Raw genomic sequence first — 57,671 nt, forward strand, 5'->3', positions numbered from 1 at the left:
GAGGTGCTTGCGTCAGCCCTAAGCACGGTAGTCAATATTGTTGACCCTGATGTTATCGTCTTAGGCGGCGGCTTATCGAATATTGCGGGATTGGCAGAGCGAGTAGAGCAGTTGCTTGGAAAATATATTTTTTCTAGTGATTCAAAAACAAAAGTTAGACAGGCTTCTTTAGGCGACTCGAGTGGTGTCTTTGGCGCAGCTTTTCTGTAAGGGATTTTGTTAATTCTGATGCGTTAATATCGATCCGTTAATACTTATCCTTTGAGTTGCCTTTTAATATTGCTCTTTGATATTGCCCTTTGATATGGCTAGATGCATGCAAAGCCGATCGAAATAACCAAGCTGCTATTATTATAGCAACCAGCCAAGAACCTCGAGGCTTTCTTGGCCAAAAGGCTAAAAATCAGCTTTGCTATAAAGCTTTGAGTTTTTCTATTTGTTGCGTAAGGTTTTGCTGTGCAAGGGTTTGTTCGTTCATCTTAGCCTGTTCTTTCGCAACTACCTCAGCTGGTGCATTCGCGATAAACTTTTGATTGCTTAGCTTTGCAGAAACGCGAGATATGTCCTTATCTAGCTTGGCTATTTCTTTTTCTAGGCGCTGAATCTCTGCATTGGTGTCTATAAATCCAGCTAAGGGCACTAACACTTGTAAATCACCGACTAACTGTGTCGATGCTAGTGGGGCTTCATCATTCTCTGACAGCCAGGTGATATTGACAAGCTTAGCTAGTTTAATGAGTAATGCTTGATGCTCAGATAATCTGCTTTTATCTTGCGCTGAGCCGTTTTTAAAATATAAGGGTAGGGCTGTAGCTGGTGAGATGCCAAGTTCGCCGCGTATATTGCGAACACTGACAATCACGCCCTTAATCCACTCAACCGCATCTTCTGCATCCGGTATGATTAATGCCTGATCGGTTTCCGGATATGGTTCAAGCATAATGGTTTCACCATCCTTGCCGGCAAGAGGTTTGAGCTGTTGCCAGATACTTTCTGTGATGAAAGGCATGATAGGGTGAGCAAGTCGCAGAATGCTCTCTAATACGCGAATCAGGGTGCGGCGAGTGCCTATAAGCTGTTGTTCGCTAGTGTTTTCGTCCCAAAATACAGGCTTAGATAATTCAATATACCAGTCACAATACTCATTCCAAACAAATTCATACAATGCCTGACTGGCTAAATCGAAGCGATAATTGTTAAAGGCATCGTTAACGGTTTCTTGGCAACGCTGCAAACAGCTTAAAATCCATTGATCAGCGATGCTAAGCTGATAATTACCATGATTGCTTTGATCGCAATCAAAATGCTCAGTATTGCTAAGTACATAGCGAGACGCATTCCATAGTTTATTACAGAAATTGCGATAGCCTTCCAGCCGCTTCATATCCCAATTGATATCGCGGCCTGTAGATGCGAGTGCGGCTAAAGTGAAACGCAGGGCGTCAGTGCCATGTTCTGTAATGCCGTCGGGAAACTCTTTTTGTGTACGTTTACCGATTTTTTCCGCAAGTTGAGGCTGCATCATATTGCCGGTGCGCTTAGCAAGCAGGCTATCAAGATCAATACCGTCAATCATATCCAGTGGATCTAAAACATTGCCTTTAGACTTCGACATTTTTTGTCCGGCTTCATCGCGAATTAAGCCAGTGACATACACGGTTTTAAACGGCACCTGAGGCTTGCCATCTTCATCTTTGATAAAGTGCATGGTCATCATGATCATGCGTGCAACCCAGAAGAAAATAATATCAAAGCCAGTGACTAAAACATCAGTTGGATGAAAGGTCTGCAGTCGCTTTGTGGCCTCTGGCCAGCCTAATGTCGCAAAGGTCCAAAGTGCTGAACTAAACCAGGTGTCGAGTACATCGTTATCTTGACTAAGACTGATATCTGCAGCTAAAGCATATTTCTCGCGAGCAGTCGCCTCATCTTTCGCTACATAGACGTTGCCGGCTTGATCGTAGAAGGCAGGAATGCGGTGCCCCCACCAAAGCTGTCGAGAAATACACCAATCTTGAATGTCCCGCATCCAAGCGAAGTACATGTTCTCATATTGTTGCGGGACAAACTGAATGTCGCCGTTTTCAACCGCTGCAATAGCAGGTTTAGCTAAAGTTTTGGCATCAACATACCACTGATCCGTTAGCATGGGCTCGATAACAACACCGCCGCGATCACCATAGGGCACAGTCATGTCATTTTCTTTAACCTCAAGAAGCAGTGCTTTCTCTTCAAGGCTAGCAACAATGGCTTTACGTGCAGCAAAGCGTTCCAAGCCTTGGAAGGCTTCAGGAATNACAACTTCTAGGTTTGTATTCTGGCTACCNTCACTGTTCATGACTTCCGCGCGGTGACGAATATCACCATTAAAGGTGAGAATATTAACCATGGGCAGTTGATGGCGTTGACCCACCTCATAGTCGTTGAAATCATGCGCTGGTGTGATTTTGACGCAGCCGGTGCCTTTTTCCATATCGGCATGCTCATCGGCGACAATAGGGATGGCCCGATTAGTAAATGGCAATAAGACGGATTGCCCAATCAGATCTCTATAGCGAGGATCTTCTGGGTTAACGGCAACACCAGTATCGCCGAGTAAAGTTTCAGGGCGTGTTGTTGCCACAACTAAAAAATCATTACCTTCTGCAGTTGAGGCGCCGTTAGCCAGTGGGTATTTGATATGCCACATCTTGCCTTTGACTTCGCGATTTTCCACCTCGAGGTCGGAAATCGCGGTGTGCAGTTTAGGGTCCCAATTGACGAGGCGTTTACCGCGATAAATAAGACCTTCATCATAAAGGCGAATAAACACCTCTTGCACAGCATCGTAGAAGCCAGGGTCCATGGTAAAGCGTTCGTGGTCCCAGTCTACCGAGTTACCGAGACGACGCATCTGTTGCGTGATAGTGCCGCCCGAGCTTTCTTTCCACTGCCAGACTTTCTCTATAAATGCTTCGCGTCCAAGGCTGACTCGGTCAGCTTGNCCTTCAGCGGCCAGTTTTCTCTCAACCACCATTTGTGTGGCAATGCCTGCATGATCAGTACCTACTTGCCACAAACTTTGTTTACCTTGCATGCGTGCTCTACGAGTCAGTGCATCTTGTAAGGTGTGTTGAAAAGCGTGACCCATATGTAATGAGCCAGTTACATTGGGCGGCGGAATCATAACGCAGAAGGCGTCGTTACTATCTTTGTTTGTTTTGTTCTGATTATCTGGCTGATAGTCAGGTGAAAAATAACCTTGTTGTTCCCAGTGCTGGTAAAGCGCTTGCTCGATATCTTTGGGTTTGTAGGTTTTATCCATGCTGACTCACTAATGGAATAACGGGACTGAAGGGGCGATAGGACGCTTTACGATCAGTATTGGTGACAATTTAAAGGATGGCGATTATACATGCTTTTTTACGGCTACTGTAGCAAGATGCTCGCATTAGAGCGCATTTTTACGTAAATCATGTTGATGCAGAGGGAAGTGTTTGCTTTGATAAAATTTATACCGTGATCTGCCGCTCTCAAGCTCATCTGGCGCTTGCACAACGATTTCACTTAAGCGATTGAAGCTCGCAAAATAGTCAGGCACTGTCTTGCATAAATTGATCAATAAATCATGGTGCTGCGTTTGAGGATTCTTTAAACAGCCTAATTGAATAGCGCTTTGATGCTCAGATTTTTGCGGGCTTTCAATCACTTCATGCGCTAAAAAGCTGTGGCTATCAAAGTGCCACAGCTGTTGACTCAGTTGTGCTGTTTGCTGTNTATCTTGACAGTGAATATAGATTCTATGCCCCAGTTTTANGGTCTTGCTGACNAGCTTGCAGNCGAATGCAAGCTTTGCTTCAGTGCTATCATCGGCCAGTAAATAAAAATCGACCCTGGTCATATCGGCTATGCTTGATTGATTAAATAGTCAAAAAGTAAGCCTACGGGGCGTCCAGTTGCGCCTTTGTTAGCGCCTTGAACCCAAGCGGGGCCGGCAATGTCAATGTGTGCCCACTTATAAGCCTTGGTAAATCTCGCTAAAAAACATGCCGCTGTGACAGAGCCAGCTTGAGGTCCACCAATATTTGCCATGTCAGCAAAGTTTGATTTTAGTTGCGCATCATATTCTGGCCATAGCGGCATCGGCCACACTCTGTCTAAACGTGCTTGGCCTGCGGCAACGAGTTTTTGCTCAAGTGTTGCATCGTTACAGAATAAGCCGGACGCGTGTTTACCAAGCGCGACTATGCAGGCACCAGTCAGAGTGGCTATGTCGATAACGGATTTCGGTTTATATTTTTCAACATAGGTAAGCAGATCGCAAAGTACTAAACGACCCTCGGCATCTGTATTTAATACTTCAATCGTTTGACCCGACATCGAAGTAACCACATCCCCAGGTTTAGTGGCTTTGCCGCTGGGCATATTTTCTACCGCACCAATAATACCCACAACATTGACTTTGCTTTCGGCATTCACCAGCGCTTTCATGGTGCCAAGCACGCTGGCGGCGCCACACATATCATATTTCATTTCATCCATGGCAGAACCGGGTTTTAATGAAATACCACCTGAGTCGAAAGTAACGCCTTTGCCCACAAGTACATGCGGCTTAGCGTTAGTGTTTAGCCCCTTATATTCAAGAATTATGCATTTAGCAGGCTCTTCTGTACCGGCGGTTACCGATAGCAAGGAGCCCATACCAAGCTTTTGCATTTGCGCCTCACTTAGCGATTTATAGCTTAGCTGCGCTGACTGTTTCGCCAATGCCTGCGCCTGCTTAGCTAAAAAGCTAGGAGTACATATGCTGGCAGGTAAATTACCAAGCTCACGCGCAAAATTAATGCCTTCACCTAATGCTTGCCCTTGTTGCAATGCAGCTTTAGCAGACTTTGCGTTAACTGTATGCAATACGCTGAGCTTTTTGATGTTTGCAGCCTTAGCCTTGGTCGAGAGGGTATGGTCATAGCGATAATTTAAGGTTTGCCAGTGGCAGGCAATTTCTTCTAAAAGCTTAGTGCCTTCCATGCTCTTGGAGGTTAACTCAGAAGCTAATATTGTCGCCTGCTTGCTCGGTGTGGCGTTGCTATCGGCATAGGCTTTGGCAACAAAACTGCGAAGGCCTTTTAAATCAAGATTATTGCTGACGCCAATAAACAGTAAACGCTTAGCAGGTAGTTTTGGTGATGCGAGTAAATAGCTTTTGCCCTCCTCAAGTGATAGGTCGCCTGAGGAGAATAATTGGCTTAATTGCTGCTGGTAGATGCTGTCTAACTCTTGCAAAAACGATGGCATGCGTTTGCTTGATAATATGGGAATGATGAAACAATCTGTTTTTTGTTTCGTCCACTGTTTGATAGACTTGCTAATAAATTCCATATTTACTCCAACACGGACTAAGTTTGATTATATGGATTATTACACGACTTAAGATTGTGCGCATTATGCAATCCAGCATATATTTTCAGGCAGAGAAGAGCAGGCCATCCTTTTGAAAGTTTTCCGCTATTTGTTTCGTCAAACAGCAAGCAATTTTTTCGGCATCTTTATTACGATCTTATTGATGTTTTTTAGTGGAAAATTTGTTGTGTTTTTGAGTTCAGCTGCGACCGGCAGGTATCCAGTGGATTCGGTATTATCAATTTTAGCCTACACTTTGCCTTCAGTGATTGAAGTCATCTTGCCACTGAGCCTTTGCCTCGCAATTATCTTGAGTATCGGTCAACTCTATGTTGACAGTGAGATGATTGTTTTTAAATCATGCGGCATCAGTGATACGGCACTGTTATTTTATGTGCAAGGCTTGGCGATTTTGGTGTTTATGATCATCGCCGTATTTAGTCTGCTATTAACTCCGCTTGCCGCAAAAAAAATGATTCAGCTTGAAAACGACCCGCATACTTTTTCTAGTTTAGGCACCTTGACCGCCGGCAGCTTTAATAAAATTGATAAAGGTGCTGTTATGTATGTTGGTGATCTCAGCCAGGATAAAAAATCTCTTGCCGATATATTTATTGCATCCATTAATAAGCAAGGTGATATTTCTTTGCTTCGGGCTGATAATGGGTCGGTAGATATTGTTGCCGATGGAGACCGAAAGCTTGAACTTGAGGGCGGCAGTTTGAGTAATCTGAGTGTCTTCAATGACAATGCACGCTTTTTAAACTTTGCTTCGGCAACACATTTTTATCGAGAAAGCTCACCAGCAGAGCAGCTGAGTTTTGAAGCGATAGATGCGATGACCACAGGGTCGCTGCTGTTAAAGCAACGGTATGATCACAATCAAGACTACTTGGCAGCATTAGTGTGGCGTTTTAGTTTACCCTGGTTAGCACCGATTGCGGCAATTATCGCTTTGGCGCTCAGTGAAACATCGCATCGTAGAGGGCGTTATGCGAAACTTTTCCCCAGTGTGTTGTTATTTATGCTGTATTTTGCCGCTATCATTCTGGTAAAGAACGGGGTGGCTAATGCAAATATCGGCATTGGCTTTGTGGTAATGGTGCATGTGTTTTTCTTGTTGCTGGGTTTATGCCTCTATTATCGTGGTGCATTACAGCAGCTTATTACCCGTTGGCGAGATACATAATGCAGCGCGTATCTAATTATGTAGGAAAGCAAGTCTACTTTGCGATTGCGATCATTCTTTTTGGTTTTGTGTCGCTAGAGCTCATGTTTCGATTGATTGGCGAAATGAAAAATGTCGAAGGTAATTATACCATTGCTAAAGCCATTTACTTCGAGCTGCTCAATACACCCGAATTTATCTATGATTTGATGCCGATGGTAGGCTTAATTGGTTGTCTGGCTGGCTTAGGAAGTTTGGCGGGTACATCTGAGTTGGTGGTCATGCGAGCTGCAGGTGTATCGATAGTTCGCTTGGTGATCATGACATTTAAGCCTGCACTGGTGTTTTTAATTATTGCGATGATTATTGGCGAATTTGTCGCCCCCTCTGCAACGCAATATGCTCGCTCAATGCGAGAGTTAGCATTGAACGATAACTACCAAGTCGATGTGAAGAATGGCCTCTGGCTCAGAGATGGCGACAGTTTTTTGTTTGTGAATACCGCCAGTACCTCAGGTTTTATGCAGGGCGTAAGAATCTTTGAGTATGTCGATCAGCGCTTAGAAAAGGTTATATTTGCGCAATCTGCACGCTATGCTAATCATCAATGGCGGCTAAGTAAGGTTAAAATTATTACTACGTCATACCAGCTCGATGCGCTTGATGATGCGGCAGCAGCGCTTTCGCAAGCGAATGTCGACTTTTCTCAGCTGCCTCTGCATTTGAATATTGAGCAAGCTGCTGAAATTGATTGGCAGTCGGAGTTAGCGCCAGATTTACTGGCGATTTCGGCAATTCGACCCTCAAGGCTGAAAATGCAGGATCTGTGGCGCTATAGTGCATACCTCAAGCAGCAGAAGCTGAACAGTATTGAGCATGATCTAGCGTTTTGGAAAAAAGCGTACTACCCGCTTATTATGCTCAGTTTGGTTCTCGTTGGCGTATCTTTTGTGTTTGGCTCGCTAAGAGAGTCGACGATGGGGTACCGCTTATTTATAGGTATCATGACAGCGACCTTATTTAAAATTTTGCAGGACAGTCTGAACCCAATTACGATTATTTTTCAGCTGCAGCCGGTCATATCCATGCTTATACCAGCAATTTTGTCCGTATTAGCGGGCATATTTTTATTATCACGCGTGAGGTAGTTATTTTTTGGTTTTTTCCAATAAAACTAACTTGGTGTTGGATAGCTTATCATGCAGGCATCGCTTTTCAGGATCAAATAAGGCATAAAAATAACCAAAGCCCAGGGCAAAGAATGATAGGGCAGCAAGGCTAAGCCGAAGCCATGCTTGGCTGATAGTAACGGCCTGACCATTTTGTTGAACAAGCTTAAGTCGCCAGGCTTGCATAGCCAAGGTCTGGCCAGATTTAACCCAAAAATAAGTGTAAAAGCCGTAAAATGTTAAAAGCTGGAGAATAAAAGTCGGTGCACGCCATGCGCCACTGATAGCCCGTTCGCCCTCTGCAAGCGGAGCAGGATCGACCAGGCTTTTCAGCCCTACCATCAGCCCCGTCATGAGTATGCACAAGGCCAAAATAAGCCACGCATCGTAAAACATAGCGGCAAATCGTCTTATTAGGCTTGGATATTCAGTATTTTGCTGATTTGATTGTGCGGTTTCTGACATAATAGCTAAACGTATCGATGATTTAAAAAGACTTATTATAACGTCAAGCCTGTGGCTTAAGTAGTTGTATTTGTCAGAGCTTAATAGCAAATTTTCTCTTATAAGGATGTTACATGCATACTTTACTTAAAATTTTATTGATTGAGGATGATCTACAGGTAGCTGATTATGTGCAGCAAATTCTGACTGATCACAACTATCAAGTTGATTATGCAAGTGATGGTGATCAGGGCCTACAGCACGCAATCGATAAACACTATGACTTATTAATCGTTGATCGTATGCTGCCAAATAAAGACGGCTTAGAAATTGTTGAGACAGTGCGTGCAAACGGTAATGCTGTTCCGGTTTTGTTCTTGTCTGCTTTAGGCGATGTTGATGAGCGCGTTAAAGGGCTTAAAGTGGGTGCTGACGATTATTTGGTAAAGCCTTTTGCTGATCAAGAGCTATTAGCGCGAGTGGAGGTACTTTTGAGGCGTAAAGAAGCCTTGCCAGCAACCCGACTTAAAGTAGGTGAGCTTGAGCTAGATTTGTTGACTCAAAAAGTGACTCGTCAGGGGCAGAACCTCAATTTACAACCACGAGAATTTCGCTTACTAGAATACTTGATGAAGCATGCCGGTCAGGTGGTCACTCGCACCATGCTGTTAGAAAATGTGTGGGAGTATCACTTCGACCCTCAAACCAACGTGATTGATGTGCATGTTAGTCGACTTCGCCAAAAAATCGACAAAGACTTCGAGCGTCCGCTACTGTCGACGATTCGCGGTGCTGGGTATATGCTTAGCGAAATTTAGTAATAAGATGTGATTGACTAAAATGCAATTTTTTAGACCTTAGCTTTTGCTTTAATGCCGTCAGCCCTTATTACAACTTTAGCTCATATCATTATTAAGCTCGATGTTTTCAAAATAATTAGCGTTACAATAAATACTTTATCTTATGGCCGTTAATCGACAGAGACTGATTGGTAATTTATTTGGCACCTACACGTTCAGATTTATGATCTCGTACGTGACTAGCCTTGCTTTTGCTGTATTCATTTTACTTTCAATCACGTTTGCTTTTTTTTCCTACGACTTTTTTAATTCGGTTAATGCCTCCTTAGAGTCAGAACTCGATGAGTTAGAGCAGCAATACCTTAGTTCTGGCGCCGATTCTATTGATAGCTTTGTTGAGCAGAGAGCCAGTGAAAATAAATTTTCACGCTTTGCCTTTATTTTGGTTAATCAACAACAAGAAAAAATTGCCGGTGATTTATTATTTTGGCCAGATTACAAAGTATGGAGTGATGGCTGGCTGAGTTTTGAAATGAGCTTTCAGACTTACAACAATAATACACAAGTTTATAATTTTCTTGCGCGCGAGCGTCAGCTGGATGGAGGTTATAAATTATTAGTTGCCCGATTTTCTGATGATGTGAGACGAAATATTCAGTTAGTGGCGGGTGCGATTATCTGGGGCATGGTGATTATGATTTTGCTTGGCTTGCTTGGAGGCTTAATTACCAGTTTGATGACCCTGCATCGGGTTGAGGTTATCAATGATACGATTTACGACATCATGGAAGGGAATTTTACCCATCGAATCCCTGTGAAAGAACCGTTAGACGATTTTCAACGATTAGCGATGGGTATCAATAATATGCTTGATCGTATTGAGGGGGCGATGAACGATGTTCGTGATGTATCCAACAGTATTGCCCATGATCTTCGAACACCGTTAACGCGTTTGCGCAACAATTTGTCGTCTCTAGAGAAGCGCTCTGCACCTCAAAATACTGAGATGGTCAGAGAAATGTTAGAGGAGGCGGATAATTTACTGTCGACTTTCTCGGCACTTTTGCGAATCGCCCAAGTCGAATCAGGCGCAAAGCGCGCAAATTTTTCACCCCTGGATATGTCCAAAATTGTTGATGACGTGGTAGAGCTTTATGAGCCTTTAGCAGCGGATAAACATCAAACGCTGAAACTTGATTGTGAAAAAGGCTTGCATCTTGTTGGTGACAAAGATTTGCTGTTCCAAATGTTGGCAAATTTAATGGACAATGCGATTAAATATACCCCTGCGGGCCTTGGCATTCAGGTTAATTTAAAGCAAAGCCTATCACGCCATGGGCGCTGGGCTGAGCTTGAAGTGATTGATAGCGGACCGGGTATTCCAAAAGATAAACGCGAAAAGGTGTTCCAACGTTTTTATCGGGTTGACGAAAGCCGTGGGTTGTCACCCGGGAACGGCTTGGGCTTAGCCTTAGTTAAGGCGGTGGCGAAGTTGCATCACGGTGAAATATTTTTATCGGATAAGGCGCTTTATGCCAGTGCAGAGAAAGGCTTACGCGTCAGCGTCAAACTCAAGCTTAAGGATCTCAGTTGAGTCTGGCTCAGTGCTTAAAGCATCAATAATTATTTTAGTTTCAATGTTTGAGTTTCAATGCTTGAGTTTCAGTACTTGAGTAAAGCCGCTTACTTATCTTCAACGCTTAAATGACTAATATCTGGGTCGAGTTCGGTCTTGTCTTCGATTAAGTTATCGATCTGCGCGCCAACTTCAGCCAAACTTAAGTGACTGGTTTCTGGAGGGAAGTCGGGGATGTCGTCGATTTCTTGCCTTAATAAAGCGCCAACTTCTGCCAAGCTCAGATGATCAGTATTGACCACTACGGGACTTGGCTCTTTGTGCTCAGGCAATATGACTGCGCCAGGCTCAGCTGTTGATAAGTGATCAGTTGCAGGATTCAACAAGGTTTGAGGGTTCGGTAATTGATCGATTAACGCGCCTAACTCTGCCAAGCTATATTGGCTTAGATCTAGCTCAAGTTCATGAAATTCCTGTCGTTCGGACAGTTCCAGCATCGGGCTTCCAGGCGGCAGCAGCGACAGTGTAGTGGTCTGATTGTATGCCGTTTGAGTTGACGGCTCTTCCGTTGCTACTCTTGCTTGAATTTGTTTAGGCTGCTCAGACTCTTTTGACTGGTCGGGCTTTTCAGGCATCTTAGATTGAGGAACTTGAGCCTGCTTGGTTGCCGAATCTGGCGCTTGGTTGCTAGGATTTTGCTGCTCACTGGCTTTAATATAAATCTTCGCGCCAGCTTGTTTGAATAAGCGTTGAAATTTTAACGCATCCTGCTTGTCAAGTGCTTGCTTAAGCGTGACCACGCGGCCTGAAAACAATTTTTCAAGTAATGCAACGTCGGCATTGAATAACTTAGTGAAATTATTTTTCACATGTTCAAGTTCAACATCATCAAGTGCTTCGCCTTTGAATAAAATGCTGTATTGGCTAACTTCGGTCATGTTTTAAAGGCCATTATTTGGGTTTAAGCAGTGGCATCGATTATCAAGAAATAAGTGTATGGCAAAGCAATTAGCTTAGCAAAGTGAACCGCTAAGATTTTTGTTATACCACTAAAATAATGTTACACAGAATGACAGCTTATTATACTGAGATGCGGCGCAGAATTTGATAGTATAAAGCAATGAAGCCTTCTGAAACCTCATCTACCTATGTGCCCAGCCGTTTTGCAAATTCTTTATTGCGATTAGCGGAACAGCGTCAATTTGATATAAAGCAAATTCTGTTGAATGCCGGCTTAGATTTTAATCCCTTAGATGACAGTGCACCTGAGCATATTTCAGCGATTCATTATTCCCGTATATACCAGCAAGTATTAACCCTGCTGCAAGACGACAGCTTTGGTATGCCACCCGGTAAAGGGATTAGTGCAGGTGCTTTTCGAATGATGTGCTATGCCATTATTCATTGCGATACATTAAGCAAAAGCATTCATCGGCTGTGTGAATTTTTTGAGGTGTTTTATAGCAATGAGTTACGGCTAACAATGTTCAAGCAGGGTGATATGATTCGTATTTCATACCCTGAATATAAACTCCCTGAACAAGAAAAATGGCAGGCGGGTGAGGCCTATGCCCTAGCTTTATGGCATCGTTTCTTTAGCTGGTTGATAGCTATGCCCATTGAGCTGTCTGAAGTGCGCTTAATAACCCCATCGCCAAGCGATGGCGAAAAAGGTGTTAAACGTTATAAGCGTTTATTTGGCGTTAAGCCAAACTTCGCTTCAGCGCAAAACGGTTTTGTTTTTCACCGTCGCTTTTTAGAATTGCCTGTAGCGCAAAATGAACAGAGCTTGCGCGACTTTTTGCGAACCGCGCCTTACCAAATGATGGTTGAGCCGCAGCAGGCCGATAACAGTGAGTTAGTGAGTAAAGTGAAGCGCGTGATGGGTTATGATTTGTCGGCGGGTTTCCCGGCTTTCGAGACGGTCGCCGATAGTTTGAATATGTCGCCGCCAACCTTACGTAGGCATCTGCGCAAAGAGGGCGTCAGTTATCAGTCGCTAAAAGATCAGCTGCGCAGAGATGCAGCCATCGCTTATTTATCACGCCCTGAACTCAGTGTATCGGCAGTTTCGGCGTTGATGGGTTTTACCGACCCTTCAGCGTTTCATCGTTCGTTTAAAAAGTGGACTGGCGTTACGCCAGGACAATATCGCTTACGGGAATTTTCTATCGAGCGAGACGATTAGCAAGGTGCGCAGTAAATTTACAGAGGGCTCGGTAACGCGACACTTGCTGATTATGATGTTTGCGTCGTGGATAGCGTTAGCTTCTAATATGTTGTTGTCGCTTGCCGACATGTATTTTTTAAGCCGGCTGAACGATATCGATGTGCTCGCTGCGATTGGTTTTTCAAGCTCTGTTATCATGTTTCCCAATGCCATTGGCATTGGCTTCTCGATCGCTATTTCTGTCTTAGTAAGCCAAGCGTTAAGTCGCAGTGGAAAAGACGCTGCGTCCCAACTTTTCTCTGCGATAGCTTTTCAAGCGCTGTGCTTGTCTATTGTGCTGGTAGCGCTGTTGATTTTTTTAATGCCATCTATATTGGCGCAATTGGGTGCAGAGGGCAGGGTGTATAACTTAGCCTACAGTTATTTATGGTTGGTATTACTTTCATCGCCGTTATCGGTGTTGTTGATTGCCTTTGCCTCAGGGCTTCGTGCCTTTGCTTTGGCTAAGCTATCCATGTGGGTGCCATTAATTGCCTCTGTTGTTAACATCATATTAGACCCTATATTCATTGAGGTTTTAGGCTTTGGAATTGTAGGCGCTGCCTGGGCAACGATTATTGCAAGGGTGGTGGCAGCTGTGGTTGGTATTTGGCTATTACATGTTAGGCTAGATTTTCTCAGACTGGTGCCTATTTCTTTTTTAAAACAGTGTTTTAGCAAGGTCAGGTCAATTGCAGCGCCTGCGGTAATTTCTAATCTATTTACCCCGTTGGGCAGTTTGATTGTGGTGTCAGTGGTCTCAGATTTTGGCGATCAAGCCATGGCTGGGCTTGCGGTGGTGGGAAGTTTAACGCCGATATTATTTTCGGTATTTTTCTCATTGACCGGCGCGGCTGGCCCCATGGTTGGTCAAAATTGTGGTGCTGACTTACCGCATAGGGTAGCCGCGATTTATCGACAGGGTTTGATGATATTGTCGGCTTATACATCTATTGTATGGCTGTTTTTTATGCTTGCTTACCCGTTTATCATAAGCCTCTTCAATGTTTCCGGTTTAGCGTCAGAATTGATTTGGTTATATTGTTTTATACAGGTGCCGCTTTCGGTGGGTTTGGGCTTTTTAGCTTTGTCGAATGGGATATTTAATAATCTGTCCAAGCCAAGGTGGTCAATGTGGTTAAATGCGAGCCGTTCAACTTTGGCCACGTTTATTTTTTGTCATCTCGGGGCAATTTACTTTGACGTTTATGGCGCAGTAATGGCCAGCACCCTAACGTTTGTAATGTATGGTTTATTGGCCATTATTATGGCGCAAAAACTATTTAAGCAAACCTACCCTGACTATTCATTATTCTCTGCCTCAAAATTAACAAACAAGGCTGAGGATTAAATGCAATTGTGAGCCGTCGCGAAACTTATTATATATCTTCCATGCCGCATTCCTTGCTTTTCTACTTGCCGTTAAACTGATTTAACATGGCCTTTCTTGCTTAGATTATGGCCGCTTTATGCCTTGTGTTTTAGGCTGTTTTCTGTAAGCTTCATGCTCCTCAAATTTTGTGACGGATTTAGTGCTTTTTATGCCATTTAAACAGCGCATAGAGATTAAATTGCAATTAAATAGCCGCTATGTAGACCAAATTTTGAGCTCAAAAATTTAAGAATATTTAAACCAATGTAGGAATGCATATGTCTGAAGCATATATTTTTGATGCCATTCGTACCCCTCGCGGCAAAGGTAAGCCTGGTGGTGGTTTGTACGAAGTGAAGCCGATTGACCTAGTGGTTAATTTGCTAGATGCAATGAAAGAGCGTAATAACCTTGATACTGATCTTGTAGAAGACATGATCTTAGCCACAGGTGAACCTGTAAACGAGCAAGGTCAAAATATTGCCAAAACTGCCTTGGTTTATGCTGACTGGTCAGACAATACCACAGGTGCGCAATTACACCGTTACTGTGCCGGTGGTCTTGAAGCATGTAATATCGCGGCGGCTAAAGTGAAAGCAGGTTTTGAAGACCTTGTGCTAGCTGGCGGTGTTGAATCTATGTCTCGCCTTGGCATCGGCGCAGGTGGTGCAGCTGCTGGTGATCCATGGGTTGCGATGGAATCTTACGGTATTAACCAAGGTCTAGGTGCTGATTTAATCGCGACGTTAGACGGCTTCACCCGTGAAGATTGTGATAATTATGCGGCTATGTCTCAGCAACGTGCATCTGAAGCACATGCTAATGGCTACTTCAAAAATTCCATCATTCCAGTGAAAGATCAGAATGGTGTGGTGGTTTCAGATAAGGATGAGCTTGTTCGCCCAGGCACAACCGCTGAAAAACTCGGTGGCTTGAATCCATCTTTCCAAATGTTTAACGACTTTGGTCACGGCGAGTTCCTTAAGTTTAAATACCCACAAGTTGAAAATGTAAATTGTGTGCACACCCCTGGTAATTCATCAGGTGTTGTCGATGGTGCGTCACTTGTACTTATCGGTAATGAAGAAGGCGGCAAGAAAGCAGGCCTTAAGCCACGTGCAAAAATCGTGACCACGGCACTTGTGGGAACAGAACCTACGATTATGTTGACGGGTCCTGCGCCTGCTACGCAAAAAGCTTTAGATAAAGCAGGCTTGACCGTTGATGATATCGATCTGTTTGAATTAAACGAAGCATTCGCATCGGTGGTATTACGTTTCCAAAAAATCTTGGGCGTGCCTGATGAGAAAATCAACGTCAACGGCGGTGCCATTGCCATGGGTCACCCCATCGGAGCAACCGGTGCCATGATTTTAGGTACCTTGGTTGATGAGCTTGAGCGTCGTGGTCTTAAGCGCGGTCTTGCAACGTTATGTGCCGGCGGTGGTATCGGTATCGCGACCATTGTTGAATTAGTTTAAGCCGACAGAGAAGAGGATTTAAGAAAATGGGTTATATCCGTTTAGAAAAAGACGCTGACGGCATTATCGATCTGATCATGGATCAGCCAGGCGAAAAAGTTAACCTTATGGGTGACGAGTTCATCGAAGCGATGAGCAAAGCCGTTGATGACATCGAAGCAATGAAAGATGACATCAAGGGTGTTTACGTAAAATCAGGCAAAGAAACCTTCTTTGGTGGTGGTGACTTAACCAAGCTACTTGAAATGCCAGTTGATATGGATGAGGCAGAAGCGACTCGCGTATTCAACGGTATCATGGATGCTAAAGCACCTTTGCGTAAGCTTGAGACTTTAGGTATTCCAGTGGCTGTTGGTATCAACGGCGAGTGTTTAGGTGGTGGTTATGAGATTTCGCTAGCTTGTCACTACCGTGTTGCTTTAGAAAATGCAGCGATGGGTTTACCAGAAGCACAACTTGGCTTAATGCCTGGTGCTGACGGTGTGGTGCGTATGGTGCGTAAGCATGGTTTGACCAATGCTGTCACTTTTGTATCACAAGGTAAGTCGTTCAAAGGTCAGAAAGCGATTGATAATGCCTATGCTGATGAATTAGCCACGGATGTTGCAGACCTAGAGAAGAAAGCCAAAGCTTGGATCCTGGCGAACCCAGAATCCGCGCAGCCTTGGGATAAGCCTGGCTATACCATTCCTGGTGGTGCAGCGAGCGACAAGGATATGGATCAAGGCTTACAAGGCCTGCTATATTTTGGCCCGGTTAACGTGATGGTTAATACTTGGGGTAACTTCCCAGCGGCGAAAGCTATCTTTGCCTGTATCTCTGACGTGTCTCGCGTTGATTTTGCAACAGCGCAAAAAATTGAAGCGCGTTACTTCTTAAGCTTAATGCGCTCACCGGTTGCGAAGAATATGATTTCTACCTTCTTCTTCCAACTTCAAGCGCTAGAGAAAGGTGCCTCACGCCCTTCATTTGATGCAGTGCCTAAAACCGAGACCAAAAAGCTGGGTATCTTAGGCGCTGGCCAAATGGGTGCGGGTATCGCCTATGCGGCAGCTAAAGTAGGTATCGAGGTGGCACTTAAAGACATTAGTCTTGAAAATGCAGAGAAGGGTAAGGCTTATGGTGCGGGTGTATGTGACAAGCTTATTGGCAAGGGCCGCATGGATGAAGCTGACAAAGAGCGTATTCTTAGCTTAATCAACCCAACCGAGTCTTACGACGATTTAAGCGATTGCGATATTGTGATTGAAGCGGTATTTGAAGACCGTAAGATCAAAGCGGCCGTAACCAAAGATACCGAAGCGGTTTGCCAAGGTGTATTTGCGACCAATACTTCAAGCTTACCCATCACGGGACTTGCTGAGCCGTCAAGCCGCCCTGAGAACTTTATCGGCATGCACTTTTTCTCACCCGCTGAGAAAATGCCATTAGTTGAAATCATCAAAGGCGAGAAAACCTCGGATGAAGCTTTGGCAAAAGCTTTCGACCTTGCGATTGCGCTTGGCAAAAAGCCTATTGTGGTTAACGATGGTGAAGGTTTCTTCACCACGCGTGTTATCGCGAAGACGGTTGAAGAAGGCGCAGCAATGGTGCTTGAGGGCATTAACCCGGTTATCATTGAAAACGCGGCTAAGCAAAACGGCTCACCCGTGGGCCCTTTAACGGCGATTGATGAAATTTCTCAGGCTACGGCTTACAAAAATGGCCAACAGCTAAAAGCCGATAAAGAAGCGCGTGGCGAAACGGTTGACGATAGCAACCCTGCTGCAACTTTAGTGGCTAAAATGGTTGAAGACTTTGGCCGTGAAGGTAAGGCACACGGTGCTGGTTACTATGAGTATCCAGAAGGTGGTAAAAAGTACATTTGGCCTGGCCTGAAAGAGCACTTTGCCCCGAATGGCTATAAAGAGATTCCATTTGAAGATGTGCAAGACCGTCTAACCTTCTCGCAAGCCTTAGAAGCTGTGCGAGCGATGGAAGATGGTGTGGTATTCAACCCAGCTGATGGAAACATTGGCTCTATCATGGGTATTGGTTATCCTGCGCAAACGGGCGGGGTATTCCAACATATCAACTCCTACGGTGTGAAAGCATTCGCTGAGCGAGCGCAGTACCTAGCTGATACCTATGGTGATGTGTTTGCGGTACCTCAGCTGCTAAAAGACAAAGCTGCTAACGGCGAGACGTTTTAAGCACGTTTAAATGCTTTAGGCGCTGATGTTTACTTTTTAAGTTGCATGGCGCCTTGATAGAGCCCGCATATTGCGGGCTTTTTTTGTGCTTGTGGTATCCTATCCAGCCACACAGCATTTTTATAGTCAGTGCTAGTATCGATATTGTCAGCGCATACTGTAAATGACTGTAAACCCTGCTTTTGAGATGAATATTCGAGACTACGTATGCTGCATTACCAACTATTACCTAGCGCATCACAATCATCTACCAGCTTGATTTTGATGCATGGCCTGTTTGGTGAATCAGGCAATTTAATGAATATCGCCAAGGCTCTGCATCAGCAGCTAGACATCAATGTGATTCTGGCTGATATGATAAACCACGGTGCATCACCTCATAGCTATCACATGTCTTATATTGCCATGGCTGAATCGGTTGAGGCCTTGATCGACGATCTGCATTTAGAGCATGTCATTCTTTTGGGTCACAGTATGGGGGGTAAGGTGGCCATGCAAATGGCAGCAAGAGCTACCTTTGATTATCAGGGTTTGATTATTGCTGATATTGCCCCAGTTGATTACCCACCGCTGCATCTGCCGATTATAGAGGCGATGCAGCGAATCGAGCAGGCATTTTTAGTGGGTCAAATTCGTCAGCGTCGTGAGGCAGATGCCATGCTTGCTGAGGCGGTTGGCGAGCTAAGTTTGCGACAGTTTTTGCTCAAAAATTTAAAACGACAAGCAGATCATCGATGGTCCTGGCAGTTTGGGCTGGCTGAGATTGCTGAATCCTATCCTGAGCTTGCGAAAGCGCCACAATTTGATGAAAGTCTTCATCAATGCTTTGCGGCGCCTACACTGGTCATAAAGGGTGAGAACTCTGACTATGTGCAAAAGGCTTCAACAGCAGCTTTCGAACAGCGTTTTAGTGATCTTCAGCTAAAAGTAATCAGTGACGCAGGGCATTGGTTGCATGCGGAAAAACCGCAGCTGTTTATTAATACGGTGCAGCGTTATCTGCAGTCATTGCTGCTTTAATGCGATGCTCCAGTCTTAGCGAGAGGAGCAGGCATGGCAAGAACAAATCAGCCGGCTTTAGCCCCGCTCACGGCTGCTGAGTGCGTTAGAGACTTTAGCTGCAAATTCGCTTAAGCAGCTAACCGTAGTAGGCCAGTCAATACAGGCGTCTGTTACTGAAACCCCATAAATCAAATCATCTTTATTGTCGCTGATTTTTTGATTACCCGGGCCAATATTGCTCTCAATCATAAGTCCAACAATCGAAGTGTTGCCCTCGGCAATTTGCGAGGCAACATCATCCAAAACTAATGGCTGGCGGTTATGATCTTTTGATGAATTGGCATGGCTAAGATCGATCATAATATTGGTGCTCAGGCCAGCTTTTTGCAGTGCCTGTTCGCANAACTTAACGTTCACTGAGTCATAATTTGGGCCGTTAGAGCCACCACGTAAGACAATATGTGCATACTGGTTGCCAGTTGTCTTAATCACTGACACTTGGCCTTGATTGTTGATGCCAAGAAAACTATGCGGATTTGATACCGACAGCAAGGCATTAGTGGCTACCGTCAAGCCGCCGTCAGTGCCGTTTTTAAACCCAACTGGAGCAGATAGTCCAGAAGACATTTCTCGATGCGTTTGTGATTCTGTAGTGCGAGCGCCTATTGCGTTCCAAGAGATCAGGTCTTGCATGTATTGAGGCGAAATAGGATCTAAGGCTTCGGTCGATGTAGGCAGGCCAAGTTCTGCAATATCAAGCAGCAGCTGGCGGCCTATATGTAAGCCTTCTTCAATCTCAAATGAATTATTCAAGTGCGGGTCATTGATAAGGCCTTTCCAGCCAACCGTGGTGCGAGGTTTTTCGAAATATACCCGCATTACGATATAGATGTCGTCTTTTAGCGAATCAGCTAGGGTTTTCAGGCGTTTAGCGTAATCGATAGCAGCATCAACATCATGAATAGAGCAGGGGCCAACCACAGCAAATACGCGTTTATCTTTGCCGTCTAAAATATTTTGAATCACCTGGCGTGATTCGCTAATGACGGCTTCTGCTTTTTCTGACAGGGGGATTTTTGCCTTTAACTGTTCTGGTGTGATGAGAACTTGTTGCGAGGCAACGTTTAAGTTTTCTACGGTTTCACTGCTCATGATAACAACATGGTCCGGTTCATATTTAAAAGTCTTTTATCATACCTGAAAGCCTTTTCTGCCGTAAGTATTGCTGAATTGTTTTGCGCTATTATTGGTATAAATTTGCACAATCATGTCGCTGATAAATTAAAAATATTTCATAGCGAATATTTTGGCTGACTTTCTGCTGTGCTTTCTATATCTTCTTGAGCAAATAATAAAGTTGAATTTTTAAGTGATAAAACATGAGTGCTCAACAAACAGCCCCGACTTGGCATGAAACTGTCGACTTTTTATCCGTAGGTTCTGGTGGCGCAGGTATGACCGGTGCGCTGACGGCAAAGTTAGAAGGCCTGTCTGCGCTGGTGATTGAAAAGTCAGATAAATTTGGCGGAACTACTTCGCTTTCTGGTGGGGTTATCTGGATTCCCAATAATCACCTCATGGATTCAACGCCCATCGAAGATTCTGAGCAAGACGCAAAAGCGTATCTTGACGCTGTGGTCCCGAAAGATGCACCGCGTGATAAATTGGATGCTTATGTAAAACATGCGCCAGAAATGCTNAAGTATTTAAGCGAGCATAGCCATGTGCAATACGACCCAGCCAAAGAATATCCTGATTATTATCCTGACGTTGAAGGCGCTAAATTAGGTGCACGGTCACTGGATCCTAAACCATTCTCCGCCTACAAGCTTGGTACTAAGCTTACCCGACAATTACGCATTGCCGATTGGTTTGAGCGTGAATCTTTTGCCATGACCGCAGCTGAAGCGCATATTATTTTTAGTTTTGATAGCCGTGGCCCCCGCATAATTTTCAAAAACCTTTTCCGCTACTGGTTAGATTTACCAAGCCGTTTACGTAAATTGCCAGATTCTAAGTTAACCCTAGGTCGTGCCCTGGTTGGCCGACTGCGTAAGAGTTTGATCGATCATCAAGTGCCACTTTGGCATAACACAGAGCTTTCTGAGTTGGTTGTAGAGGATGGAAAAGTCATTGGGGTAAAATGTCAACGTGATGGTCAGGCTGTGAATATCCGCGTCAATAAGGCCGTGTTAATGGCCTCTGGCGGCTTTGCCCATAATAAAACCATGCGTGAAGAGTATCACCCGCATCCTGAGGTATACAAGTGGACAGCATCAAGCCCAACCGATACCGGTGAAGGTTTACATATTGCCAAGCAGGCAGGTGCACAATGGTCAATGATGAATAACGTCTGGTGGTCACCGACCATGCGTGATGTTGATGGCAATATCGAAGCATTTATCATGGGTAAATCTATGCCACATGGCATGATTGTCAATGCTGCAGGAAGGCGCTTCTGCAACGAGGCCGAGCCGTATGAAGATTTTGTCAAAGATCAGTTTAAGTCGCATGCTCACACAGACTCTGTACCCTCGTATTTTGTCTTTGACAGTACCTATCGTAAAGAATATCCGCTGGGTATGATGCTGCCACCCGGTAAATACATGCCAGATGCGGCAGTTAAGCATTTGCTCGACTCGGGTTGGTTGAAGAAAGCAGATTCGGTTGCTGAGCTGGCCGATCTATGCGGTATCGACCAGGCTGGACTGGTTGATGAGGTGAATAAGTTTCGCGGTTTTGCCAAAACCGGCGTTGATGCTGATTTTGCCAAAGGTGAAAACCCCAACGACACTTACTATTCTGATCACCGCGTTAGCCCTAACCCTTGTTTGGCTTTTGACGATCAAGGGCCTTTTTATGCGGTATTGATTTACCCAGGTGATCTTGGCACCAAGGGTGGTGTAACGACTAATGCTAACGCGCAAGCATTAGATGAGCAGGGCGAAGTAATAGCTAATTTATATGCCTCGGGTAATGTCTCTGCGGCTGTGATGGGAGACAGTTACCCTGCAGCGGGATCGACAATTGGTCCAGCGATGACGTTTGCCTATGTTGCCGCTAAACATGCCGCTGGCAGCTTAGCGTAATATTATGAGTGAGAATTCTCTGACTCATATTGATGCGCAGGGTCATGCCAGTATGGTTGACGTCAGTGACAAGTCGGCCTCTTTTCGAACTGCCTCAGCCCAGGCAACGGTGATTATGCAGCCCAGCACCCTGCAGATGATATTAGATAATAGCCATAAAAAAGGTGATGTATTGGCTGTGGCTCGTATCGCAGGGATCCAAGCGGCAAAAAAAACAGCTGATCTGATACCGCTTTGTCATCCACTTATGTTGAGCAAAGTGGCGATAGAATTTAAGCCTGATATGCAGCCAGAGCAGGGTGTCTTGGAAATTGTTTGCAGCTGTAAATTATCAGCTCAAACCGGCGTTGAAATGGAGGCCCTTACCGGTGCTTCTATTGCTGCTCTGACGGTATATGATATGTGCAAGGCGGTTGAAAAAGGCATGCAAATTCAAAACACCCGTTTATTAACAAAAACTGGCGGTAAGTCTGGAGATTTTTCGTTATGATGAAAGTGTTGTTTTTTGCCAAGTTGCGAGAGCAGCTAGGTATTGGGCATTTTCAGATTGACGCTAAAGCCAACCAGATCACCTCATTAGCTACGCTGTTAAGCTATATGCATGAAAGTGCAGACGCGCTAGGATTTGCGCCCAACGCATTGCAAGTATTGCCTCGCAATTTGCCGCTAAAAACACTTTTGGTCAGCGTTAATCAAAATATTGTTGAGGCCGGACAGCAGCAACAACAGCTATTGCGTGAGACTGACGAGATTGCTTTTTTTCCACCAGTTACTGGTGGTTAATTTCTTTTTATTCAATACGTTAAAAAGACCTCTTAATGCATATTGTAGATTCTCACTGCCATCTAGATAGACTTGATCTATCACCTTACAAACACCTCAGTGATCCCTTGCAAGCGGTGCTTGATGAAGCTTCAGACGCTGATGTGCAGCATATGCTCTGTGTTGGTATTGATTTGTCGAATGCTGAGACGGTCAAACAGATAGCCAGTCAATATTCGCAAGTCTTTGCCTCGGTCGGTATTCACCCCTGTGATGTGAGAGATGACGTGATTGCCGCAGACACTCTTAAGCAATTAGCCGATCACGATAAAGTGGTGGCGATAGGTGAGACTGGCTTAGATTACTACTATAGTGATGAGTCGAAACTTCAGCAGCAGCAAAGTTTTGCCTCACATCTTAGCGTTGCCAAATCAATGCAGTTACCGGTTATCGTGCATACGCGAGAAGCGAAAGCCGATACCTTGGCAATTATTGCTGAGCATGGCTGCCAGAACTCTAGCGGCGTTTTGCACTGCTTTACAGAAGACTTGGCGATGGCAAGATCAGCTCTCGACTTAGGTTACTATATTTCCTTCTCTGGCATTGTGACCTTTAAGAACGCGCAAGAACTTAAAGATGTTGCTAAATATGTACCCACGGATCGACTATTAGTAGAGACCGACTCGCCTTATCTTACCCCAGTCCCTTTTCGAGGTAAGGCAAATTACCCTAAACACACCCGTCAGGTACTGGATTATGTTGCCGGTTTGAAAAAACTGTCAGCAGAGGACTTGGCGCTAAAAACTACCGATAATTTTTTCCGGCTGTTTGCTAAAGCACAGCTTATTTCAGGTATTAAGGATTCTGCATGAGCAAACATACGGCGCTACATGACTGGCATGTAGCACAGCAGGCAAAAATGGTGACATTTGCAGGTTATCAAATGCCTGTCAGTTACCCCTTAGGGGTGATGCAAGAGCATTTACACACCCGTGCAAAAGCTGGCCTGTTTGATGTTTCGCACATGGGTCAAATTTCACTAACCCCGCAATCCGCGAGTTTTGAGCAAATGTTATCCACGCTTGAAACAATTTTTCCCTGTCAACTGTCAGATTTGGCTGTTGGTCGACAGGTTTACAGCCTGTTGTTAAATGATCATGGCGGTGTTGTTGATGATTTAATGATTGTGCGTCGTGATTATGACGTACTGCTCATTGTCAATGCGGCTTGTAAGGCCAAAGATATTGCTTTTTTAGCGGCGCATCTGCCAGATTCAGTGCTAATGACAGAATTAGATGACCATGCGCTGCTAGCGCTGCAGGGTCCTCAAGCGGCGTCAGTATTAGCTGATTTGGGCGCTGATATCAGCAGCATGGTATTTTTAGATGGCGCATGGGTGGAAATTCAGGGTATGCGTTGCTATGCCACCCGCTCAGGTTACACCGGTGAAGATGGATTCGAGTTATCCATGCCTAATAATATTGCGGTTAAACTCGCAGAGTGTCTTGCTGCCCATGATGCGGTGCAGCCAGTTGGCTTGGGCGCCCGAGATTCGCTGCGGCTAGAAGCAGGCCTATGTCTATATGGGCATGAATTGAGTGAATCGATCTCGCCAATCCAAGCCGGCTTAAACTGGGCGATTGCGAAACAGCGTCGCGAAGGGGCGGCCAATGCGGGTGGCTTTATTGGTGCCGAGACAGTTTTGGCGCAGCTGCAGAAAGGTGTTGATAAAGTTCGCGTGGCCTTGATCGCAGATGGACGTGCGCCGGTGCGAGAGGGTGCGCCGTTATATTTATCTGAACAGGCGGGGATAAATGATCAAGCGTCAATTGGTGAGGTTGTCAGCGGCGGTTTTTCTCCGAGCTTACAGCAGCCTATAGCGATGGCTTATGTGGATGCTGATTATGCCGCGCCGGGTGCCTGTGTGTTTGCCAAAGTACGAAAAAAACTCATACCAATGCGTGTCGCAACTGCGCCTTTTGTTGCACATAACTATCATCGATAGCTATGCAAGCCTGCATCTTAGAGGGCTTTTATGGCAAAGCTTGGTCTTTCAAACAGCGCCAATGGCTGCTGCAGCTACTGGGCTCCGACCTCAATGATTTTTTAGCCGTTCATGGCGGCAAGCTTAATAACCCTTATAAACGCTACTGTTATGCACCAAAGTCTGAAGCAAGCTTGCGAGCACAGTGGCAATCAGACTGGAGTCAGCAGCAATTTCGTCAATTAGATCAGCTGATTCAAGATGCAAAGCGGCATAACATTGAGTTTTATATTGGCTTTTCACCGTTAGGTATTTATGAGCTTTGGCATCAGCAGCGGCAGGCTGCTGAGGCTGCATTGATGAAACGATGTGAGCAGTTTAAGCGCCTAAATATCGATGGAATAGGCTTGTTCTTTGATGATATGCCGGCCAGTCAAGCTGACTCTGCCGCGGTACAGGTCGCTATTTGTGATTTTATAGCCAGCCAGCTCAATTTGCCGATCGTTCTTTGCCCCAGCTACTACAGTTTTGACCCTATTTTGGAGGAGCTATTTGGCGCAAGACCTGAGCATTACTGGTTAACGCTTGGGCATAATTTGCCAGACGAGGTTGATGTATTTTGGACTGGCGATAAGGTAATCAGTCAACAATATCCGGCTTTATCGATCAAGCCCATTGCTGATCAGCTGCAGCGTAAAGTCACGGTCTGGGATAATAGCGGTGTGCATGACGGTAAGAAGACGGCAGATTTTTTGCCGTGGCAAGATAGATTTCAGCTGTCACAATTGCCAACGGATTTTGTTTCCGGTGTTTGGCTGAATCCCGCTAATGCGTTTTCGATTGCTATGCTGCAGCTTGTCGTAAGTGTGGGTGTTGCATGCGGTGGCCAAGTCATTAGCTCAAAACGCGCCGTCTTAGCACTTATTGATCAGCGCTTGGCCGCATGGTTGGATAGCTTTATCGATGTGTTTACAGAGCAAGGATTGAGTCAGCTTAGCGCGGCGGAAAAACAACACTGTTCTGATAGCTTGAGCAAATTGCTGCCAATTGTGAAGCAGCAACACAGTGATAATCCGCTACTTACCACGTGGCTGGATTTTTTCCAACAAGATATTCTTAGCTGGCTAGATGGCCACTTTGTCTTTGATCCTGCCTGCTTGACTGGCTGAGATTCTGCACATTTCTTTCTTCCACGTTTAGCGCTTTTGTCAGTCCTTGCTATGCTTTGGATGGTAATGCGTTGAGCGCCTCGTTTATCTGTATTAATGAAGCTCAAGGCTTGATAGTTTTTGCAAGTGCGTTGTAGTTTTTGCAATAAATCCCTTAAAAATTAATAGCTTATGGTAAATATCTTTACTTTTTTCTGGGAATTATTGCGCAGCTATGTAACACTGAATGCGTTACTTTGATCGGTAACGTGATTAAAAAAATTAAAAATAGAGGCGAGTGATGCTTTTAAACGGCAATAGTATCCAACTTGAAAAAGACCCTGAAGGTATTGTTCATTTAACCTTCGACGGGCAAGAGTCGGTCAATAAATTTGACTTACAAACCACTGAAGAACTGCGTCAGGCAGTTAGCATTTTACAACAAACCGAGGGTGTGGCTGGTTTATTGGTCAAAAGTGCTAAGCCTGCATTCATCGTAGGCGCTGATATCAAAGAATTTTCGGCTTTATTTTCTCACAGCGAAGAAGATATTCATGCGGCTGTCGTCGATTTCAATGGCGTTTTTGCTGACTTTGAAGCACTGCCGTTCGCAACCGTTGCCCTAATCGATGGTATTTGTCTTGGCGGCGGTTTTGAAATGGCACTCGCCTGTGACTTTCGTGTCGCCAGCCCGGCAGCACGAATTGGTCTTCCAGAAGTTAAGTTGGGCATCAATCCAGGCTTTGGCGGCACTATTCGCTTGCCAAGATTGATTGGCATTGATAATGCCGTTGAGTGGATTGCCACCGGTAAAGAAAATAAGGCGGCCGCCGCACTCACTGCAGGTGCAGTTGATGCTGTCGTCGCTAGCGAGCAGTTAGAGGCATCTGCGCTAAAACTGATTGCGCAAGCAAACACAGATAAACTGGATTTCAAGGCCCGTAAAGCAGAAAAGCGTGAGCCTGTAATGCTTAACGATATGGAACGTATCATGGCATTTACAACCGCTAAAGGCTTGGTTGCATCGCAAGCTGGCCCACATATGCCAGCGCCACTAACGGCTGTGAAATCGATTGAGCAAAGTTGTGCGCTTGCCATTGACGCTGCAATTCAGATAGAAGCTAAATTCTTTGCCCGACTGGCCAAAACAGAGGTGTCACGTAACTTAGTTGCCTTATTCCTCAACGAACAGGCTTTGTCTAAGCGCGCCAACGACCTCACTGAGGGGGTTGCAGGTTTAGATAAAGTGGCCGTGGTGGGCGCCGGGATTATGGGTGGTGGTATTGCTTATCAATCCGCCTATAAAGGTAAGTCAGTGGTGATGAAAGATATTGCCCAAGCAGGACTTGACCAAGGCATGGAAGAGGCGAGTAAGCTGCTAGCTAAGCGCGTATCTCGTGGCCGTATGTCAGCAGAAGCCATGGCTGAAACGCTGAGTGCGATTACTCCGAGTCTGCATTATGCTGACTTCGATAGTGTTGATATTGCGGTTGAAGCCGTGGTTGAGAATCTCAAGGTCAAACATGCGGTGTTACAGGAGGTTCAAGCCAATACTCGTCCAGGAACCGTCATCGCATCCAATACTTCAACCATATCGATTGACAAAATGGCTGCAGCACTGGATGCGCCTGAAAACTTCCTCGGTATGCACTTTTTTAACCCGGTACATAGAATGCCTTTGGTAGAAGTGATTCGCGGCAGTCAGACCTCAGATGCTGCTGTGGCAAAAACGGTCAAACTGGCCAAAGACATGGGTAAAACACCAATTGTAGTGAATGATTGCCCTGGTTTTTACGTCAACCGTGTACTCTTTCCTTATCTCGCAGGCTTCAATATTCTGATTACCGAGGGTGCTGATTTTGTTGCGGTTGACAAGGTGATGGAGAAGTTTGGTTGGCCAATGGGTCCTGCTTACTTGGTTGATGTTGTCGGTATTGATACAGCCTGCCATGCAGCGGCTGTGATGGCAGAGGGCTTTCCTACGCGGATGCTGTTCGATGGCAATTCTCCAGTGGACCTATTGCATGCGCAAAATCGTCTGGGTCAGAAAAACGACCTCGGTTTTTACAAATATGTGCTAGATCGAAAAGGTAAGCAACAAAAGCAGCTTGATGAAAGTGTCGGCCAAATCATTGCCCCTGCTGTAAAAGGCAGTGCCAATTTTGATGATGAAACTATTATTGAGCGTTTAATGCTGCCGATGTGTTTTGAGGTTGTACGTTGCTTAGATGAAAATATTGTGGCCGAAGCGGTAGATGCTGATATCGGCTTGTTAATGGGTTTAGGCTTCCCTCTTTTCCGCGGTGGACCGATCGCGTATATGGAGAATGTTGGTCTGCAAAATATTGTCGAGGCTGCTAAAAAGTATGCTCACTTAGGCGAGCTTTATCAACCGCCTGCGCTTTTGCTCGATAAAGTCGCCAATAATCAAAGCTTTTACGCGTAACGGTCTGGAGTGAAAAGAATGTCTTTACTTGATAATGATGTAGTAATTGTTGACGCTATCCGTACACCGATGGCGCGTTCTAAAAATGGCTCATTTCGTCATGTTCGTGCGGAAACTCTATCGGCACATTTAGTCGATGCCTTACTGGACAGAAACCCTGCCATGGGGCCTGGCGAGGTAGAGGATGTGTTGTGGGGTTGTGTCAATCAAACTGAGGAGCAGGGGCATAATATTGCGCGCAATATGTCAGTGATGACGCAATTACCCCATTCGGTAGGTGCGCAGACCATAAATCGCCTATGTGGCTCTTCGATGTCGGCCTTACATACGGCTGTAATGAGTGTGCAAACTGGTTTCGGTGATGTGTTCATTGCGGGTGGTGTTGAGCATATGGGGCATGTGCCGATGATGAAAGGCGCCAACTTTAATCCAGCGGCATCAAAATATGTCGCCAAAGCTTCAGCCATGATGGGTCTCACTGCTGAAGCGTTAGCGATGATTCACGGTATTTCTCGCGAAGCGCAAGACGAATTTGCCACACGTTCACACCTAAAAGCCTTCGAGGCTCAGCAAAATGGTTTTTTTGCTAAAGAAATTGCCGCCATTGAAGGCCATGATGACGATGGCAACGCCGTGTTAGTTGAGGAGGATACCACCATTCGTCCTGAAACTAGCCCAGCATCGCTAAGCAGCTTGAAACCAGCTTTTGATCCTAAGCATGGCAGTGTAACAGCGGGTAATTCTTCGCAAATCACTGATGGTGCATCAGCCTTGTTAGTCATGTCATATGCCAAGGCGAAATCTTTGGGCCTGACGCCGCGCGCGGTGGTTCGTTCAACGGCTGTAGCTGGCGTTGACCCATCTGTGATGGGTATTGGCCCTGTACCTGCAAGTGCTAAAGCATTAGCGCGTTTAAATATGTCAATTGCAGACATGGAGATGATTGAGCTTAACGAGGCCTTTGCCGCACAGGCGCTCACGGTAGTAAAAGAATGGGGTATCGAGTCTCAGCTTGACGATAAAGTGAACCTTGCAGGTGGCGCAATAGCTCTGGGTCACCCGCTTGGTTGTAGCGGTTCTCGGATTGTTGCAACCTTGATCAATCAACTGGAAACACATGATAAACAATGGGGTCTGGCCACCATGTGTATTGGCCTTGGACAGGGCGTTGCGACGGTGATTGAGCGGGTTTGAATAGAATTTGAGCGAATCATAAAAAATCTGTAAAAAAAGTGAAATAGGGCTTGCCAAGGTAAGCCCTGATTAGCATAATGCGCACCTCGATTGGGCAGGGCCCAGTCTTTGCGAGAGTGGCGGAATTGGTAGACGCGCTGGATTTAGGTTCCAGTGTCGCAAGGCGTGAGAGTTCGAGTCTCTCCTCTCGCACCATTAATTAAAACGAATGATGTTAATCATCTCGGTTTAGCATTTCTTACGTTTACTATCTGCACCGTTCTTCAAAGCATTTCTCCTAACAGCACTTTTTGCTGCCAATCGTTGCGTGTTTATATGACGTTTTTAAATGCAGACGCTTTACAAGTTCGTCTGTCGAAACCATGAATTACTGATAGAGAAGAGGTTTGTGATGCAAGTTTCGGTTGAAACCACATCAAATCTAGAACGCCGTCTGACCATAACCATTGAGGCAGATAAAATTAACCAAGCGGTTGATGCCAGAGTGAAGCAGGTTGCGCCTCAGGTTAACTTAAACGGCTTTCGTAAAGGCAAAGTACCATTTCGCGTAGTTAAGCAGCAATATGGCGCCGGTATCCGCCAAGAAGTGTTGGGTGAAATGATGTCGCAATCTTTTGGTGAAGCGGTGACGCAAGAGAACCTAAAGCCAGCCGGTCAGCCACAAGTAGAGCCAACTCAAAACGACCCTAAAAAAGACTTTATTTTTACTGCCAGTTTTGAAGTTTACCCCGAGTTTACTTTAGGTAGCTTAAGTGGTGTTGAAATAAAGCAACCCGTTACTGAAATCACTGCTCAAGATGTGGATGATATGATCCAAACCTTGCGTAAGCAGCAGGCAAGCTTTGAAGAAGTNGAAAAGGCTGCCGAAACTGGTGATCAGGTAAACATTGACTTTGAAGGCTTGAAAGATGGCGAGCCTTTTGAAGGCGGTACTGCGCAGGGTACCGATTTGGTACTGGGCTCTGGCCAAATGATACCTGGTTTTGAAGATGGCTTATTAGCCGCGCAAGCGGGCGATGAAAAGTCTTTAGATCTGACTTTCCCTGAAGACTATCATGCAGAGGAGCTAAAAGGGCAGGCGGTTGTATTCAAGGTTAAGGTCAATTCTGTAAAGGCGCAGCAACTTCCTGAAATTGATGAAGAATTTATGAAAAAGTTCGGCGTTGAAGAGGGTGGTGAAGAGGCGCTCAAGGTTGAAGTTGAGAAGAATATGTCGCGCGAGCTTAAGCAAGCGTTGAAAAATCGCGTCAAAACCCAAGTTATGGATGCGATGCTTGAAAAAAATAACGATGTTCAAGTGCCTTCGGCACTCATTGATCAAGAAATCTCTGCTATGCGTCAACAGATGATGCAACAGTTTGGTGGACAGGCTCAGCAAATGAATCTTGATGAAAACTTACTCCCTGCGGAGTTGTTTCAAGACCAAGCTCAACGTCGCGTTAGCCTAGGCCTGATTTTGTCAAAAGCCATCGAAGATAAAGATTTGTCGGCCGATGATGACAAAGTGCGTGAAACGATCGAGGAAATTGCTTCAGCCTATGAGGCTGCCGATGAAGTTATTGATTACTACTACAATAATGAGCAGCAATTGCAGCAGGTCAAAGCTTTGGTGCTTGAAGATATGGTTGTTGAAGCCTTGATGGCAGACGCTGATGTTTCTGATGAAGCCTTAAGCTATGAAGAGCTGATGAAACTTCAGCAACAACAACCGGGTATGTAACTCGATGACTGGTTGCCTTCCGAGGTGCTGCTAGCTTTCAATAAAATAAGTGAATGTGTGAATAAGCTTTGAGCCTATATCGGTTTAAAGTGTGGGTCAAAAAATACACAAACTCTCGCTTTATCGATTTAAAAGCTTTCAATCCGAATTAGAAAACGGCTACACTCAAGTGTGGCCGTTTTTTGTTTAAGGCTTTTGGATATCAATTATCTAATCTGCTAGGCTTTTTTTTGAGTATAAACGACATACATTTGCAGCATACACAGGAAATATTTTTATGAGTTCATTTGACCCCACTCGCTCAGATATCAACAACTTAGGCTTGGTGCCCATGGTGATTGAGCAAACCGGTCGTGGCGAGCGTTCTTTTGATATTTATTCTCGCTTACTTAAGGAGCGGGTAATTTTCTGTGTCGGTCAAGTTGAAGATCAAATGGCCAATTTGATTGTGGCTCAGCTGCTATTTTTAGAATCTGAAAACCCTGACAAAGATATCCATTTATACATTAATTCACCCGGCGGCTCTGTTACCGCGGGACTCTCGATTTATGACACTATGCAGTTCATAAAGCCTGATGTCAGCACTATCTGTCTAGGTCAAGCTGCGTCAATGGGCGCTGTATTATTAGCTGCTGGCGCGGCCGGTAAGCGTTATTGCTTACCCAATGCACGCACGATGATTCATCAGCCCTTAGGTGGTGCTCAAGGTCAATCCTCTGATATTCAAATTCAGGCGCAAGAAATCCTGTTAATCCGAGAAAAATTGAATCAAATCCTAGCAGATCACACCGGTCAATCGATGGATACCATTCACAATGATACCGATCGAGATAATTTTATGAGTGCTGAGGCATCTAAGGCTTATGGCCTCGTTGACGATGTGTTGAATAAGCGCCCACAGGCATAACACATACTTGGCATCTTCATTTAACAGAGAGAAATTATGAGCGACGATACGACAAAAGATGGTGAAAACGGAAAACTTCTCTACTGCTCTTTTTGCGGTAAAAGTCAAAATGAGGTGAAAAAACTCATCGCCGGACCATCAGTTTTCATTTGCGATGAGTGCGTTGACTTATGTAACGATATTATCCGTGAAGAGATTCAAGAGGCACAAACGGGTGAAAACATTGATCGTTTACCGACACCTCAAGAAATTAGTAAAACCCTTGACGACTATGTGATTGGCCAATATCGAGCCAAGAAAGTGCTAGCTGTTGCTGTTTATAACCATTACAAACGCCTGAACAATCAAGCTTCTAAGGAAGAGATTGAACTGGGTAAAAGTAATATCTTGCTGGTTGGACCTACCGGCTCAGGTAAAACGCTATTGGCACAAACCTTAGCTAGATTATTAGACGTGCCGTTTACGATTGCCGATGCAACGACGCTGACTGAGGCTGGCTATGTTGGCGAAGACGTTGAAAACATCATTCAAAAGTTACTGCAGAACTGTGATTATGATGTTGAAAAGGCACAGCGAGGCATTATCTACGTCGATGAAATTGACAAGATCTCACGCAAATCCGATAACCCATCGATTACCCGTGATGTTTCTGGTGAAGGCGTACAGCAGGCTTTGCTTAAGTTGATTGAGGGAACAGTGGCATCAATTCCGCCGCAAGGTGGACGTAAGCACCCACAACAAGAGTTTTTACAAGTCGACACCTCGAATATCCTCTTTATCTGTGGTGGCGCTTTTGCCGGCTTAGACAAGGTGATCCGTGATCGAAGTGAAAAAGGCGGCATCGGCTTTGGCGCTGAAATCAAGAGCAAAGAAGAAGATAAAGCCTTTGGTGATGTTCTCGTGGATCTTGAAACCGAAGATTTAGTGCGTTACGGCCTGATTCCAGAATTTGTCGGTCGTTTACCCGTTGTTGCGACGCTTGAAGAGCTTGACCAGGATGCTTTAATCAATATTCTGACAGAACCAAAAAATGCATTAACCAAGCAATATGCTCGTCTATTTGATATGGAAGGTGTTGAGCTTGATTTTCGAGAAGATGCACTTCGTGCAATTGCTGCCAAAGCCATGGATCGTAAGACCGGTGCTCGTGGTTTGCGTTCGATTCTTGAGAATGTGTTACTGGATACCATGTACGATATTCCATCAGCCGAAAACGTGGCGAAAGTTGTCATTGATGAGTCGATGGTCAACGGCGATTCAGAGCCTCTATTGGTCTATCAGCAAGACGATAAAAAAGCCGCTGCTGATGAATAGTTAACTAGACTGTTTGCAGTCTATCTATTTTACTAAAACGGCACGCAGTGCCGTTTTTTTATGGGCTTTTGGTCTATATTAAGTTAATAGCTTGAATTTTTCTTATTTGCCCCAATTACTGAAACACCACGCAATCGAAAAGAGAAGACTATGTCGATACAAGAAGCCGAAGTAAGCTTACCACTATTACCCTTGCGCGATGTTGTTGTATACCCGCATATGGTGTTGCCATTATTCGTCGGCCGAGAATCTTCCATTAAAGCGCTTGAGTCGGCTATGGCTGATACAAAAGAGGTTTTGTTAGTGGCGCAGAAAGATGCCTCTGACGATGATCCCAAACAGGCTGACTTATTCGAAGTTGGCACCGTTGCGACTATTTTGCAGCTGCTGAAATTACCTGATGGTACCGTTAAAGTGCTTGTGGAGGGCAGCGATAGAGCTAAGTTGCTTCGACTAGAAACAGAGCAAGACTTTGTCATGGCTACCGCCCAGTATCTCGAGCAAGATTCTGAGGCATCACAATCTGATGTATTGATGAAAACCGTGCTTAATCAGTTTGAACAATATGTCAATCTAGGCAAAAAAGTTGCTAACGATGTTCTTAATTCTGTCAGTGAAATTGAACAGGCCGATCGTCTAGCCGATACCATAGCTTCACACTTGGTCATTCCTATTGAGAAAAAGCAGGAGCTGCTAGAAATTACCTCGATTGCGCAACGCTTAGAACATCTGATTGCGCTTTTAGATGCAGAAATCGACTTGTTTCAAATTGAGAAACGTATTCGCGGTCGTGTTAAAAAACAAATGGAAAAGAGTCAGCGCGAATATTATTTAAACGAACAAATTAAAGCGATTCAAAAAGAGCTGGGTGATCTTGATGAAGCTGCGCCGAATGAAATTGAAGAGTTTAATCAGAAAATTGATGCAGCAGGTATGCCTGAGCCAGCGGCTCAAAAAGCGAAGTCAGAGTTGGCTAAATTAAAAATGATGTCGCCGATGTCAGCTGAGGCCTCGGTAATTCGCACCTATCTTGATTGGATGGTTCAAGTACCTTGGCAATCGCGCTCTAAAGTAAGATTAGATTTAAACCGTGCTGATAAAATTCTTAATCAAGATCATTTTGGTTTAGATGAGGTTAAAGAGCGTATTCTTGAGTTTTTAGCGGTGCAAAAGCGGGTTAAAACCATAAAAGGTCCGGTGCTTTGTTTAGTTGGCCCGCCTGGTGTTGGTAAAACCTCGTTAGGTGAATCTATCGCCAAAGCGACGAATCGTGAATTTGTTAGAATGGCCTTGGGTGGTGTGCGAGATGAAGCTGAAATCCGCGGCCATCGACGCACCTATATTGGCTCAATGCCAGGTAAGTTAATTCAAAAAATGTCGAAAGTTGGCGTTAAAAACCCTTTATTTCTATTAGATGAAATCGACAAAATGGGTATGGATCATCGTGGCGATCCTGCATCAGCTTTACTTGAGGTGTTAGACCCTGCGCAAAATCACACCTTTAATGATCACTATTTAGAGTCAGATTTTGATTTATCTGAGGTGATGTTTATTTGTACTGCGAACTCTATGAATATTCCTGCGCCATTATTAGACCGTATGGAAGTTATTCGCATTCCTGGTTATACCGAGGATGAAAAGCTTAATATCGCGCAACGTTATTTGATTCCTAAGCAGCAAAAAAATCACGGACTTAAAAAAGGCGAACTTGCGATAGATGAGCCGGCCATTCGTGATGTTGTTCGTTACTATACTAAAGAGGCGGGGGTTCGAAACTTAGAGCGTGAATTTGCGAAAATTGCCCGTAAAGTGGTCAAAACGTTGACCGTGGGTAATAAGAAAGATAAACAAATTGCGGTAGATAAAGATAATTTATCAGACTTTTTAGGCGTGCAAAAATTTGACTACGGTAAGGTTGAGGCTGAGAACCAGGTTGGCTTAGTGACGGGTTTAGCATGGACCCAAGTAGGTGGCGAGTTGCTGAATATTGAAGCAGTGACGGTACCTGGTAAGGGTATGCATGTGAAAACTGGCTCGCTGGGCGATGTTATGCAGGAGTCGATTCAAACTGCGATGACGGTAGTTCGCTCGCGTGCACAAAGCTTAGGTATACCAGCGAATTTTCTGCTACGAAATGATTTGCATATTCATATGCCTGAGGGAGCGACACCGAAGGACGGACCAAGCGCTGGCATTGGCATGTCAACTGCGATGGTATCGGTGCTGACGGGTATCCCGGTTCGTAAAGATGTCGCCATGACGGGTGAGATTACTTTACGTGGCCAAGTCTTACGCATTGGTGGTTTGAAAGAGAAGCTGCTGGCTGCGCACCGTGGTGGCATTAAAACCGTGATCATTCCGTTTGAAAATGAGCGTGATCTGGCGGAAATTCCTGAGAATATTTTGAGCAGCTTGGCGATTAAACCGGTTCGCTGGTTAGATGAAGTTTTAGATATTGCCCTTGAGCATTTACCTGAGCCGCTAAGTGATGAGGATTATTTAGAGGGCATGGAGCTCAGTTCGTCGTCCAGTAGCATGTCCGCAGGGCATACGCATTAAGCCCAATTTAGCCCCCTCTGAGCCCAGACTGATAGCCTAATTGCTATCAGTTGCTCATTTTTAGTCCTAATTTGAAAAAAACCATAAATCTCTGTTTTTTCTGGTTGACCCAACTAAGAAGCCTTTGGTATAAAGTTTTACTCTTTCGAGACGAAAAACAATAACGTAACCATTGAGGGGAAAAGCGTGAATAAATCGGAATTGATTGATGCAATTGCAAGCTCAGCAGACTTATCAAAGGCTTCGGCTGGTCGTGCACTGGATGCCGTCGTTGAGTCAGTAACAGATGCATTAAAAAGTGGCGACAGTGTTTCTTTAGTCGGCTTTGGTGTGTTCTCTGTTAAAGAGCGTGCTGCTCGCACTGGTCGTAACCCACAGACTGGCGAAGAGATTCAAATTAAAGCGGCTAAAGTGCCAAGCTTTAAAGCAGGTAAAGCACTTAAAGACGCAGTCAACTAAACACAATTCATTACTGCTAAAAAACGCACCAGCAGTTTTACTGATGGTGCGTTTTTTTTGTTGTGGCAAAGCGTAGTAGGTAAATTATGCTGCAAGATATTAGAAATAACTTTCAGGGTACATTCGCGAAAATTGTTATCGCGATTATTTGTATTCCGTTTGTTTTATTTGGCGTCGAATCCTTATTTGGTGGTGGAGCCGGCAATAAAGTGGCTGAAATTGATGGCGAAGTCATCACCAGCCAAGATTTAAATCAAGCAATTTTCTTACGCAAAAAACAGCTGATTGCTCAAATGGGTGATCAATTAGACCCGAGTATGCTCGATGATAATCGTCTGGCGAATGCGGCTTTAGAATCATTGATTGATAGAAAGGTCAATGTGCTATCAGCTCTTGAACAAGGGTTTGCAATATCTGATCAACAAATTAATTATGTGATTAGCCAAAGTGCAGACTTTCAAGAAGATGGCCAATTTTCACAGCAGCGATTCAACCAAATGCTCGCTGCTTCAGGCTTATCGTCGATTGCCTTTAAACAATTATATTATTCTGAATTATTGTTAAATCAACTAGCCAGTGGTGTTGTTAATAGTGCCTTCTTAACTGCCGCCGATGTGGCCAATAATGCCGTATTTATGCATGAGAAGCGTGATATTCGCTTTATGCGCTTAGCATTAGCAGAACGTATCGACAATATACAGCTCAGTGATGAAGATATTAATAACTACTATCAGGCTAATTCGCTGGATTTTCAATCCGAAGAGCAAGTGAAACTTGAGTACATCCGGTTACAGCAAGCTGATTTTTATCTGACTGCGAGTGAAGATGAGATTCAACAAGCGTATCAAGACGAAGTTGATAACTTAGCCTTGCAGCCCAGCAAAGAGGTGGCGCATATTCTGATTGACCCAGCTCTATATGATAATGCTCAATTAAAAGATGCAAAGATTGCTGAGGTTCAAGCGGCGATTGACGCAGGTGAGGCATTTGCTGATATTGCTGAGCGTCTTTCTGATGATTTTGGTAGTAAGGCAATGGGTGGTCAATTAGGCACACTGGCTGCAGATATTTTCCCAGCCGAGTTTGTCATGGCGGCTGAGCAGCTCGAGCTAAATCAGGTTTCAGCGCCTGTCATCACAGATAGTGGCGTACATTTCATTCAGATTACCGCAGTCAATGAGCCCGATATACCAAGTTTAGAGGAACGCCGGGCAGCCATTGCTGAGAACCTAGCAGCGGCAAATGCTGAGCCTGCTTTCTGGGCGGCAGTAGAAGAGTTAAAAGATATCAGCTTTAATGCACCGGATCTAGCTGAGCCTGCTGCGGCACTGAATGTCGCGGTACAACAATCTGGCTGGTTTTCGCGCACTACTGAAGATGCATTGCTAGCGAATCCGCTGTTGCAAAATCAGGCCTTTTCCGCCGAATTAATTAATGATGGTGTGAACTCAGATATTATTGAGCTTTCACCGGACGAGGTGATGGTTATTCGCGTGGTAGAGCACAAGCCAGCTGCCGTTGAGCCACTGACTAATGTCTATGAGAAAGTGAAAAACAGGCTAGCTCGCGAGCAAGCAGCGTCATCGCTATCTGAGCAAGCCCAGGCATTGGTCGAGCAAGCCAAGGCGGGTGATTCTGTTGAGCAAATAGCAAAAGCTCAAGGCTTAGATTGGGAGTTGGCTCTTGCGGCGAAGCGTACAGAGCAGACGGTTCCTGCTCAGCTGTTACAACAAGCGTTCTCGATTGGTCAAATCCCTGAGGGTCAACGCTTTATTGACAGTCTTGAGCTTAGCAATGGTGATCAGATTATATTCAGTGTGGCTAATACCGTAGCCGGCGCGATTGCTGATATTCCAGAGCTGGAGCAATCGATGATTGCAAATTATCTTGCGCAAAGTAAAGGTATGCTAGAGTTTCAAGCTATGCGTAAACAGGCTAAAGATGATGCGTCGATCGATATTTACCTGAAATAATCCTCGCAGTTAAAAAACACCGATAAAACCCGAGAAAGCCAATATTGGCGATGATTCTCGGGTTTTTTTCGTATAGAATACGCGCTTATTTTTTCTCATCAGCTAGGAGTTCTGCTCGTGTACAAGGTACAAACGTATAATGCCATTTCTGTTAAAGGCTTAGAGAAGCTGCCGCGTGATAGCTATGAAGTTGCCAGCGACATTAATAGTCCCGATGCCATTTTACTGCGCAGCCATGTGCTCTCGTCAGATGAGATAGGTGCTAGCGTAAAAGCGATTGGCCGTGCAGGTGCAGGTACCAATAATATTCCGGTGGCCGACTGTACCGAGAAGGGCGTAGTGGTCTTTAATTCACCGGGTGCGAATGCTAATGCGGTTAAAGAATTGGTGTTAACCGGCATGTTACTGAGCTCTCGTGGTATTGTNAACGGCATTGGTTTTGTCAATAGTTTGCAAGATATGGATGACGATGCTGCTATGGCCAAGCTTTTAGAGGCTGAAAAGAAGCGCTTTAAGGGTGGCGAAATAAAAGGCAAAACGCTAGGCGTGATTGGGCTTGGTGCGATAGGTTCTTTGGTAGCCGACATGGGCCTTCAAATGGGTATGAACGTAATTGGTTACGATCCTGCCTTGTCGGTTGAAGCTGCATGGCGTTTATCGTCAGACATTACCCGTGCTGAAAACCTTGCCTCCCTAATGGCTAAGGCAGACTTTATTACGCTGCACTTACCTGTACTTGAAGCAACGCGTCACCTGATTAATAAAGATTCTTTGGCCAATGTTAAGCCAGGTGCGCGACTATTGAACTTTGCTCGAGAGCAAATTGTGGATACTGATGCCGTGGTTGAAGCTTTAGATGCAGGTAAATTGGATCGCTTTATTACCGACTTCCCAACGCCTGCATTAATTAATCGCGATGATGTTATTCCAATGCCGCATATTGGCGCCTCTACTGCTGAAGCGGAAGACAACTGTGCCATCATGGCGGCATCACAGCTGAAAGATTTTCTCGAACACGGCAATATTGTCAACTCGGTTAACTTCCCGGCCACGCAGCTTGAGCGTAATGCCGACGTTAGATTAACCGTCAGCAATAGCAATGTGCCCAAAATCTTAGGCAATATCTTATCGATTTTGGCTGATGCTAATATCAATGTAGTCGATATGATCAATAAGAGCCGCAATGATGTTGCTTATAATATTATTGACCTATCAGAACAGCCATCAGCGGATGTGCTGACTCAAATTGAAGCGATTGACGGCGTCATTAACTGTCGTTTAATTGCCTAAATTAGCCGCTTTCTGCTGAATTCGGATTGAAAGGGAGCCAAGTGCTCCTTTTTTTACGTCTGTCTTCAGCAATAGGCTGCTGACGCTGTCGTCGCTCGCCGCGCTCGAGAATGCGTTGCGCAATAAATTTTTGGTTAATCTCATCTTCATCCTTTTGCATATCCGCTTGCACATGCGCAATTTCACTGGCTACTTGGCTATGCCAGGGTAAGTCTTTGTAATCGTACTCAGCCTGATGCAGGAGCGGATATTTAATAATTTGAAAATAGGGTGAATAATCAAAATCGCTTGGTACGCAGAGCTTAGGGTTGCGTCGAATAAATCGAAGCTGATGATTCTCGTCACTCTCTATGAGCGGAAGAATAGGGTATTGCACGAAATTGAATGCTTCGCAGAGCATGGTTGAGCAGACCGTTTTTGTGGCATCACCAATATTGTGTTTAAACAAGCTTGAACGATAACGTCTGGGCAAAATATGCCAGGGAAACAGAAAGCGCGCCAAATCAAGAATTTGCCGGATGTTGTAGGCATAACCTAAACAGCTGGCCACATAGCGTAACATCGATTGTTTATCTGCCGCTGATAGTTGCACTGGTCGACAGATACGAATATGTTCACCAGCGTAGGCATGAATAGGTCTTACTACCGTACCTAGTCCCAGTTCACTCTCTGCAATCAAAGGGTCAGACTCTGCACCGGTGTAATGACGTTTTATCATCGTTTTTAAGCGTGGATTCTGTATTTCATCGATTCGGCCGATATATAATGCAGCATGTGACCAACTACTTTGCGTAATGATTTTAATCACTTCAGCGACTCTCGAGCGCCCCTCAATCAATAANACATCACAGACCTGTATCGATTGGCAGATGCGTTGAAAATCACATAGAGGGATCGCAGGCTTAGGTTTTTTGGCATTTAGCCAGTGCATAACTGAATCAGATAAATGATCGATTAGTGATGTTGTAGGCGCATTTTTGGCCGATTTAATCATGATTTGCATAGCCTTGCGTATATGTATTATTTTAGCCTATTTATAAAGTTAAGGTATTTATGCACCAGTTAGAACAGATTCTTCATTCGATTGAATTCGGTGATGCTAAAAGCTTACCGCCGGTTGAACAGTGGCAACCTGATCGTTCCGGTCAAATTGATATTCATATCGATGCTCAAGGCCAGTGGTGGCATGAAGGTGAGCGCTTTGAGCGGCAAGCGCTGGTTGATTTGTTTGCTACGATTCTTCGCTTTGATGCTGGTCAGTATTATTTGGTCACGCCAGTTGAGAAATTACGCATAAGCGTCGAGGATGTTCCGTTTCTTGCAGATAGCTTGATTAGCATTGACAACAAATACCAACTCTTGACGCAATGCGGAGATATTATTCCGTTAGATGAAAACTGTCAGTGGCAGCTGCGCCCGTATCAACAGCAAGAAGTACCTTATATTTGCGTGCGACATAATTTGTGGGCAAGACTTGATCGGCATGTCTTCTACCAAATGATAGATTTAGCGCTCGAGCAAGCGAACGGTACGGCATCTATTGATAAACAATTATATTTTCATGCTGCGAAACAGAGTTTTAGTCTTGGTTCTGTTGTCTAGCATTTTGAATGCGTACTTATCTGTTGCACCTACGATAACTTGTCCCGAATCGACCTGACTATATTTTATGTTGCAATGCCCACTTTGTTTATCTGACAAATCAGCTTTGTTTTATAGTGATCAACGTCGTGAATATTTTCAATGTGATCATTGCGCCTTAGTGTTTGTGCCTTATCATTTCCACTTGAACGAACAGGAAGAAAAGGCTGAATACGATTTACATCAAAATACACTGTTTGATGAAGGCTATCGTCGTTTTTTATCGCGATTATTTACTCCCTTAAAGGCTGAAATTCACGCACTGTCGCATACAAATTCAGCCAATTTAACAAATTTTCACGCATTAGATTTTGGTTGTGGNCCTGGNCCTGCCTTAGCGCAAATGTTTGAGGAANTAGGCCTCTCCTGTCAGTTATATGATAAGTTTTATGCGGATNATCCCGCCGTGCTAGAATCAAAAAATTTTTATGACGTGATNACCATGACNGANGTGATTGAGCATCTTGCACAACCTAGACAAGTGTTAGAGCAGTTGCTGATGTTGCTTAAGCCTGGCGGTATTTTAGGTGTTATGACCAAGCTTGTGCGTGATGTAGAAGCTTTCAGTCATTGGCACTATAAAAATGACCCAACTCATATAAGCTTTTACAGTTATGCAACGCTCGAATATCTTGCAGCANACTATCAGCTTCAGCTAAGCCAAGTTGCAGATGATGCGTTCATTTTTTATAAATAAATTAACCGTTGGCTGGTGCAGTGAGCTCGGTGTGCTGCTCTAGAATATGCGCGAGTAAGCCCTTAGTTGCTTCTTCGATAGTGGTGATGATCGGAAAAAATGCCTCGATACCTTCGTGATAGGGATCTGGGATTTGATTATTACCGAGGCTATTCGGGTGATATTTCATCAGTAAGCTTACTTCACCTTGGTAATTCTTGGGCGTCCAAGCATCGACACTCATTTTATTTTTTCTATCCATAACTAAAATGTAGTCGAATATATCAAAATCTTGATCATCAATTTGTCGCGCAATCTGCTGACTAATATCGTAACCACAGCGTTTGGTTGCTTCTAAGGTTCTCGGGTCAGGACTTTTGCCGACATTGAAAGGCGCAGTACCGCATGAGTCAACGGTAAAAAAATCGCTTAAGCCGGCATCATCTATCCACTGTTGAAAAATACCTTGTGCACTTGGTGAACGACAGATATTGCCTAGGCAAACAAATAAAACACCGATTTTTGGATGCGCTGAATCATTCATAGTTTTTTCTCAGTATCGGTATTCAGAATTTTTGCTGCGCGGCGTAAATAATAAATTTTGAGTTTTCAGCAACACGGTTAACATACTTAAAATAACGCTGCAGTTTTTGTTCATATGCTAAGTGACGGTTACCAATGAGATATAGTATACCACCGTTGCTAAGTATTTTGGCGCTTTGCTGCATCATCGTTATGGCAATATGGTCAGAGACATTATGACCTTGATGAAACGGTGGGTTACATAAAATCGTCGCAAGGTTTGGCTGCTCAAGCACGGCTTGGTCAAAAAAACAGTTGCTATGATAAAAATTGACCGGCTGATCGGTATCAGCAAAATAGTGTTGCCAATTATATTTAGCGGAAGCAATCGCAAGATGAGAATCATCATAAAAATGTAGCTGACTTTTGGGTGACAGTTTCTTCGCCACTATACCCAACACACCATTGCCACAGGCTAGGTCGATTACTGTTTCATGCATTTGCATGCGCGGCATATGCTGTAAAAAAAAGCGGCTGCCAATGTCTAATTGCTTAGCACTAAACACATTAGCAAAGCTGCGTATTTGAAACGCAGCTGAAAAAGCAGTCTCTACAGTTATGGAAGAAGCCGTTTGCAATAACACATCATTCACATCATCAGCAGTGGTATTTGGCGTCATTTCATGACTCTCTTGGCTAAGACATACCGCCTTGGCTTTTTTAATACCCGGTAGTACGGCAAACTGCCCATCAAACTGCTGTAGCAGCGAATAAAAGCCTCGTGATAAGTACTTCTGCATCGCCGTAGCAATGACTATTCGCCTGTTTAACTGAGGCGAAGGAGATAAAGCCAAACAGCCTAGAATATAGTCCAAAAAATCTAGCTGCTTAGGTATTTTCACCACAACAATCTCAGCCTCGCAGTGCGCTAGCTGATCAATGCTGAATATTTTTACCGTGCTTACATTATTTAGACGATAATTATAATGCTGGCTGGCCTTGTCGCTATAGCTGCTTAGCTTTAGCTGGGGGTATAAATGAGAAATAGCGCAAGCTAGGGCTGCATAATCATCGTTGACAACGGCAACAGTCGTGGCTTTTGCAAAATGATCAAGCTCAGCAATAGAGCCTAAGCCATGTATCCCATCTATTTCATCTGCAGCGCTGTTGAATAAACCTTGCAAGATATGCAGGGCATAATGATCGGCCTGATTCCACGTTGATTGAGCCCCTCGGCTGTTCGCAAACGGCAGTTTTGGTGCAGGATGATCAGTAAAGAATGTTGGCCAGCTGCTCATATTTGCGAGGACTTAAACTGATTTCTGTATTCCCCCGGTGTTTTTCCAGACCATTTTTTAAACGCACGATGAAAGGCACTAGGTTCATCAAAGCCCATCAGAGCAGCAACCGCATTGATTTTTAGTCCAGGTCGCTTGAGATAGGTTTGTGCAGCCTCTAAGCGTATATGATCTTTAAACTGTTGATAATTAGTGCCTTCGTTATTCATGCGGCGCCTTAGCGTGCGTACGGACATATTTAACTGTTTAGCTACAACTTCAATGGTGGGAAAATCCTTTGAAAAATCATTGCCAATAATCGCATGAATACGGGTTTGAATACTGGATTCATCAAAATGCGATACGGATAGTTGATACGGTGCTTTTTTTAAAAATTCATTCAGGCTGTCCTCATTATGAATAATTGGACTGTCTAAAAACGATTGTTTAAAACGAAAGCCGTTAGATGGCATGGAGTAACGAATAGGGCAGTTGAATACGCCTTCTAACATATCAGCTTTTTCAATACTGGCAGCAGTTAGGTGCACTTCGATTAAGGGTAAGGGTTTGCCAATTAACCACGCGCAAAATTTTCGCCACATATGCATGGATGCCGCTAAGGCAACAATAGATTGCTGCTGTTGCTCGGCCTCGGGCAGATGGTTGATCACCGAACCATCTTCTAGAAAGCTCAATGGCGTATGCGGCAACGGTGGTAGGCCAGCAACATTGCGGCAAAAACGGGTGAACTCCTCAACACGATCGATGGCAGCAGCTAGGTTTTTGCAGTGAATGATACATAAACACATCATGCGGAAAGTACCTGATGGCACTTTACCTTTTAGATGTAAACCAAAGCACTCATCCTGTAGCAGCCAAATAATGCCTTGATAGAGGCGGCTGTACTGTTCCGCAGATACATGACTGGGAATGCTGAAAGCTTCTGCATTCTCGGCGCTCAGTTGAGTTTTACTGATCGGGTTATACGTGAAGTGATGCTCCAGCAAAAATTCGTCAATGTCGAAGCCCTGCGCTTCAACGACGCGAAGTAGTAACTGTACGTATTTTATGGGCACCAGCTGCGACATAGTATTCAGCTAATATTACTCGGGTGCGACGCTATCAAGCGTTGCGTGTAGGGGTTTTCTGGCTGAAGAAAAATGCCTTCAGTAGCGCCAGACTCTACAATATTGCCATGATTAAGAATAATAAGGTTATGACACATTTGCCGAACCAGCAGTAAATCATGGCTAATAATAATAAAACTTATATTCAAATCATGCTGCAGTTTAATAATTAAGCGAAGAACCTGCTGCTGAATATTTCTATCTAAAGCCGAGGTCGGTTCATCTAAAATAATACATTTTGGCTGCATAATAATTGCTCTTGCAAGAGCAATACGCTGTCGTTGACCACCGGAAAACTCATGAGGGTAGCGCTCAAGAATATCATCATTTAGGCCAACTTCGCTTAATGCCCAGCGTATTTTTTCTGACAACGCGTCATCGCTGATGTGTTGTTGCTGCTGTTTCAGCATTTCACAATAGCCTTCACTGATAATGGCTGCCACAGTCATGCGCGGGCTTAAACTGGCAAATGGGTCTTGGAATACGACCTGCAGCCACTGCCTGAAGGGCCGAAAGGCTTTACTTGAGAGCTGCAACATATCGTTGCCATCAATGCTGTATTGGCCGCTGGCTGGAACAAGCTTCAGTAATGCATTCGCTAAGGTGGTTTTTCCAGAGCCACTTTCCCCTATGACCCCTAAAATTTCTCCGGCATGCAGCTTAATATCGACATTATTAAGTGCCTGTTGAAAATCTTTTCTAAACCATGACGTTTTAGGCAACTGGTAACGGCAGCTTAAGCCCGAAGTCGACAAAATCACTGATTGACCATGGGGATTTGGCTTGGGGATCTCAATATCATCGATCAGGCTCTGCGTATAAGCATGCTGCGCATGATTAAAGATCTGCTGGCTATCACCGGCCTCAACAATTGAGCCTGATTGCATAACGGCAACATAGTCACTGTACTTCTCAACCACATGAATATCATGACTAATCAACAATATGGCTAAATTATCTTGTTGCTGAATATTGGCTAAAAGATCTAGGATTTCTTTTTGAACCGTGACATCTAGGGCGGTTGTTGGCTCATCGGCAATTAAAATATCGGGCTGATTTGCTAGAGCCATGGCTATCATGACGCGCTGACGCTGCCCACCGGATAATTGATGAGGGAATGCCTTCAGCTTGCTAGCCGGCTGATCGATTTGCACTTTCGTTAATAGGTCGATGACCGCCGCTTTAGGCTGCTTATTAGCTGACGGAAAGCATTCACGAATTTGTTGCTCTACCGTTTGCAATGGGTTTAACGCCGTCATGGGCTCTTGAAAGATCATTGCAATTTTATCGCCACGAATCGACTGAATGATTGACGCGGGTGCATCTAGCAGATTTTGTTGATCGAAGTGAATATTGCCCTGGCAATGCATATAGTCAGGCAATAACTTTAATATTGACTGTGCTGTAAGCGATTTACCGGAGCCACTTTCGCCGACTAGGGCGGTAGTTTTACCAGGATAAAGCTCAAATGAGACATTATCGACCAGCACACTGTTATTCAGTCTGATCGACAGCGCTTGAACCGACATAATAGCTTCAGCGGCAGACATTAGCGTGCTCTCGGGTCAAAGGCATCACGCACACCTTCGCCAATAAAAACTAGCAGGGTAAGCAATAGCGACAGTGCGGCAAAGCCAGTTAAGCCCAGCCAGGGCGCATGAATATTAGCTTTACCCTGTGCCAGCAATTCGCCTAAAGACGCCGAGCCAGGTGGAAGGCCGAAGCCGAGAAAATCTAATGACGTCAGTGTGGCAATCGCACCTGTCATCATAAACGGTATGAAAGTTAAGGCCGCGACAAGTGCGTTTGGCATCACATGGCGTAGCATAATATGCCAATCTGAGACGCCTAGGGCTTTCGCCGCCCTGACATATTCAAGCTTTCTGACTTTTAGTGATTCAGCCCTGACAACATCAACCAAGCCAGTCCAACTAAATAATAAAATAATCAGCAATAGCCAGCTAAAACTTGGAGTGACCATGCTGGCCAAAATAATCAATAAAAAAAGTACCGGCAAGGAAGACCAAATTTCAAGAAATCGTTGACCCACTAAATCGACCCAGCCGCCAAAATATCCTTGCATGGCACCAACGAAAATACCGATGATGCTGGAGCCAAGCGTTACCGCAATGGCAAAGATAATGGATAAGCGAAATCCATATAAGACTCTGGCTAACACGTCTCTGGCTTGATCGTCAGTGCCTAACCAATGCATTGCATCGGGTGGCGATGGCGCAGGTGAGGGCAGATCAAGGCTGTGCGTGTCGTAACTAAAAGGAACCAGCGGCCTAACAATAAAGCCTTGTTGAAGGATTAATTCGGTCACATAGGGGTCGCTATAATCCGCTTCTGTGTCAAAATCCCCGCCAAAAGCAGTTTCTGGATAGCTAAAGAGAAAAGGTGTGAACCATTCACCTTGGTATTTAATTAATAAGGGTTTTTCATTAGCAATAATTTCTGCCAATAAGCTCAGTAAAAATAAACTGCAAAATAACCACAGAGAAATCAGCGCACGTCGATTTTGTTTGAAACGCTGCCACTGTTGCTTTTGTTTAGGGTTTAGCGGCATGATCATTGCCCCGCAAAGTCAATGCGCGGGTCTACCCAAACATAGACTAAGTCGCTCACCAGTTTAAGTATCAAACTGAGTCCCGTAAAAATGAATAAGGTGGCAAAAATCACGGGATAGTCGCGATTTATGACGGCTTCAAAGCTTAACAAGCCCAATCCATCCAGTGAAAAAATGACTTCTATCAGCAGCGAACCAGTAAAAAATAAACTGATAAACGCCGCAGGAAAGCCTGCAATAATAATCAACATCGCATTACGGAATACATGCCGATATAAGACTTGATGTTCAGACAGACCTTTTGCCTTCGCGGTTATCACATACTGTTTACTGATTTCTTCTAAGAAGGCATTCTTAGTCAGCATGGTTAATTGCGCAAAGCCACCAATGCTATAAGCAAGAACGGGCAGGCTAATATGCCAAAAGTAGTCTGCAATTTGAGCTGGCCACGACAGTTGTTCGGCATTTTCAGATTGTAAGCCGCGCAGAGGAAACCAATCTAAATAGCTACCGCCGGCAAATAACACAATAAGCACGATCGCAAATAAAAAGCCAGGAATCGCGTAGGCCACGGTAATGATGGAGCTGCTCCAGATATCAAATCGGCTGCCGTGGTGCAGCGCCTTTCGAATACCCATCGGAATCGATACTAGGTAGATAATCAAGGTGCTCCATAGACCCAGTGAGATCGAAACCGGCAATTTTTCTTTGATTAAGTCGGTGACGCTGATGGAGCGATAATAGCTCTCGCCAAAATCAAATTGCGCATACTGTTTTAGCATAAGCCAAAAGCGCTCATGCATAGGGCGATCAAATCCATACTGTTGCTCAATTTCGCGCAAAATATCTGGATCTATGCCATAGCGATTTTTTTCATTTTGCGAACGTTGTACGTCAGCGCTATTGTCGGCGCTCATATTCATTTGAGTATTAAAGCCCTGCATGCGGGCGACCATTTGATCAACCGGACCACCTGGTGCGGTTTGAATAATCAAAAAATTGATCAATAAGATGCCGAAAAGGGTAGGAAAAATCAGCAGCAGTCGTTTTGACAGATAATAAATCATGCTTTGGGTTTATAAGTCTAACGCGGCTGCTTTTTTATCGTCTACCCACCAGGTTGATAGAGTGCCAAAAAATAATGCATCGTACGGTGGTGCTTGCTCTGGCTGCGCAAATTTATCCCAATATGCCACACGGTGTGCATCGATATACCAGTGTGGAACGACATACCAATTGTGCAATAAGGCACGATCAAGAGCTTTAGCGGCAGTGACTAAGGCACTGCGATTAGGTGCCTGAATAAGCGTTTCAACCAAACTGTCAATGGCTGGATTTTTAATACCAATAAAGTTTTGACTAGCTTTTATATCTGCTGCGCTTGAATGCCAGTACTGCTTTTGTTCAATACCCGGTGACAGTGACTGCCCGTAGGAATAAGTTATAACGTCGTAATCATATTCGCGCAGCTTATTAATGTATTGAGATACTTCAACTTTGCGCACTTTTGCTTGAATGCCAAGTCGCGATAAACCCTTGATATAAGGATTGATAATCCGTTCAAACGCAGGATCAAATGTGAGAAATTCAAAGCTAAAGCTCTCGCCTTGCTGATTTTGTAAAACATTATCCTTCACGGTCCAGCCAGCTTCACTCAGTAAGGCTTTGGCCTCTCGCAACTGAGCCCGGTTGTTGCCATTTCCTTGCGTCACAGGGAGAGCATAAGCTTCAGTAAACACTGACGGGGGTAGTTCTGCAGCCAGTGGTTTAAGTAACGCTAATTCCGCATTATCTGGCAGGCCAGTCGCTGCCATCTCTGAATTACTAAAAAAACTTTGGCTACGTTTATATTGGCCATAGAATAAATGTTTGTTAGACCATTCAAAGTCGAACGCATAATTCAATGCTTTACGCACTCGAATGTCATTAAACAGCGGGTTACGCTGGTTTAAAATGAACGACTGCATGCCTTCTGGCATACGATGCTCTATTAGGCGTTTTTGTAATTTACCNTTTTTTACCGCATCAATATCATAGGCTGTAGCCCATAGTTTTGAGACATTCTCATAGCGAAAATCATATTCACCCGCTTTTAAAGCTTCTAACATAACGGTCGAATCTCGGTAATAATCGACTTGAATCTCGTCAAAATTATAGCGACCTCGATTGACATTTAGATTCTGCGCCCAGTAGTTAGAATTTCGCTTAAAACTGACGCGCTTACCAGGATTTACAGCGCTAATCATGTAAGGGCCGCTGCCGATGGGAATGTTGAGCGATGATTCAGCAAAGCTATCAACTTGTGTTGCGTGCTTCGGCAAAACGGGTAGCTGGCCAATGATTAAGATCAGCTCTTGGTTACGATTATGCTTTAATTCAAAACGCACATGGTCATCCGCGATAACCTTTACTTCGGCAACATCGCTATACAGAGTTTTATAAATCGGACTGGCTTTTTGCATCAATAAGTCAAAGCTAAACTTAATATCTGCTGCGGTAATGGCAGTGCCATCACTAAACGCTGCCTCACGGCGTAAACGGTATTCCACATAACTGCGGTCATCGGGCCAAATAATGGTCTCGGCAATCAGTCCATAATGTGTAAACGGCTCATCTTGTGAAGCGACAGTGAGCGTGTCATAGATGAGCCCTAGATTATCGGCAGCTGTGCCTTTGGCGATAAAGGGGTTAAGGCTGTCAAAGGTTCCTTGACTGGCCAGTCGTAGACGCCCACCCGTTTTTGCATCAGCGCTGGTATAGTCAAACCGGAGAAAATCTTTGTCGTATTTTATGTCGCCATGCATAGCAATCGCATGCGAGCTGTTTATCGACATAGCTTGTGCTGATTTAGCGGCCTTAGCAGCGGTCTCAGCACTTGCGGCAACATTGCTATAGCCCATGAGAACACAGATTGCTATGGCTGCTCGCATTGATAGCTGGTGCGTTATTGTTTGTTTTGTTGGCGAGCGAATGATCATCTCATTTAGGTGTGCGGCACTTAACTTTGCATTATTTAACTTTGCGGTATTCTTTTTAAAAGTTATGAACCGAAAAAGACTTAATTTGCTAACACTGAACTTCACTGTAATACACTCACTTTCTACTCACTGGTTTATCTTAGGTGAGGGTTAGCTGTTAAGCAGTTTCCCTGTAAATTGACAAAATCTTACCCTAGTCATTGATAGGTATCCATGACGTTAATTAATAATTTTAAGTTTTGACCGGGATAGAGATAATCCTCACGATTTAGCTGATTCCAATGGCTAATTTGCTTAGTAGCCAGATTAAACTTACTCGCAATACTGGACAATGAGTCACCTTGCCGAACCCGATAGAAAACTTTCTGCACATTGTCTGAGCGCTGCGATAAATTTGCACTGCGAGCTTGCCAAATCACCAAGGTTTCGTTTATTTGAAGTGTGTCTTTAGGTGATTTGCCATTCCATTTGGCTAATGATTGCACGCTTATTTGATACTGTTTTGCAATCGACCAAAAGCTATCCCCAGGCTTAACACGATAGCTGATACGCTGTTTGTCTCCGGTCGAGCGGCGCGATTGTTTTGACTGTAAGCGTTGATCTTGGCTTAAGGCGTATTGACTAGATTCACTTATGGCCGATGGAATCAAAAGAATCTGACCAATTTTAATCATATTTGTCTGTAGCTGATTGGCACTCTTTATCGCGACGACTTGGCTGTTATGACGCTTCGCGATGGTGCTTAAACTGTCGCCAGGCTGAACTTTGTAACGCTGCCATTGCACAAAAGCCGAGTTGGGCAATTGCGCTAATTGTTGTTGAAAGCGGGCAATTTGTGTTATCGGAAGTTGCAGTTGATAGCGCGTCGATGGCGGCGTAGCCCATCGATTTAAACCCGGGTTAAGATGGTAAAGCTCTTCAATATCGATGCCTGCAAGCTTAGCAGCCTGCGATAAATCGAGTTGCTGCTCGACAGTAACGCTGTCGAAATAAGCTCGGTTGGCAATCGGTTCAAGCGAAATGCCAAAGGACTCCGGCTGTTTAAAAATATGACTCAAGGCAATCATTTTTGGAACATATTGGCTGGTTTCTTTAGGCAGCTGTAAATGCCAAAAATCGGTAGCTTTGCCTGCCGCGCGATTCTTCCTTATTGCTTTTCTCACGGTGCCTTCACCAGCATTATAGGCGGCTATAGCTAACTCCCAGTCGCCATCAAAAAAACGATGCAGATATTTCAGATAGGCGATTGCCGCTTGCGTCGAGGCCACCACGTCTCGCCGCTCATCTAGCCACCAGTCGCGCTGCAGTTTAAATCGATCGGCTGTCATAGGTATGAACTGCCATAAGCCTGCGGCTTGACCATGTGAATAGGCGAAAGGTTCGTAAGCACTCTCAACGATGGGTAATAGGGCTAAGTCTGCGGGCATATTATTAGCATGCAGCTCAGTCAAAATATAATGCAGATATCGGCTGGCGCGCTGTTGAATATGGCGAAAATAACTGGGATTACGCTGATAGCGTTGCAGCTGCTCCAACACGCGAGGGTCCTGCCGAAAGGCAAGCTGAAGATTGTGCTGCAGCCGTGGCCAAATATTTTCATCTGGCGCAATGGGGAAGGCTGGGGGCAAGGCGTCAATGGGGTGGTTAAATACCGACTGATCAACTGGATAACAGCGAAATTGATCTTGCTCAGTCTGATGCTTTACAGACGGCAAGCTAAGCTGCTCAGCTTTAACTTCGGCTGAGGCTGATAGTTTGTCACTGCGCATTGTCGGCTGACTGCAGCTAGATAAGAATGCTGCAAGCAAAGCAAGCAGTAGGGCATAGATAGGTCGAAAATTCATGGTACAGCAGGACGTTAATTGGGATTAAAAATTATCCTTCCATTGACGGAGACAGGTGAACACGTCCAAAGCTGTGTTTGACATAGCGCCTTGCTGCACAGCGGCATCGGCGACGTCTGGTATGTGGCAACGTAAAAAAGGGTTGGTTAACAATTCGTTAGCCAAACGGTTCGGCAGCGTTGCTAGCTGCTGCTCTCGCAGCGATTGACAAGTTTGCAATCGTTGCATCAGTTCGTGATTTTTAGGCTCAACCGCTAACGCAAAAGCCAGATTGCTTAAGGTATATTCATGCGCACAATAGATAAGTGTGTCAGGCGATAATGCTGCAAGCTTAGCCAGAGAAGCCTGCATCTGCGCATAGCTACCTTCAAACACGCGACCACAGCCTGCACTAAACAGCGTGTCGCCGCAAAATAGCGCGTCTACAGCCGGTGCATGAAAAGCAATATGGTCGAGCGTATGACCAGGAATCGCCAGCACCTGTATGTTTAAGCCATTCTGTGCTGGGAAAATCGTAAACTGATCTAAGTCGCCAACCAGCTGATTAATCTGCGGAATTTTATCTGAACGCGGGCCGATTACCGGCAGCGGCTCAGCATCAACCAAGCTATCAGCAACATAGGCTTGAAGCGCTGAAATACCGCCAATGTGGTCAGGATGCCAATGGGTCACTAAAATGCCCTGTAACTGCAACTGTCGAGATTCTAGGCATTGGATGACAGATTGCGCGCAGCCTGGATCAACAACATAGACCTGCGAATCTTGCCGAATGGCCCAAATATAATTGTCGTTGAAGGCAGGAATCGAAAAAATTTCAAAAGCTGTCGCGGGCATAGATAATGATGTACTATAAATTTAATGAATCAAATTACCGAGTCATTCTATGCCAGTCAGGTGTATTTTGCCTACCTTTTCCTTAGTTAAACGACTGACGATGTGATTGCTGTCCCGAACTGATTTGCCAATGAAAAAAAATTCTTTAACTCAACAGTTGCTTAACCGCCATCAGCTCAAAGCTTTGAGCGAAAGACAAGATGCGCTGCAGCAGTGGTTTGGCAGCGAGGTAGGGCAAACGTTTTTGGGTGAGCAGCAACGCATGTTAAACGATCAGCTTGAAACCTTATTCGGTTATCACTTAATGCAGCTATCAGTACTGCCCGATATCTGCTTGTATGATAATAGTCGCGCACAACACAGTTTTTCTATTGAATTAGTGCCATCTGCTGCCTCAACTGGTGCAGTCATTGCTCATGAGGCACATTTGCCTATCGAGAACGATGCACTCGATATTGCCATCGTGCATCACTTATTGGATTTCAGCCCATCGCCACATGAGCTATTAAAAGAAGTGCAGCGTGTCACACGCCCGGGCGGCCATATTTTAATTATGGGTTTTAACCCTCTTGGTGCATTGGGCGCGATGTCATTTTTTGGCAATCTCAGTGGTCATGCATTTTGGAATAACCGCTTATTGAGTGCCAGGCGCTTAGCGGATTGGTTAACGCTATTAGACTTATCGGTACAGCAAGTTAACTATGGTTATTACCGTCTACCGATCAAAACCCACCTGCTGCGCGGTGTTTCGAGTCGTCTGGAGCAGCTATTACAGAAACGACAGCCAAGCCTTGGCGCGGGTTTTTATTCGCTACTGGCAAAAAACGAATATGCTGCGCTGACGCCACACAAACCTAGATGGCACAAACAGCGTCCGATGATGCTGTCTCCAAGCCCATATTCTCCCTCCAAAAGCAGTAAGACTATTCATTAATGACACAAGACATGGTCGAAATATTTACCGACGGCGCCTGCAAAGGTAATCCAGGCCCAGGCGGCTGGGGTGCTTTACTACGCTACCAAGGCAAAGAAAAACATTTATACGGCGGTGAGTTAGACACCACTAACAATCGCATGGAGTTACTTGCGGTCATTGAAGGCTTGAGCGCACTAAAACGACAATGCGTGGTCAGCATTACAACCGATTCCAGCTACGTAAAAAACGGTATGCAGCAGTGGATCCATAACTGGAAGCGCAACGGTTGGAAAAATGCCGCTAAGAAGCCAGTTAAAAATGCTGATTTGTGGCAGCGACTTGATCAAGCCGTGGCAGAGCATCAGGTAGAATGGCACTGGGTGAAAGGCCATAGTGGCCACCGAGAAAATGAAATTGCCGATGCGCTGGCGAACCAAGGCTGCGATTTGGTTATGAATACGGAAAGTAATTAATGCAAAAACGTCAAGTTGTCCTCGATACAGAAACCACCGGAATTAATCCATTAGATGGGCATAAGCTGGTTGAAATCGGTGCGATTGAAATTGTTAATCGTCGATTTACCGGCCGCACTTACCATCAATATATAAACCCAGAGCGGGTGGTAGAAGATGAAGTGGTTGCTGTTCACGGTTTAACCAACGAATTTTTACAGGATAAACCGGTATTTGCCGATATTGCCGCTGAGTTTTGTCAATTTATCGAAGGTGCTGAACTGATCATCCACAATGCACCGTTTGATTTAGGCTTTTTAAATCATGAATTGCAGTTAATGCACTCAACTTTTGGCAAGGTTGAAGACCATTGCCAGATTTTTGACAGCTTGGTAATGGCTAAGCAAAAGCATCCCGGGCAACGCAATAACCTTGACGCGCTTTGCAAACGCTACGGCATTGATAATTCGCACCGGGTGCTGCACGGTGCCTTGCTGGATTCTGAAATCTTAGCCGATGTTTATCTGTTAATGACAGGTGGACAAAAAGGATTGGCCTTAGAGCCCGAGGTTGGTTTTGAATCTGCTGAATCAGGCGAGAATGGCCATGCCGTTGATCTTAAAGCCCTCGACTTACCGATTATTCAGCCCAATCAAGATGAGTTAGCGCAGCATCAAGACTTTATCAGCTTATTAAATAAAAAATCCGATAATAAGGCGCTATTCTCTTAATGCTCTGCTAAGAATTGTGAAGTTTTGAGCAATCGCCGCAGGCTGCAGTAAAAATGCTTTGCATTTTATGCGCTTAAAGCGTAATTTTAATCCGTATTATTTATACCTTAGCTCTCTGCTAAGAGTCTTTTCAGGGCATCCATGACGACAATAAAAAAGGTGTTTGCGTGATAAAGTACAGTGCTATCGATTTTACCTCCGTGAATGTGGTTCAGGCTGAACTACTCAAAACGATTAAAACCGCATCTCATCATTTTGAGTCATTTATTCACGACAAATCCGATATGTCGCAGCTTCAAGAAGCACTGCATCAACTGCAGTCGATTGTTGGGGTGCTTAAAATCATTGATATTCCGGGTGCGGATACCTTAACGGCCGAAATGGTTGGCTTAATGTCAGAATTTATTGCCGGTGAGTTGAGTATAAATGACCGCAAGCTCTCGGCCTTATCGCATGCATTTGTCGGCCTGCCTTGTTACATCGAGTATGTGGTCGAAAAGCAGCAGGCCTTGCCTTGGCTGGTGATGAATTTTGTCAACGAACTGCGGATTATTCGAAAAATTCATTTATTAGAAGAGTCGAGTTTTTTTGATTTTACCATTCAGGCACTTGAATCCAGTGCCGATGCAAACAGCGCGGAGCTTGATCAGCCCTTAGTTAAACGGCAACGACAGCTGCTGCAAATTGGTTTAGTTGGGCTGTTACGCGAGGAAAATCTAGAGATTAAGCTAGAGATGATGCAGCGCGCGGTAGCCCGCATGGCGACCATGGTGTCGGCAGCAAACCCACAGCAGGGGCTGGCGCTAGCCGCTGATGTGCTAACGGCAATGCAGCAACAGTCATTGGCCTTAAACTTCACCCGCAAACGTTTATTGAGTGAACTGGATAAAGCGTTTAAACAGCTGAGCTCAGCCGCGGCTGATACGGCAATATTTTCGCAACATTATATCCATGAGCTGAGCTTCTTGGCGGCGCTAGCGGCCAATAGTGGTGATACTGCGATGCCATCACTTGCCAAGCTGCAAATGAATGACTTTGCTATCAGTGACAACATGCTGCAGCAAGAACGCAATATCATGCAAGGCCCTAATGCTGAAACCATTGCCAATATGGTTTTAGCTTTACGTGATGAACTCACGCAAACCAAAGAGGTGTTGGAGATTGCGGCGCAGGGCGCTGGTGAAGCGGCTGATTTCAATCAGCTGGTTAATTTATTTCAACGCAGTGCTGATATTCTTAAAGTGATTGGCCTAGCCAGCGCCAGTGAATTAATGCTAAGCATGCACAGCAAAGTTTCCGCATGGTCAGAAGGCGAGACTTATCAAAATCAAGATCTATTAGAGATAGCAGATAGCTTAATTTACATCGAAAGCATGTTGTCGAATCTATCGCGTCAAGATCTGAGTGATGAACAGTCGTCTCTGGCTGATATGCCAAAAGATCTGCTAATGTCGAAAAGCCAGCTCGATCAAGCGACGATTATCACCTTACAGGAATCGCAGTCAGCTATCGCAGTGGCGAAAAAAGATATCAATTCGTTTATTGAGTCGGACTATCAAATTGAGTACATCAAACAGATCGCAGGCAATTTAATCACCGTTGTAGGTGCATTAACCATGCTCAATCATCATGACGCCAAAGCGGTGCTGCTAAGCTGTGTTGATTTTGTGAATACGATTATCGAGAACGGTTTAAAGCGTGAAGATGCCGAGAGTATTTTAGCAACCTTAGCCGATGCCTTAATCGCGTTGGAATATTATTTGTCAGAGATCGAGTTACACGGAGTCGCGCCGGATAATGTTTTAAATGTCTCGAAACAAAGTTTAGTGTCGCTTGGGTTTCCGGTTAAAAACGCTTAAACTAGCCCCGAAATTTGCTACTGTTTAAAGAGTTCATAGCAAGGAATAAAATCTGTAATTGCTAGATTATCAATCCGCTTTTGTTTTAACAGCTTTGGCATCTCACGGCAGTGAGCTGCGTTAGCCGCTAAACTAGCGCAAGCCTTATCTTAGACAGTTACCGCTATAAAAATTTTTCACTCGAATCTTGAGTGATATATAGGTGTTACATTGGAATTTCTTATTGAATACGGCCTGTTTTTGGCCAAAGCCCTAACCCTTGTGGTGGCGATTATATTTACCGTTGCCAGCGTGGTAGCCATATCGGTAAAACAAAAGGGCGGGGCTGAGAAAGGTCAGATTGTGATAAAAAATCTGAATCAGCGATATGACGATTATCAGGCCACACTTGAAGATGAGGTGCTGACTGAACAAGCCCTAAAGGCCAAGCATAAGGCCGATAAAAAAGCCGAAAAATTGCAAAAGAAACAGGCTAAGACTCAAACAGAAGATAAAAAGCGCCTGTTTGTGATTCGCTTTGATGGCGATGTTCAAGCCTCGGCAGTAGAGAATTTACGCGAAGAGGTGAATGCCATTTTGACCGTGGCTAACGCCAATGATGAAATCGT

Annotated in this window: 48 protein-coding genes and 1 tRNA gene (1 of these 49 running past the window's edge); 33 read left to right on the forward strand and 16 right to left on the reverse strand. The window is 44.7% G+C overall.

Going from position 1 to position 57,671, the window contains the following annotated elements; genetic code table 11:
* A partial coding sequence (locus HRU21_02600) for an ROK family protein (GenBank protein NRA41180.1) occupies positions 1-210 on the forward strand: 210 nt, incomplete at its 5' end.
* 202 nt (positions 211-412) lie between these two features.
* Here the strand turns inward: HRU21_02600 and HRU21_02605 are convergent.
* From HRU21_02605 to HRU21_02615, 3 genes are all read right to left on the reverse strand, one after another.
* Positions 413-3,304, reverse strand: coding sequence for a valine--tRNA ligase (locus HRU21_02605; protein ID NRA41181.1), 2,892 nt, complete (start codon positions 3,302-3,304; stop codon positions 413-415).
* Positions 3,305-3,430: 126 nt separating this feature from the next.
* Positions 3,431-3,880, reverse strand: coding sequence for a DNA polymerase III subunit chi (locus HRU21_02610; protein NRA41182.1), 450 nt, complete (start codon positions 3,878-3,880; stop codon positions 3,431-3,433).
* A 5-nt stretch (positions 3,881-3,885) separates the two neighbouring features.
* Entirely contained in the window at positions 3,886-5,358 is a 1,473-nt protein-coding gene (locus HRU21_02615) for a leucyl aminopeptidase (GenBank protein ID NRA41183.1), read from the reverse strand.
* A 130-nt stretch (positions 5,359-5,488) separates the two neighbouring features.
* Here HRU21_02615 and lptF point away from each other — a divergent pair, with 130 nt between their 5' ends.
* Together lptF and lptG are read left to right on the forward strand one after the other, a co-directional pair.
* Entirely contained in the window at positions 5,489-6,568 is a 1,080-nt protein-coding gene (gene lptF, locus HRU21_02620; protein NRA41184.1) for an LPS export ABC transporter permease LptF, read from the forward strand.
* The gene (gene lptG / locus HRU21_02625) at positions 6,568-7,695 is read left to right on the forward strand and encodes an LPS export ABC transporter permease LptG (protein ID NRA41185.1); all 1,128 of its coding nucleotides are present in this window, start codon (positions 6,568-6,570) and stop codon (positions 7,693-7,695) included. Before lptF ends, lptG begins: the two co-directional genes overlap by 1 nt.
* On the opposite strand, the gene HRU21_02630 is transcribed toward lptG, so the two are convergent.
* The gene (locus HRU21_02630; protein NRA41186.1) at positions 7,696-8,181 is read right to left on the reverse strand and encodes an RDD family protein; all 486 of its coding nucleotides are present in this window, start codon (positions 8,179-8,181) and stop codon (positions 7,696-7,698) included.
* Positions 8,182-8,294: 113 nt separating this feature from the next.
* Here HRU21_02630 and HRU21_02635 point away from each other — a divergent pair, with 113 nt between their 5' ends.
* Both HRU21_02635 and HRU21_02640 read left to right on the forward strand, forming a co-directional pair.
* Positions 8,295-8,978 (forward strand): response regulator transcription factor, encoded by a 684-nt coding sequence (locus HRU21_02635; GenBank protein NRA41187.1) that lies wholly within the window; start codon positions 8,295-8,297, stop codon positions 8,976-8,978.
* A 205-nt stretch (positions 8,979-9,183) separates the two neighbouring features.
* Positions 9,184-10,554 (forward strand): HAMP domain-containing histidine kinase, encoded by a 1,371-nt coding sequence (locus HRU21_02640; protein ID NRA41188.1) that lies wholly within the window; start codon positions 9,184-9,186, stop codon positions 10,552-10,554.
* 89 nt (positions 10,555-10,643) lie between these two features.
* Here HRU21_02640 and HRU21_02645 read toward each other — a convergent pair whose 3' ends face one another.
* A complete protein-coding gene (locus tag HRU21_02645) occupies positions 10,644-11,474 on the reverse strand; it encodes a hypothetical protein (protein ID NRA41189.1) in 831 nt (276 codons plus the stop codon).
* 182 nt (positions 11,475-11,656) lie between these two features.
* Here HRU21_02645 and HRU21_02650 point away from each other — a divergent pair, with 182 nt between their 5' ends.
* From HRU21_02650 to HRU21_02670, 5 genes are all read left to right on the forward strand, one after another.
* Positions 11,657-12,724, forward strand: coding sequence for an AraC family transcriptional regulator ligand-binding domain-containing protein (locus HRU21_02650; protein ID NRA41190.1), 1,068 nt, complete (start codon positions 11,657-11,659; stop codon positions 12,722-12,724).
* Positions 12,725-12,728: 4 nt separating this feature from the next.
* Complete coding sequence (locus HRU21_02655; GenBank protein NRA41191.1) at positions 12,729-14,096, forward strand: MATE family efflux transporter; 1,368 nt, start codon at positions 12,729-12,731, stop codon at positions 14,094-14,096.
* Positions 14,097-14,395: 299 nt separating this feature from the next.
* A complete protein-coding gene (locus tag HRU21_02660; protein NRA41192.1) occupies positions 14,396-15,598 on the forward strand; it encodes an acetyl-CoA C-acetyltransferase in 1,203 nt (400 codons plus the stop codon).
* Positions 15,599-15,624: 26 nt separating this feature from the next.
* Positions 15,625-17,790: an enoyl-CoA hydratase/isomerase family protein gene (locus tag HRU21_02665; protein NRA41193.1), complete on the forward strand. Its 2,166-nt coding sequence runs from the start codon at positions 15,625-15,627 to the stop codon at positions 17,788-17,790.
* A gap of 207 nt (positions 17,791-17,997) precedes the next feature.
* The gene (locus HRU21_02670) at positions 17,998-18,810 is read left to right on the forward strand and encodes an alpha/beta fold hydrolase (GenBank protein NRA41194.1); all 813 of its coding nucleotides are present in this window, start codon (positions 17,998-18,000) and stop codon (positions 18,808-18,810) included.
* Positions 18,811-18,867: 57 nt separating this feature from the next.
* Here HRU21_02670 and HRU21_02675 read toward each other — a convergent pair whose 3' ends face one another.
* Positions 18,868-19,944 (reverse strand): 3-deoxy-7-phosphoheptulonate synthase, encoded by a 1,077-nt coding sequence (locus HRU21_02675; protein NRA41195.1) that lies wholly within the window; start codon positions 19,942-19,944, stop codon positions 18,868-18,870.
* Between the two features lie 227 nt (positions 19,945-20,171).
* Here HRU21_02675 and HRU21_02680 point away from each other — a divergent pair, with 227 nt between their 5' ends.
* From HRU21_02680 to HRU21_02755, 16 genes are all read left to right on the forward strand, one after another.
* Positions 20,172-21,881: an FAD-binding protein gene (locus HRU21_02680; protein NRA41196.1), complete on the forward strand. Its 1,710-nt coding sequence runs from the start codon at positions 20,172-20,174 to the stop codon at positions 21,879-21,881.
* 4 nt (positions 21,882-21,885) lie between these two features.
* The gene (gene moaC / locus HRU21_02685; protein ID NRA41197.1) at positions 21,886-22,371 is read left to right on the forward strand and encodes a cyclic pyranopterin monophosphate synthase MoaC; all 486 of its coding nucleotides are present in this window, start codon (positions 21,886-21,888) and stop codon (positions 22,369-22,371) included.
* Positions 22,368-22,664: a MoaD/ThiS family protein gene (locus HRU21_02690; GenBank protein NRA41198.1), complete on the forward strand. Its 297-nt coding sequence runs from the start codon at positions 22,368-22,370 to the stop codon at positions 22,662-22,664. Before moaC ends, HRU21_02690 begins: the two co-directional genes overlap by 4 nt.
* 35 nt (positions 22,665-22,699) lie before the next feature.
* A complete protein-coding gene (locus HRU21_02695) occupies positions 22,700-23,515 on the forward strand; it encodes a TatD family hydrolase (GenBank protein ID NRA41199.1) in 816 nt (271 codons plus the stop codon).
* A complete protein-coding gene (gcvT, locus tag HRU21_02700) occupies positions 23,512-24,648 on the forward strand; it encodes a glycine cleavage system aminomethyltransferase GcvT (GenBank protein ID NRA41200.1) in 1,137 nt (378 codons plus the stop codon). Before HRU21_02695 ends, gcvT begins: the two co-directional genes overlap by 4 nt.
* 2 nt (positions 24,649-24,650) lie before the next feature.
* Positions 24,651-25,796, forward strand: a complete 1,146-nt coding sequence (locus HRU21_02705; protein ID NRA41201.1) for a beta-N-acetylglucosaminidase domain-containing protein — start codon at positions 24,651-24,653, stop codon at positions 25,794-25,796.
* Positions 25,797-26,076: 280 nt separating this feature from the next.
* Complete coding sequence (gene fadB, locus HRU21_02710) at positions 26,077-28,221, forward strand: fatty acid oxidation complex subunit alpha FadB (GenBank protein ID NRA41202.1); 2,145 nt, start codon at positions 26,077-26,079, stop codon at positions 28,219-28,221.
* An 18-nt stretch (positions 28,222-28,239) separates the two neighbouring features.
* Positions 28,240-29,415 (forward strand): acetyl-CoA C-acyltransferase FadA, encoded by a 1,176-nt coding sequence (fadA, locus tag HRU21_02715; protein ID NRA41203.1) that lies wholly within the window; start codon positions 28,240-28,242, stop codon positions 29,413-29,415.
* Positions 29,416-29,525: 110 nt separating this feature from the next.
* A tRNA-Leu gene (locus HRU21_02720) sits at positions 29,526-29,610 on the forward strand.
* A 196-nt stretch (positions 29,611-29,806) separates the two neighbouring features.
* The gene (gene tig, locus HRU21_02725; protein NRA41204.1) at positions 29,807-31,135 is read left to right on the forward strand and encodes a trigger factor; all 1,329 of its coding nucleotides are present in this window, start codon (positions 29,807-29,809) and stop codon (positions 31,133-31,135) included.
* Positions 31,136-31,412: 277 nt separating this feature from the next.
* The gene (gene clpP / locus HRU21_02730) at positions 31,413-32,042 is read left to right on the forward strand and encodes an ATP-dependent Clp endopeptidase proteolytic subunit ClpP (GenBank protein ID NRA41205.1); all 630 of its coding nucleotides are present in this window, start codon (positions 31,413-31,415) and stop codon (positions 32,040-32,042) included.
* Between the two features lie 36 nt (positions 32,043-32,078).
* Positions 32,079-33,356, forward strand: a complete 1,278-nt coding sequence (gene clpX / locus HRU21_02735; GenBank protein ID NRA41206.1) for an ATP-dependent Clp protease ATP-binding subunit ClpX — start codon at positions 32,079-32,081, stop codon at positions 33,354-33,356.
* Between the two features lie 150 nt (positions 33,357-33,506).
* On the forward strand, positions 33,507-35,915 hold the full coding sequence (lon, locus tag HRU21_02740) for an endopeptidase La (GenBank protein NRA41207.1): 2,409 nt from the start codon (positions 33,507-33,509) through the stop codon (positions 35,913-35,915).
* A 186-nt stretch (positions 35,916-36,101) separates the two neighbouring features.
* The gene (gene hupB / locus HRU21_02745; protein ID NRA41208.1) at positions 36,102-36,374 is read left to right on the forward strand and encodes a DNA-binding protein HU-beta; all 273 of its coding nucleotides are present in this window, start codon (positions 36,102-36,104) and stop codon (positions 36,372-36,374) included.
* A gap of 86 nt (positions 36,375-36,460) precedes the next feature.
* Positions 36,461-38,347, forward strand: coding sequence for a SurA N-terminal domain-containing protein (locus HRU21_02750; GenBank protein NRA41209.1), 1,887 nt, complete (start codon positions 36,461-36,463; stop codon positions 38,345-38,347).
* A 117-nt stretch (positions 38,348-38,464) separates the two neighbouring features.
* Positions 38,465-39,637 carry a phosphoglycerate dehydrogenase gene (locus tag HRU21_02755; GenBank protein NRA41210.1) on the forward strand — a complete coding sequence of 391 codons (1,173 nt, stop codon included), beginning with the start codon at positions 38,465-38,467 and terminating at the stop codon, positions 39,635-39,637.
* 1 nt (position 39,638) lies between these two features.
* Here HRU21_02755 and HRU21_02760 read toward each other — a convergent pair whose 3' ends face one another.
* Complete coding sequence (locus HRU21_02760) at positions 39,639-40,592, reverse strand: hypothetical protein (GenBank protein ID NRA41211.1); 954 nt, start codon at positions 40,590-40,592, stop codon at positions 39,639-39,641.
* A 98-nt stretch (positions 40,593-40,690) separates the two neighbouring features.
* On the opposite strand from HRU21_02760, the gene HRU21_02765 reads away from it, so the two are divergent.
* Complete coding sequence (locus HRU21_02765) at positions 40,691-41,239, forward strand: DUF1285 domain-containing protein (GenBank protein NRA41212.1); 549 nt, start codon at positions 40,691-40,693, stop codon at positions 41,237-41,239.
* A 67-nt stretch (positions 41,240-41,306) separates the two neighbouring features.
* Positions 41,307-41,975, forward strand: a complete 669-nt coding sequence (locus HRU21_02770) for a class I SAM-dependent methyltransferase (GenBank protein ID NRA41213.1) — start codon at positions 41,307-41,309, stop codon at positions 41,973-41,975.
* Between the two features lies 1 nt (position 41,976).
* Here the strand turns inward: HRU21_02770 and HRU21_02775 are convergent, their stop codons facing one another.
* From HRU21_02775 to gloB, 9 genes are all read right to left on the reverse strand, one after another.
* Complete coding sequence (locus HRU21_02775) at positions 41,977-42,498, reverse strand: low molecular weight phosphotyrosine protein phosphatase (protein NRA41214.1); 522 nt, start codon at positions 42,496-42,498, stop codon at positions 41,977-41,979.
* 22 nt (positions 42,499-42,520) lie between these two features.
* Positions 42,521-43,774, reverse strand: coding sequence for a methyltransferase (locus tag HRU21_02780; protein ID NRA41215.1), 1,254 nt, complete (start codon positions 43,772-43,774; stop codon positions 42,521-42,523).
* Positions 43,771-44,841 carry an AraC family transcriptional regulator gene (locus tag HRU21_02785; protein NRA41216.1) on the reverse strand — a complete coding sequence of 357 codons (1,071 nt, stop codon included), beginning with the start codon at positions 44,839-44,841 and terminating at the stop codon, positions 43,771-43,773. Before HRU21_02785 ends, HRU21_02780 begins: the two co-directional genes overlap by 4 nt.
* A 5-nt stretch (positions 44,842-44,846) precedes the next feature.
* The gene (locus HRU21_02790) at positions 44,847-46,430 is read right to left on the reverse strand and encodes an ABC transporter ATP-binding protein (GenBank protein ID NRA41217.1); all 1,584 of its coding nucleotides are present in this window, start codon (positions 46,428-46,430) and stop codon (positions 44,847-44,849) included.
* Positions 46,430-47,449 carry an ABC transporter permease gene (locus HRU21_02795; GenBank protein NRA41218.1) on the reverse strand — a complete coding sequence of 340 codons (1,020 nt, stop codon included), beginning with the start codon at positions 47,447-47,449 and terminating at the stop codon, positions 46,430-46,432. Before HRU21_02795 ends, HRU21_02790 begins: the two co-directional genes overlap by 1 nt.
* A gap of 2 nt (positions 47,450-47,451) precedes the next feature.
* The gene (locus HRU21_02800; protein NRA41219.1) at positions 47,452-48,516 is read right to left on the reverse strand and encodes a microcin C ABC transporter permease YejB; all 1,065 of its coding nucleotides are present in this window, start codon (positions 48,514-48,516) and stop codon (positions 47,452-47,454) included.
* 9 nt (positions 48,517-48,525) lie between these two features.
* Positions 48,526-50,349 carry an ABC transporter substrate-binding protein gene (locus tag HRU21_02805; protein NRA41220.1) on the reverse strand — a complete coding sequence of 608 codons (1,824 nt, stop codon included), beginning with the start codon at positions 50,347-50,349 and terminating at the stop codon, positions 48,526-48,528.
* A gap of 275 nt (positions 50,350-50,624) precedes the next feature.
* Complete coding sequence (locus HRU21_02810; GenBank protein NRA41221.1) at positions 50,625-52,196, reverse strand: LysM peptidoglycan-binding domain-containing protein; 1,572 nt, start codon at positions 52,194-52,196, stop codon at positions 50,625-50,627.
* A 99-nt stretch (positions 52,197-52,295) separates the two neighbouring features.
* Positions 52,296-53,105 (reverse strand): hydroxyacylglutathione hydrolase, encoded by an 810-nt coding sequence (gloB, locus tag HRU21_02815; GenBank protein ID NRA41222.1) that lies wholly within the window; start codon positions 53,103-53,105, stop codon positions 52,296-52,298.
* A gap of 130 nt (positions 53,106-53,235) precedes the next feature.
* On the opposite strand from gloB, the gene HRU21_02820 reads away from it, so the two are divergent.
* From HRU21_02820 to sohB, 5 genes are all read left to right on the forward strand, one after another.
* Complete coding sequence (locus HRU21_02820; GenBank protein ID NRA41223.1) at positions 53,236-54,039, forward strand: methyltransferase domain-containing protein; 804 nt, start codon at positions 53,236-53,238, stop codon at positions 54,037-54,039.
* Entirely contained in the window at positions 54,039-54,494 is a 456-nt protein-coding gene (rnhA, locus tag HRU21_02825; GenBank protein NRA41224.1) for a ribonuclease HI, read from the forward strand. The genes HRU21_02820 and rnhA overlap by 1 nt, the downstream gene beginning before the upstream one ends.
* Positions 54,494-55,204, forward strand: a complete 711-nt coding sequence (gene dnaQ, locus HRU21_02830) for a DNA polymerase III subunit epsilon (GenBank protein ID NRA41225.1) — start codon at positions 54,494-54,496, stop codon at positions 55,202-55,204. The genes rnhA and dnaQ overlap by 1 nt, the downstream gene beginning before the upstream one ends.
* 167 nt (positions 55,205-55,371) lie before the next feature.
* Positions 55,372-57,063, forward strand: coding sequence for a hypothetical protein (locus HRU21_02835; protein ID NRA41226.1), 1,692 nt, complete (start codon positions 55,372-55,374; stop codon positions 57,061-57,063).
* Positions 57,064-57,273: 210 nt separating this feature from the next.
* On the forward strand, positions 57,274-57,671 hold the start of the coding sequence (sohB, locus tag HRU21_02840) for a protease SohB (GenBank protein ID NRA41227.1). The gene runs 652 nt beyond the window's last position; 398 of the gene's 1,050 nt are visible here — the first part of the coding sequence; it begins with the start codon at positions 57,274-57,276; its stop codon lies beyond the right edge, outside the window.

It is taken from the genome of Pseudomonadales bacterium (assembly GCA_013215025.1).
Taxonomy (GTDB): Bacteria; Pseudomonadota; Gammaproteobacteria; order Pseudomonadales; family DT-91; genus DT-91.

What these genes read in the sequence shown, in the direction of transcription:
- HRU21_02765 (NRA41212.1), top strand. Translation starts at nt 40,691, where the DNA reads ATGCACCAGTTAGAACAGATTCTTCATTCGATTGAATTCGGTGATGCT.
- HRU21_02750 (NRA41209.1), top strand. Translation starts at nt 36,461, where the DNA reads ATGCTGCAAGATATTAGAAATAACTTTCAGGGTACATTCGCGAAAATT.
- gloB (NRA41222.1), bottom strand. Translation starts at nt 53,105, where the DNA reads ATGCCCGCGACAGCTTTTGAAATTTTTTCGATTCCTGCCTTCAACGAC.
- HRU21_02660 (NRA41192.1), top strand. Translation starts at nt 14,396, where the DNA reads ATGTCTGAAGCATATATTTTTGATGCCATTCGTACCCCTCGCGGCAAA.
- HRU21_02785 (NRA41216.1), bottom strand. Translation starts at nt 44,841, where the DNA reads ATGTCGCAGCTGGTGCCCATAAAATACGTACAGTTACTACTTCGCGTC.
- HRU21_02810 (NRA41221.1), bottom strand. Translation starts at nt 52,196, where the DNA reads ATGCGCAGTGACAAACTATCAGCCTCAGCCGAAGTTAAAGCTGAGCAG.
- HRU21_02635 (NRA41187.1), top strand. Translation starts at nt 8,295, where the DNA reads ATGCATACTTTACTTAAAATTTTATTGATTGAGGATGATCTACAGGTA.
- HRU21_02645 (NRA41189.1), bottom strand. Translation starts at nt 11,474, where the DNA reads ATGACCGAAGTTAGCCAATACAGCATTTTATTCAAAGGCGAAGCACTT.
- clpP (NRA41205.1), top strand. Translation starts at nt 31,413, where the DNA reads ATGAGTTCATTTGACCCCACTCGCTCAGATATCAACAACTTAGGCTTG.
- gcvT (NRA41200.1), top strand. Translation starts at nt 23,512, where the DNA reads ATGAGCAAACATACGGCGCTACATGACTGGCATGTAGCACAGCAGGCA.
- HRU21_02615 (NRA41183.1), bottom strand. Translation starts at nt 5,358, where the DNA reads ATGGAATTTATTAGCAAGTCTATCAAACAGTGGACGAAACAAAAAACA.
- lptG (NRA41185.1), top strand. Translation starts at nt 6,568, where the DNA reads ATGCAGCGCGTATCTAATTATGTAGGAAAGCAAGTCTACTTTGCGATT.
- HRU21_02780 (NRA41215.1), bottom strand. Translation starts at nt 43,774, where the DNA reads ATGAGCAGCTGGCCAACATTCTTTACTGATCATCCTGCACCAAAACTG.
- dnaQ (NRA41225.1), top strand. Translation starts at nt 54,494, where the DNA reads ATGCAAAAACGTCAAGTTGTCCTCGATACAGAAACCACCGGAATTAAT.
- HRU21_02695 (NRA41199.1), top strand. Translation starts at nt 22,700, where the DNA reads ATGCATATTGTAGATTCTCACTGCCATCTAGATAGACTTGATCTATCA.
- HRU21_02775 (NRA41214.1), bottom strand. Translation starts at nt 42,498, where the DNA reads ATGAATGATTCAGCGCATCCAAAAATCGGTGTTTTATTTGTTTGCCTA.
- HRU21_02670 (NRA41194.1), top strand. Translation starts at nt 17,998, where the DNA reads ATGCTGCATTACCAACTATTACCTAGCGCATCACAATCATCTACCAGC.
- HRU21_02800 (NRA41219.1), bottom strand. Translation starts at nt 48,516, where the DNA reads ATGATTTATTATCTGTCAAAACGACTGCTGCTGATTTTTCCTACCCTT.
- HRU21_02790 (NRA41217.1), bottom strand. Translation starts at nt 46,430, where the DNA reads ATGTCTGCCGCTGAAGCTATTATGTCGGTTCAAGCGCTGTCGATCAGA.
- HRU21_02640 (NRA41188.1), top strand. Translation starts at nt 9,184, where the DNA reads ATGATCTCGTACGTGACTAGCCTTGCTTTTGCTGTATTCATTTTACTT.
- fadA (NRA41203.1), top strand. Translation starts at nt 28,240, where the DNA reads ATGTCTTTACTTGATAATGATGTAGTAATTGTTGACGCTATCCGTACA.
- HRU21_02650 (NRA41190.1), top strand. Translation starts at nt 11,657, where the DNA reads ATGAAGCCTTCTGAAACCTCATCTACCTATGTGCCCAGCCGTTTTGCA.
- clpX (NRA41206.1), top strand. Translation starts at nt 32,079, where the DNA reads ATGAGCGACGATACGACAAAAGATGGTGAAAACGGAAAACTTCTCTAC.
- rnhA (NRA41224.1), top strand. Translation starts at nt 54,039, where the DNA reads ATGACACAAGACATGGTCGAAATATTTACCGACGGCGCCTGCAAAGGT.
- HRU21_02820 (NRA41223.1), top strand. Translation starts at nt 53,236, where the DNA reads ATGAAAAAAAATTCTTTAACTCAACAGTTGCTTAACCGCCATCAGCTC.
- HRU21_02630 (NRA41186.1), bottom strand. Translation starts at nt 8,181, where the DNA reads ATGTCAGAAACCGCACAATCAAATCAGCAAAATACTGAATATCCAAGC.
- HRU21_02690 (NRA41198.1), top strand. Translation starts at nt 22,368, where the DNA reads ATGATGAAAGTGTTGTTTTTTGCCAAGTTGCGAGAGCAGCTAGGTATT.
- moaC (NRA41197.1), top strand. Translation starts at nt 21,886, where the DNA reads ATGAGTGAGAATTCTCTGACTCATATTGATGCGCAGGGTCATGCCAGT.
- HRU21_02705 (NRA41201.1), top strand. Translation starts at nt 24,651, where the DNA reads ATGCAAGCCTGCATCTTAGAGGGCTTTTATGGCAAAGCTTGGTCTTTC.
- HRU21_02795 (NRA41218.1), bottom strand. Translation starts at nt 47,449, where the DNA reads ATGCCGCTAAACCCTAAACAAAAGCAACAGTGGCAGCGTTTCAAACAA.
- lon (NRA41207.1), top strand. Translation starts at nt 33,507, where the DNA reads ATGTCGATACAAGAAGCCGAAGTAAGCTTACCACTATTACCCTTGCGC.
- fadB (NRA41202.1), top strand. Translation starts at nt 26,077, where the DNA reads ATGCTTTTAAACGGCAATAGTATCCAACTTGAAAAAGACCCTGAAGGT.
- HRU21_02665 (NRA41193.1), top strand. Translation starts at nt 15,625, where the DNA reads ATGGGTTATATCCGTTTAGAAAAAGACGCTGACGGCATTATCGATCTG.